This window comes from Hwanghaeella sp. 1Z406, from assembly GCF_048892425.1.
Taxonomy (GTDB): Bacteria; Pseudomonadota; Alphaproteobacteria; order UBA8366; family Aestuariispiraceae; genus Pacificispira.
In genome coordinates, this window is the sequence record NZ_JBLZHU010000003.1 from 1 (window position 1) to 57671 (window position 57671).

54 protein-coding genes and 1 tRNA gene (1 of these 55 running past the window's edge) are annotated in these 57671 nt (G+C 55.8%); 18 read left to right on the top strand and 37 right to left on the bottom strand.

The window, feature by feature from the left end:
- Window positions 1-532: 532 nt before the first annotated feature.
- The 21 genes from ACOSDR_RS07325 to ACOSDR_RS07425 all read right to left on the bottom strand — a co-directional run bounded on the left by ACOSDR_RS07325 (window position 533) and on the right by ACOSDR_RS07425 (window position 20889).
- A complete protein-coding gene (locus ACOSDR_RS07325; protein WP_420725805.1) occupies window positions 533-964 on the bottom strand; it encodes a DUF1489 family protein in 432 nt (143 codons plus the stop codon).
- Between the two features lie 96 nt (window positions 965-1060).
- Window positions 1061-1582, bottom strand: coding sequence for a response regulator (locus ACOSDR_RS07330; RefSeq protein ID WP_420730820.1), 522 nt, complete (start codon window positions 1580-1582; stop codon window positions 1061-1063).
- A 145-nt stretch (window positions 1583-1727) separates the two neighbouring features.
- Entirely contained in the window at window positions 1728-2630 is a 903-nt protein-coding gene (locus ACOSDR_RS07335; protein WP_420730821.1) for a hydroxymethylglutaryl-CoA lyase, read from the bottom strand.
- A complete protein-coding gene (locus tag ACOSDR_RS07340; RefSeq protein ID WP_420730822.1) occupies window positions 2627-4654 on the bottom strand; it encodes an acetyl/propionyl/methylcrotonyl-CoA carboxylase subunit alpha in 2028 nt (675 codons plus the stop codon). The genes ACOSDR_RS07335 and ACOSDR_RS07340 overlap by 4 nt, the downstream gene beginning before the upstream one ends.
- Window positions 4655-4675: 21 nt before the next feature.
- Window positions 4676-5215, bottom strand: a complete 540-nt coding sequence (locus tag ACOSDR_RS07345) for a hypothetical protein (RefSeq protein WP_420730823.1) — start codon at window positions 5213-5215, stop codon at window positions 4676-4678.
- Window positions 5203-5985, bottom strand: a complete 783-nt coding sequence (locus ACOSDR_RS07350; protein WP_420730824.1) for an enoyl-CoA hydratase/isomerase family protein — start codon at window positions 5983-5985, stop codon at window positions 5203-5205. The genes ACOSDR_RS07345 and ACOSDR_RS07350 overlap by 13 nt, the downstream gene beginning before the upstream one ends.
- A gap of 10 nt (window positions 5986-5995) precedes the next feature.
- A complete protein-coding gene (locus ACOSDR_RS07355; protein WP_420730825.1) occupies window positions 5996-7603 on the bottom strand; it encodes a carboxyl transferase domain-containing protein in 1608 nt (535 codons plus the stop codon).
- A gap of 49 nt (window positions 7604-7652) precedes the next feature.
- A complete protein-coding gene (locus ACOSDR_RS07360) occupies window positions 7653-8258 on the bottom strand; it encodes a 2-hydroxychromene-2-carboxylate isomerase (RefSeq protein WP_420730826.1) in 606 nt (201 codons plus the stop codon).
- A gap of 23 nt (window positions 8259-8281) precedes the next feature.
- Entirely contained in the window at window positions 8282-9415 is a 1134-nt protein-coding gene (locus ACOSDR_RS07365) for an acyl-CoA dehydrogenase family protein (RefSeq protein WP_420730827.1), read from the bottom strand.
- A gap of 40 nt (window positions 9416-9455) precedes the next feature.
- On the bottom strand, window positions 9456-10106 hold the full coding sequence (locus ACOSDR_RS07370; protein WP_420725796.1) for a carbonic anhydrase: 651 nt from the start codon (window positions 10104-10106) through the stop codon (window positions 9456-9458).
- A complete protein-coding gene (locus ACOSDR_RS07375; protein WP_420730828.1) occupies window positions 10103-10765 on the bottom strand; it encodes an SDR family oxidoreductase in 663 nt (220 codons plus the stop codon). The genes ACOSDR_RS07370 and ACOSDR_RS07375 overlap by 4 nt, the downstream gene beginning before the upstream one ends.
- A 20-nt stretch (window positions 10766-10785) precedes the next feature.
- Window positions 10786-11976, bottom strand: a complete 1191-nt coding sequence (locus ACOSDR_RS07380; RefSeq protein ID WP_420730829.1) for an acetyl-CoA C-acyltransferase — start codon at window positions 11974-11976, stop codon at window positions 10786-10788.
- A 16-nt stretch (window positions 11977-11992) separates the two neighbouring features.
- Entirely contained in the window at window positions 11993-13165 is a 1173-nt protein-coding gene (locus tag ACOSDR_RS07385; RefSeq protein ID WP_420730830.1) for an isovaleryl-CoA dehydrogenase, read from the bottom strand.
- 44 nt (window positions 13166-13209) lie between these two features.
- Window positions 13210-13668, bottom strand: a complete 459-nt coding sequence (locus ACOSDR_RS07390) for a PaaI family thioesterase (RefSeq protein WP_420730831.1) — start codon at window positions 13666-13668, stop codon at window positions 13210-13212.
- Entirely contained in the window at window positions 13665-14138 is a 474-nt protein-coding gene (locus ACOSDR_RS07395) for an acyl-CoA thioesterase (protein WP_420730832.1), read from the bottom strand. The genes ACOSDR_RS07390 and ACOSDR_RS07395 overlap by 4 nt, the downstream gene beginning before the upstream one ends.
- Window positions 14135-14545: a MerR family transcriptional regulator gene (locus ACOSDR_RS07400; RefSeq protein ID WP_420725790.1), complete on the bottom strand. Its 411-nt coding sequence runs from the start codon at window positions 14543-14545 to the stop codon at window positions 14135-14137. The genes ACOSDR_RS07395 and ACOSDR_RS07400 overlap by 4 nt, the downstream gene beginning before the upstream one ends.
- A 159-nt stretch (window positions 14546-14704) precedes the next feature.
- The gene (locus tag ACOSDR_RS07405) at window positions 14705-15736 is read right to left on the bottom strand and encodes a DMT family transporter (protein WP_420730833.1); all 1032 of its coding nucleotides are present in this window, start codon (window positions 15734-15736) and stop codon (window positions 14705-14707) included.
- Between the two features lie 411 nt (window positions 15737-16147).
- Window positions 16148-16858 carry a hypothetical protein gene (locus ACOSDR_RS07410; protein WP_420730834.1) on the bottom strand — a complete coding sequence of 237 codons (711 nt, stop codon included), beginning with the start codon at window positions 16856-16858 and terminating at the stop codon, window positions 16148-16150.
- Between the two features lie 60 nt (window positions 16859-16918).
- Entirely contained in the window at window positions 16919-18319 is a 1401-nt protein-coding gene (mgtE, locus tag ACOSDR_RS07415; RefSeq protein WP_420725787.1) for a magnesium transporter, read from the bottom strand.
- Between the two features lie 25 nt (window positions 18320-18344).
- Window positions 18345-20627 (bottom strand): NADP-dependent malic enzyme, encoded by a 2283-nt coding sequence (locus tag ACOSDR_RS07420; RefSeq protein WP_420725786.1) that lies wholly within the window; start codon window positions 20625-20627, stop codon window positions 18345-18347.
- A 175-nt stretch (window positions 20628-20802) separates the two neighbouring features.
- A tRNA-Leu gene (locus ACOSDR_RS07425) sits at window positions 20803-20889 on the bottom strand.
- Between the two features lie 110 nt (window positions 20890-20999).
- Between ACOSDR_RS07425 and lipB the strand changes: the two genes are divergently transcribed.
- Complete coding sequence (gene lipB, locus ACOSDR_RS07430; protein ID WP_420730835.1) at window positions 21000-21707, top strand: lipoyl(octanoyl) transferase LipB; 708 nt, start codon at window positions 21000-21002, stop codon at window positions 21705-21707.
- Between the two features lie 399 nt (window positions 21708-22106).
- On the opposite strand, the gene ACOSDR_RS07435 is transcribed toward lipB, so the two are convergent.
- Together ACOSDR_RS07435 and ipdC are read right to left on the bottom strand one after the other, a co-directional pair.
- Complete coding sequence (locus tag ACOSDR_RS07435) at window positions 22107-22385, bottom strand: acylphosphatase (RefSeq protein WP_420730836.1); 279 nt, start codon at window positions 22383-22385, stop codon at window positions 22107-22109.
- A 6-nt stretch (window positions 22386-22391) separates the two neighbouring features.
- A complete protein-coding gene (gene ipdC, locus ACOSDR_RS07440; protein ID WP_420725783.1) occupies window positions 22392-24026 on the bottom strand; it encodes an indolepyruvate/phenylpyruvate decarboxylase in 1635 nt (544 codons plus the stop codon).
- Between the two features lie 182 nt (window positions 24027-24208).
- On the opposite strand from ipdC, the gene ACOSDR_RS07445 reads away from it, so the two are divergent.
- Entirely contained in the window at window positions 24209-25174 is a 966-nt protein-coding gene (locus tag ACOSDR_RS07445; protein ID WP_420725782.1) for an NAD(P)-dependent oxidoreductase, read from the top strand.
- A 52-nt stretch (window positions 25175-25226) separates the two neighbouring features.
- Here the strand turns inward: ACOSDR_RS07445 and typA are convergent, their stop codons facing one another.
- The gene (typA, locus tag ACOSDR_RS07450; RefSeq protein ID WP_420730837.1) at window positions 25227-27044 is read right to left on the bottom strand and encodes a translational GTPase TypA; all 1818 of its coding nucleotides are present in this window, start codon (window positions 27042-27044) and stop codon (window positions 25227-25229) included.
- Between the two features lie 9 nt (window positions 27045-27053).
- Window positions 27054-27785: a type 1 glutamine amidotransferase gene (locus ACOSDR_RS07455; RefSeq protein ID WP_420730838.1), complete on the bottom strand. Its 732-nt coding sequence runs from the start codon at window positions 27783-27785 to the stop codon at window positions 27054-27056.
- A 401-nt stretch (window positions 27786-28186) separates the two neighbouring features.
- Here ACOSDR_RS07455 and ACOSDR_RS07460 point away from each other — a divergent pair, with 401 nt between their 5' ends.
- A complete protein-coding gene (locus tag ACOSDR_RS07460) occupies window positions 28187-28765 on the top strand; it encodes an NADPH-dependent FMN reductase (RefSeq protein WP_420730839.1) in 579 nt (192 codons plus the stop codon).
- Between the two features lie 31 nt (window positions 28766-28796).
- On the opposite strand, the gene cobW is transcribed toward ACOSDR_RS07460, so the two are convergent.
- From cobW to cobS, 4 genes are read right to left on the bottom strand one after another with little or no spacing between them, the layout of a single operon-like run.
- A complete protein-coding gene (cobW, locus tag ACOSDR_RS07465) occupies window positions 28797-29837 on the bottom strand; it encodes a cobalamin biosynthesis protein CobW (RefSeq protein ID WP_420725778.1) in 1041 nt (346 codons plus the stop codon).
- 9 nt (window positions 29838-29846) lie between these two features.
- Entirely contained in the window at window positions 29847-30374 is a 528-nt protein-coding gene (gene cobU / locus ACOSDR_RS07470; protein ID WP_420730840.1) for a bifunctional adenosylcobinamide kinase/adenosylcobinamide-phosphate guanylyltransferase, read from the bottom strand.
- Entirely contained in the window at window positions 30371-31045 is a 675-nt protein-coding gene (locus tag ACOSDR_RS07475; protein ID WP_420725776.1) for a histidine phosphatase family protein, read from the bottom strand. Before ACOSDR_RS07475 ends, cobU begins: the two co-directional genes overlap by 4 nt.
- A 12-nt stretch (window positions 31046-31057) precedes the next feature.
- Window positions 31058-31870 (bottom strand): adenosylcobinamide-GDP ribazoletransferase, encoded by an 813-nt coding sequence (cobS, locus tag ACOSDR_RS07480; protein WP_420730841.1) that lies wholly within the window; start codon window positions 31868-31870, stop codon window positions 31058-31060.
- 68 nt (window positions 31871-31938) lie between these two features.
- On the opposite strand from cobS, the gene cobT reads away from it, so the two are divergent.
- Both cobT and ACOSDR_RS07490 read left to right on the top strand, forming a co-directional pair.
- Window positions 31939-32994 (top strand): nicotinate-nucleotide--dimethylbenzimidazole phosphoribosyltransferase, encoded by a 1056-nt coding sequence (gene cobT, locus ACOSDR_RS07485; RefSeq protein WP_420730842.1) that lies wholly within the window; start codon window positions 31939-31941, stop codon window positions 32992-32994.
- A 3-nt stretch (window positions 32995-32997) separates the two neighbouring features.
- Window positions 32998-34518, top strand: a complete 1521-nt coding sequence (locus ACOSDR_RS07490; protein ID WP_420730843.1) for an AAA family ATPase — start codon at window positions 32998-33000, stop codon at window positions 34516-34518.
- Window positions 34519-34527: 9 nt separating this feature from the next.
- On the opposite strand, the gene ACOSDR_RS07495 is transcribed toward ACOSDR_RS07490, so the two are convergent.
- Together ACOSDR_RS07495 and ACOSDR_RS07500 are read right to left on the bottom strand one after the other, a co-directional pair.
- A complete protein-coding gene (locus tag ACOSDR_RS07495) occupies window positions 34528-36201 on the bottom strand; it encodes a formate--tetrahydrofolate ligase (RefSeq protein WP_420730844.1) in 1674 nt (557 codons plus the stop codon).
- A gap of 195 nt (window positions 36202-36396) precedes the next feature.
- Window positions 36397-37185 (bottom strand): ferredoxin--NADP reductase, encoded by a 789-nt coding sequence (locus tag ACOSDR_RS07500; RefSeq protein WP_420725810.1) that lies wholly within the window; start codon window positions 37183-37185, stop codon window positions 36397-36399.
- A 704-nt stretch (window positions 37186-37889) separates the two neighbouring features.
- Here ACOSDR_RS07500 and ACOSDR_RS07505 point away from each other — a divergent pair.
- The 3 genes from ACOSDR_RS07505 (at window position 37890) to ACOSDR_RS07515 (ending at window position 40429) form a co-directional block, all read left to right on the top strand.
- Window positions 37890-38702 (top strand): hypothetical protein, encoded by an 813-nt coding sequence (locus ACOSDR_RS07505; protein WP_420730845.1) that lies wholly within the window; start codon window positions 37890-37892, stop codon window positions 38700-38702.
- 138 nt (window positions 38703-38840) lie between these two features.
- Window positions 38841-39569 carry a hypothetical protein gene (locus tag ACOSDR_RS07510; protein WP_420725770.1) on the top strand — a complete coding sequence of 243 codons (729 nt, stop codon included), beginning with the start codon at window positions 38841-38843 and terminating at the stop codon, window positions 39567-39569.
- A gap of 44 nt (window positions 39570-39613) precedes the next feature.
- Window positions 39614-40429 (top strand): hypothetical protein, encoded by an 816-nt coding sequence (locus tag ACOSDR_RS07515; RefSeq protein ID WP_420730846.1) that lies wholly within the window; start codon window positions 39614-39616, stop codon window positions 40427-40429.
- A gap of 6 nt (window positions 40430-40435) precedes the next feature.
- Here the strand turns inward: ACOSDR_RS07515 and ACOSDR_RS07520 are convergent, their stop codons facing one another.
- The 5 genes from ACOSDR_RS07520 to ACOSDR_RS07540 all read right to left on the bottom strand — a co-directional run bounded on the left by ACOSDR_RS07520 (window position 40436) and on the right by ACOSDR_RS07540 (window position 46183).
- Window positions 40436-41239, bottom strand: a complete 804-nt coding sequence (locus tag ACOSDR_RS07520) for a crotonase/enoyl-CoA hydratase family protein (RefSeq protein ID WP_420730847.1) — start codon at window positions 41237-41239, stop codon at window positions 40436-40438.
- 13 nt (window positions 41240-41252) lie between these two features.
- Window positions 41253-42218 carry a GlxA family transcriptional regulator gene (locus ACOSDR_RS07525; RefSeq protein WP_420725767.1) on the bottom strand — a complete coding sequence of 322 codons (966 nt, stop codon included), beginning with the start codon at window positions 42216-42218 and terminating at the stop codon, window positions 41253-41255.
- 95 nt (window positions 42219-42313) lie between these two features.
- Window positions 42314-43852: a trimethylamine methyltransferase family protein gene (locus ACOSDR_RS07530; RefSeq protein ID WP_420725766.1), complete on the bottom strand. Its 1539-nt coding sequence runs from the start codon at window positions 43850-43852 to the stop codon at window positions 42314-42316.
- Window positions 43853-43973: 121 nt separating this feature from the next.
- A complete protein-coding gene (locus ACOSDR_RS07535; protein WP_420730848.1) occupies window positions 43974-44882 on the bottom strand; it encodes a DMT family transporter in 909 nt (302 codons plus the stop codon).
- A 44-nt stretch (window positions 44883-44926) separates the two neighbouring features.
- Complete coding sequence (locus ACOSDR_RS07540) at window positions 44927-46183, bottom strand: flavin monoamine oxidase family protein (protein ID WP_420730849.1); 1257 nt, start codon at window positions 46181-46183, stop codon at window positions 44927-44929.
- A gap of 106 nt (window positions 46184-46289) precedes the next feature.
- On the opposite strand from ACOSDR_RS07540, the gene arsC reads away from it, so the two are divergent.
- Window positions 46290-46637, top strand: coding sequence for an arsenate reductase (glutaredoxin) (gene arsC, locus ACOSDR_RS07545; RefSeq protein ID WP_420730850.1), 348 nt, complete (start codon window positions 46290-46292; stop codon window positions 46635-46637).
- A gap of 22 nt (window positions 46638-46659) precedes the next feature.
- Here arsC and ACOSDR_RS07550 read toward each other — a convergent pair whose 3' ends face one another.
- A complete protein-coding gene (locus tag ACOSDR_RS07550; RefSeq protein WP_420730851.1) occupies window positions 46660-47730 on the bottom strand; it encodes a hypothetical protein in 1071 nt (356 codons plus the stop codon).
- A 208-nt stretch (window positions 47731-47938) separates the two neighbouring features.
- On the opposite strand from ACOSDR_RS07550, the gene carB reads away from it, so the two are divergent.
- The 9 genes from carB to ACOSDR_RS07595 form a co-directional block, all read left to right on the top strand.
- The gene (carB, locus tag ACOSDR_RS07555; protein ID WP_420730852.1) at window positions 47939-51196 is read left to right on the top strand and encodes a carbamoyl-phosphate synthase large subunit; all 3258 of its coding nucleotides are present in this window, start codon (window positions 47939-47941) and stop codon (window positions 51194-51196) included.
- 162 nt (window positions 51197-51358) lie between these two features.
- The gene (gene greA, locus ACOSDR_RS07560; protein WP_420730853.1) at window positions 51359-51832 is read left to right on the top strand and encodes a transcription elongation factor GreA; all 474 of its coding nucleotides are present in this window, start codon (window positions 51359-51361) and stop codon (window positions 51830-51832) included.
- 38 nt (window positions 51833-51870) lie between these two features.
- On the top strand, window positions 51871-52071 hold the full coding sequence (locus ACOSDR_RS07565) for a hypothetical protein (RefSeq protein ID WP_420725759.1): 201 nt from the start codon (window positions 51871-51873) through the stop codon (window positions 52069-52071).
- 202 nt (window positions 52072-52273) lie between these two features.
- Window positions 52274-52756, top strand: coding sequence for a PAS domain-containing protein (locus ACOSDR_RS07570; RefSeq protein WP_420730854.1), 483 nt, complete (start codon window positions 52274-52276; stop codon window positions 52754-52756).
- Between the two features lie 371 nt (window positions 52757-53127).
- On the top strand, window positions 53128-54012 hold the full coding sequence (locus ACOSDR_RS07575) for a phosphate/phosphite/phosphonate ABC transporter substrate-binding protein (protein WP_420725757.1): 885 nt from the start codon (window positions 53128-53130) through the stop codon (window positions 54010-54012).
- The gene (locus tag ACOSDR_RS07580) at window positions 53990-54880 is read left to right on the top strand and encodes a phosphonate ABC transporter ATP-binding protein (RefSeq protein WP_420730855.1); all 891 of its coding nucleotides are present in this window, start codon (window positions 53990-53992) and stop codon (window positions 54878-54880) included. The genes ACOSDR_RS07575 and ACOSDR_RS07580 overlap by 23 nt, the downstream gene beginning before the upstream one ends.
- Complete coding sequence (gene phnE / locus ACOSDR_RS07585; protein ID WP_420730856.1) at window positions 54877-55701, top strand: phosphonate ABC transporter, permease protein PhnE; 825 nt, start codon at window positions 54877-54879, stop codon at window positions 55699-55701. Before ACOSDR_RS07580 ends, phnE begins: the two co-directional genes overlap by 4 nt.
- 31 nt (window positions 55702-55732) lie before the next feature.
- Window positions 55733-56911, top strand: a complete 1179-nt coding sequence (locus ACOSDR_RS07590) for an alpha-D-ribose 1-methylphosphonate 5-triphosphate diphosphatase (protein WP_420730857.1) — start codon at window positions 55733-55735, stop codon at window positions 56909-56911.
- A gap of 151 nt (window positions 56912-57062) precedes the next feature.
- Window positions 57063-57671, top strand: the 5' portion of a protein-coding gene (locus ACOSDR_RS07595; RefSeq protein ID WP_420730858.1) for an SDR family NAD(P)-dependent oxidoreductase. The gene runs 153 nt beyond the window's last position; only the first 609 of its 762 coding nucleotides appear in the window; the start codon lies at window positions 57063-57065; its stop codon lies beyond the right edge, outside the window.

Genomic DNA, 57671 nt, shown 5'->3' on the forward strand with positions numbered 1-57671 from the left:
ATACCACATCCCCGGGGGGAGACATGGCTGATAACGCGCCCAGATATCATCTAAGCACATCCACCTAAGCTCAAAGGGTATTCTCATTGATCCAATCTCACCACCCAACCAGCACCCTAAAGTACCAACCAAGCAGCTCAAACGTAACTTGACTATTCATCAAGATACACAATCAACCGCAGCCACAAAGACCACCGCCAACCGCGTATCCCTTCCATATATCAACAATGTCAAATAACAAAACTCGGTACTCATTCCGACACAGTCGCCAAAAAAGAGGCCGAATTTTCCCTCACCCACCCGATTCGGGTTGGCGCAAGATTTCAGCTTAATCTTTGATCTGCTACGCTTCAATCAAAATCGACGGTTAAAGTCGAGAGACTGAAGCGCCGGGTCAGTGTGGCCACCGGGTTGGACCCCGCTGTCTCGCTGACGGACGGGGTATAGGCCCCAGCGCCGACCCGTGCAAGCAAAAATTACGAAAATAAGTCGGTTTTTTTCAATTTTTTTCGAGACCCCGGATTGCCGCGCTTTACCACGCCCCCAAAGCCCGCAGTTCCGCTGCGAGAGAGGCTGGCAACGCATCATTTTCAGTCCCGGCTTTTAAATCTGGCGGCGCGTCATCCGCCTTTAGATACCGCCATCCCTGAAACGGGCGATGCGGCCAGGGATCCGTCGGCACCAATTCTGGGGAGAGTATAATCCGACAATAAGGGCGCGAATCCGGATCATCGTCCTGAGGTTCCGGCTCAAAACCGAGTATGCCTTGGCGCACCGCCATCTGCCCCTTGATGATCCAGTAAAGTGACCCCCCTCCCTGCAATATCTCCTCAAACCGTCTGGGCCAGGTGCGGGTGGTGTGCCAGATCTTGCCGCCATTCAGGCGCAGCCGACCGGTCTGCCAGTGTTGCAGATCCTCGATACTGTCCGCTCCGACACAGAGTTTTCGGATATTCAGGGCCATGGGGTTTGTCTCTCACCAATAATACGACAGACACAAAGGCTATGAGATTCTGGAAGGGGAACCAACCCTGCACGCACGCCCCCGACTTTCAGAACCTCATTGAACATCAATAAACATCGACGCATAGGAATCGTAGTCAGTGACGCGGCGCTCTCTGCCGACCCAGAGCGTATTGCGGCGGCGTCGATCCGGCCCGAAATAGCTTGTTGTGCGAATGTAACGGCGCGGATGGTCAAGCACCTGGGTGATACGCCCATACAGAGAGGGGGCAGAGAGCGGCTTTGCAATGATTTCAGTCGCCCCTGCATCCCGGGCTTCCACGACGCGCCTGGGGTCCGAATTTCCAACCATCATAATGATCGGAAGATAGGGATTGCTGCTGTGCAGGGATTGACGAATGAACATTGTAATTTCGATCCCGTCCGTTGGCGTCACATCCACATCCAGGATCACTATATCCGGCAGCGTATGGCGGAACTGAGCCAAGGCGGAAGTTCCATCTGAAAAGTCCGGCCCGTCCGGAACCCCAAAGGACCGCAAGAAACGCCGCACAGTTTTCCGAATGCGCGGGCTGTTATCAATGATGCTTATGGTAAGATTTGAAAAGTCACGATCCACGCAGACATTCCCTTACCGATGCGCAAACTTTACTCAAGAGACGCATCCGTTGCCACAGGCCACCCTGCCCGCAGGCCCCATCGACACTGCGGTGCGGCTCAAAATCTAGCGGCAGATCAGGATCAGTTACAAGGTCTGTCAGACGCTAACCAGCGCGTTTTGTCAGCAAGGCACGCCCAACCCGGGAAGACACATCACGCCGCACCATTTTAGCGGAAAACTGAACCGCATCCAGCAAACGCTCCATATCAATACCGGTCTCAATCTCACTTTGCATGAAGCTGTAGACCACATCTTCTGTCGCGACATTGCCAGTCGCCCCCTTGGCGTAGGGACATCCCCCCAATCCCCCGACTGAGGAGTCAAAGGTCCGAATCCCACATGCCAAAGCAGCCCAGATATTGGCCAAAGCCTGACCATAGGTGTCGTGGAAGTGGCCGGCGATCTGGGCCATCGGCACCTTTTGTGAGACGGCCTGGATCAACGCCCTGGTTTCCACCGGCGTGCCGGTCCCGATCGTATCCCCCAGAGAAACTTCATAACAACCGAGTTGAACAAGTCTTTCCGCAACAGCAGCAACGGCGTCCGGGGCGATCTTTCCCTCATAGGGACAGCCCAGAACGCAAGAGATATAGCCGCGCACTTTAAGGCCCGCAGAAAGCGCCCCCTCACAAACGGCAGCGAAACGATCAATCGACTCTGCGATGGAACAATTGATATTGCGCTGTGAAAAACTCTCAGACGCAGCGGCAAAGACGGCGACCTCTTGCACACCATGGTCAAGCGCGGCCTCCAACCCTTTCATATTCGGGGTCAGCATTGGATAGGAAACGCCAGGCAACTTTTCAATGCGGTCAAACACCTGCCCCGAATCTGCCATTTTCGGCACCCATTTCGGGGAGACAAAACTGCCAACCTCAATTGCTGGCAATCCAGTCTGGTTCAGCAGATGGATCAAGTGAATTTTATCTTCTGTCGAAACCGCTGCCTTTTCATTCTGCAGCCCATCCCGGGGGCCCATTTCGACGATTCGAACGCGATCCGTCATGACGCTGTCTCCGGCTCCTCAAATGTAATCAACACCGCGCTGTCTGGCACCTGCTCTCCGACCGCGAAGGGAAGCGTTGCGACGATCCCTTCTGCGGGGGCCTTGATGGTATGTTCCATTTTCATCGCTTCCAGAATCATCAGCGATTGTCCGGCCGCCACTGCCTCCCCGGCCGAAACAAAGACGGCGGTGACCTTGCCGGGCATTGGTGCCGTCAGGGCATGATCCAACTGGTCTATCCCCGCAGCCATCGCAAAGGGGTCCACCTGAACTAGGCTGATCGTTTGATCGCCCAGGAACAGCGTGATGCGATCCCCGGTCTGGGTATATCCGATATCATAGCGAATCCCGTCAATGCGCCCGATGAGCCGATCATCCGTCCGGTCCATCAGAACCGCAGAATGAGTGTCCCCCGACGCCAGATCAATCTGCCAGGCGCCGTCTTGATAGATTGCTGCAATTTGGCAAGTGCCCTCCACATCCTGGAAGATCAAATCCACGGCCGCAGCGTCACTGAGGCGCCATCCATTGGTACGTGCCCAGGGACTATGGGAATCTGATCCGGCCATAGCAATCTCGCGCGCCGCTTGGGCTTGCATGTCGAGCGCCAACAGGCTGGCAAGGGTCAAGGCGATCGTCGAGGCGCGCACCTTGCCGGGCAACAACACATCTTCTTTTGCCGCGATGAACCCAGTATCCAGCATCCCGGATTTGAAATCTGGATGAGAGAGAACCCGGATCAGAAAATCACGATTGGTGGAAATCCCCGCGACCTCTGTGTCCCGCAGCGCCTGAATAAGAGTTGCGATGGCCTGATCGCGATCATCCCCCTGGGCGATCACCTTTGCGATCATCGGATCATAGTAAGGGGAAATGGCATCCCCTTCGCGCACGCCGGTATCAATACGCACGCCGTCTGATTCCGCTGGGAACCGCAAATGGGTCAGGGTGCCAATGGAGGGCAGGAAGCCGCCATCGGGATCTTCCGCATACAGTCGGACTTCAACAGCATGGCCAAAGGCAAAAATCTCTGCCTGTTCCATCGGCAGTCTTTCCCCCGACGCGACGCGCAATTGCCATTCCACCAGATCCTGGCCGGTCACAGCCTCCGTCACCGGATGTTCAACCTGCAGGCGGGTATTCATCTCCATGAAGAAGAAATCACCGGGCGTGCCATCGGCTTTTGTCTCGGCAATGAATTCGACTGTCCCGGCCCCCTGGTAACCGACGGCTTTGGCAGCCGCAACGGCCGCATCACCCATCTTAGCGCGCAGGTCTTCAGGCATACCGGGCGCGGTTGCTTCCTCCACGACCTTTTGATGGCGGCGCTGGATGGAACAATCCCGCTCGAAAAGATGCACGGCATTACCATGACTATCCGCGAAAACCTGCATTTCAATATGGCGGGGGCGGGTCACGAAACGCTCTACCAGAACCCGATCATCGCCAAAGCTGGATGCGGCCTCTCGTTTGCACGATGCCAGCGCTTCCTGAAAATCCGCCGATTGCTCCACAAGGCGCATGCCTTTTCCCCCGCCCCCGGCAGACGCCTTGATCAGGACAGGATAGCCGATCCCGTCGGCTTCCATCTGCAAATGATCCGGATCCTGATTGGCCCCATGATAGCCAGGCGTCAGCGGGACGCCCGCCTTGTCCATCAGGGCTTTAGCCTCTGATTTCGACCCCATGGCCCGGATTGCACTGGCAGGTGGGCCAATGAAGACAATGCCAGCCTTTTCGCAGGCTTCAGCAAAATCCGCATTCTCGGACAGGAATCCATAGCCAGGATGGATCGCCTCCGCCCCTGTATCCTTAGCAGCTTTAAGAATGACATCGCCCAGCAAGTAACTTTCCCGCGCCGGGGCGGGGCCGATATGAACCGCCTGATCCGCCAATGCCACATGCAGGGCATCGGCATCGGCGTCGGAATAGACCGCGACCGTCTCCACCCCCAATCGGCGGGCCGTTGCGATGACCCGACAGGCGATTTCACCCCGATTAGCGATCAATATCCGCTTAAACATCCCAGTATCCCTTTAAAAGCATCATTCCGCCGCGGCCAGGTGACGGGTTACATCCGGCATTTCCGCCATCCATTGCTGAGCATTGGGAATGGCATCCTGCAAATGTTGATCGCGCCAATCCTCAAAGGACCAGGGCTGGAAATCGATGGATCCATGCAGCCGATGGATCGCCTCGACATCGGGCACGAAGGCCTGAGCCTGTTGACCATCGCTGAGGGTGAAGCGGCCCAGCTTGTATTCGTCCCATTCATACCAGGCGACACGCAGGGCTTCTTGCGCTGACAAATCCCGGATCAACAGACAGTCCAGAAGGGTGTCTTCCTGTGTCGGGAAAATGCCTGGAAATCCATCCCCGGCAATGATCCGGGCCAACTCATGATTGGGCAGGGCGACGGGCTGAATATCAGCATTGTCCATCGGTCGCCCAACAACGATCTCAAACACAGCCGGTGCGCGCAAGGAGCCATAGAACAGGCTGGGCAGACCCAGACTGTGAGACTCCTGCGCCAGGAAACTGGCGCGCTCCCGCTCTACCGTTGCAAAAACATCTACTTTTTCCATGCGGGACTCCGTTTCTCAAAAAAAGCGGCCATGCCTTCCTTCGCTTCCGGTGTGGCGCGCAGGCGGGCGATGCGGTGAACAGTATCTTCGATCACCTCTGCGGTGATTGGGCGATCAACAGAAAAAACAAGATCTTTTGCTTCCCGCGCGGCGATAGGCCCGACGGCCAAAATTGACTGAACCACCGCATCAACGGCGGTATCCAAGGCGTCTTCCTCAACCACGTCATGCAGCAAGCCAAAGCGCAGGGCTGTTAGTGCGTCAAACCGTTCCGCTGTTTGGAAATACCGCCGGGCGGCGCGCGCGCCAATTGCATCGACCACATAGGGGCTGATGGCAGACGGAATAATGCCCAGTTTCACTTCCGACAGGCAGAAACTGGCGCGGGTCGATCCGATGGCGATGTCGCAGCAGGCGACCAGTCCAACGCCACCGCCAAAGGCCGCACCCTGCACCCGGGCAATCACAGGCTTGGGCAGGAAATTGATGACCCGCAGCATTTCAGCCAAGCCCCCCGCATCGGCCAGATTCTCGTCGAAAGAATAGCCCGCGACACGCTGCATCCAAGTCAGATCTGCCCCGGCAGAAAAGCTCTTCCCCTCCGCCTCTAGAATGATAACACGGATATCGGAGTCTTCTCCTAGCGTTGTAAAAGCCTCGGTCAGGCCCAGAATCAAGGCATCATCAAAGGCATTATGTCGATCAGGGTTGGTCAGTCGCAGATGCGCGACCGGACCGTCCCTTAGGATTGTGAATTTCTGATCAGGCATCGAGTCTCTCCTACATCCGGAACAGGCCAAAGCGTGTCGGCTCAATGGGCGCATTCATCGCCGCCGATAGGCCAAGACCCAGGACCATACGTGTGTCTTTCGGATCGATAATGCCATCGTCCCATAACCGGGCAGAGGCATAGTAGGGATGCCCCTGATCCTCATATTGCTGGCGGATCGGGTCCATAAAGGCCGCCTTTTCTTCCGCAGACCAGGAGGTGCCTTTCTTGGTCATATTGTCTTCTTTCACCGTCGCCAAGACGCTGGCGGCCTGTTCACCCCCCATGACGGAGATGCGCGCATTGGGCCACATCCACAAGAATCTGGGCGAATAGGCCCGCCCGCACATGCCATAATTCCCTGCCCCAAAACTGCCGCCCAGAATGACGGTGAACTTTGGAACCTGTGTCGTGGCAACGGCGGTCACCAGCTTGGCTCCGTCCTTTGCAATGCCGCCAGATTCATATTTGGACCCGACCATGAATCCGGTGATGTTCTGCAGGAAAACCAGCGGAATGTTCCGTTGCGAACACAGTTCAATAAAATGAGCGCCCTTCAGAGCGGATTCTGAAAACAGGATTCCGTTATTGGCAATGATGCCCACGGGGTAGCCCCAGATATGGGCAAAACCGCAGATCAAGGTCGTGCCATAGAGTTTCTTGAACTCGTCGAACTCCGATCCATCAACGATACGCCCGATCACTTCGCGCACATCGTAGGGCTTCTTTAGGTCGGTCGGGACAACGCCATACAGGTCATCCGGGTTCAGCACGGGATCGCGCGGCGGTAGGGTTTTCACGCCCATGGGCTTTGTGCGGTTCAGATTGCCAACGATCTTCCGGGCAATCGAAAGAGCATGGGTATCATTTTCTGCAATATGATCGGTCACACCAGAGACACGGGAATGCACTTCTGCCCCTCCCAGATCCTCCGCAGAAACCTCTTCACCGGTCGCTGCCTTCACCAGAGGCGGACCGCCCAGAAAGATCGTGCCCTGATTGCGCACGATGATGCTTTCTTCAGACATTGCCGGGACATAGGCCCCGCCGGCTGTACAGGACCCCATAACAACCGCGATCTGGGCAATGCCTTGGGCGGACATATTGGCCTGATTGTAAAAGATACGCCCGAAATGATCGCGATCTGGAAAGACCTCGTCTTGGTTGGGCAGGTTCGCGCCACCAGAATCGACCAGATAAATACAGGACAGATTATTCTGCTGCGCGATTTCCTGGGCACGGACATGTTTCTTTACGGTCAGCGGATAATAGGTCCCGCCCTTTACCGTCGCATCATTGGCGACGATAACGCATTCCTGACCCGCGACGCGACCAATCCCGGTTATGACACCCGCGCCGGAAATCGTGTCATCATACATGCCATACGCTGCCAATTGCGACAGTTCCAGGAAGGGTGATCCAGGGTCAAGTAAGGTGCGCACCCGATCATGCGGCAACAGCTTACCACGGGACAAATGACGCTCCCGCGCGACCTCCCCACCCCCCAATTTAACGGCGGCAAGCTTTGCCTTCAGATCCTCGACAAGCGCAGTCATTGCCGCTGTATTGGCAATCGCCTCTTCCGATTTGGGATCATACGCACTGGTCAATTGGGTCATACTGCGTCCTTTAAGTCCTATAAAAACAATCAGGCAGTAACCCTAGAGATTACCATCCACCCCGTGTCATCCAGGCATCCATCATATCCATGCGATCGACGCCCCAGAATCTCTCTCCATCGATGAAGAAGAAAGGCGAGCCGAATACACCCCGGTCCATCGCCGCCTGTGTTTCTGATTTCAACAGGTCTTTCATCGGCTGTGACCGGATAACAGCCGCCACTTCATCAGAATTCAAACCGACTGACTCTGCCGCTTCCAATACAGGGACGACCTGGGCCACATCCGTCCCTTCTGCAAAGGCCTTTCGAAAGACCGCATGAATCAACGACACGGCCTTTTCTGGATATTCCTGCTGAACCCACAGCGTTGCCCTGGCAGCATTGACGGTCAAGACGGGGAAAACCGGCGGCCAATGGAACGGAATGTTGTAGAAGCCGGAACACCGTTCGATATCATGTTTGGAATACGGCCCCTTGATCGGATAGCTGACCAGAGATTGTGTCCCTTCCTGCTTAAAGATCGCGCCTAACAGAATTGGTTTCCAAACCACAACACGACCATGCTTATCCGCCAGGGCTTCCACCATTTCTGATGCGAAATAGCCATAGGGGGAGGAATAGTCGAAATAGAAATCGAGTGTCTGCTGTGTCATCGCCTGCCCTATCTCGTGCCCGATCAAGCAGCCAAGGACCGGGCGATCAGCATGCGCTGGATATCGCTGGTCCCCTCGTAAATCTTGGTCACCCGCACATCGCGGGCCATGCGTTCCAGTGGGAAATCCTTCATGAAGCCATAGCCACCCAGAGTCTGTAATGCGTCAGAGACCACAACCTCTGCCATTTCAGTCGCAAAGAGCTTCGCCATAGAGGCTTCGGTCAGGCATGGCTGACCGGCATCCTTCATCGCAGCCGCATGCAGGATCATCTGGCGTGCAGCATGCAGTTTGGTTGCCCCATCGGCCAATCGGAATCCGACCGCCTGATGCTGCATGATCGGCTGGCCCATGGAGGTGCGTTCCTTGGCATAGCCGACGGCATAGTCCAGCGCGGCCCGCGCGATGCCCAGGGCCTGGGCGGCAATCCCGATGCGCCCGCCTTCCAGATTGGACAGCGCGATTTTATAGCCCTGCCCTTCTTCGCCCAACATCAGGTCGGGCGTCACCTCTACCCCTTCAAACCGCAGGGCACAGGTATCAGATGCATTCAGGCCCATCTTCTTTTCGATCCGCTCTACGACATACCCTTTGGTATCGGTGGGGACCAGAAAGGCGGAAATCCCGCGCTTGCCCGCATCCGGATCGGTGACAGCAAAGACCAGGGCAACGCCCGCAGTCGATCCATTGGTAATGAATTGTTTAGACCCATCAATCACCCATTTATTGCCGTCTTTGCGTGCCTTGGTTTTAATTGCGGACGCATCGGACCCGGCATGTGCCTCGGTCAGACAAAAGGCACCGATCATTTCGCCGCGCGCCAAGGGCTTCAGGAACCGTTCTTTCTGTTCATCGGTGCCATATCGCAGGACCGGCATGCAGCCGACAGAGTTATGCACGCTCATAATCGTCGATACAGACCCATCGCCCGCCGCGATTTCCTCCAGTGCCATGGCATAGGAAACCGTGTCCGTGCCAGCGCCATCCCATTCGGGCGGGACCATCATGCCCATCATGCCAAGCTGCGCCATCGCGTCGATCGCTTCCTTGGGGAAACGACATTCACGATCCCATTCCTCGGAATTAGGCGCCAGTTGCTCGGTCGCAAAGTCCCGCGCCATTTCGCGGATCATCATCTGCTCTTCGGTCAAAATCATGGTCGTTTCTCCCAGTTCGGTCAGCCTGATCCGGCTGGCTCTATTTGCCCATAAGATCCGGCACGCTGTCGACGATACTGAACTGACCGGTTTTCGGATCATGGGCCAGCATGTTGCCGGTATTGATATCAAACCACCAGCCATGCAGACGCAAAGAACCGTCATCAACCCGGCTTTGAATCCAGGGAAAGCCTTTCAAATTACGGATAGACGTTTTGATCGTCGCCATCTCCACGGCAGCCTCGGACCCCGGATCATCTGCACCATGCATGGCGCAGGCATCTTCCGCCAGCGCCATCCATGCCCCAATAAATTCCCGATCTTCCAGTTTATTGCCCTGATGGATGGAGCGCATGGCCTGCACACCGCCGCATTGATGATGACCCAGAATAACGATTTCCCGAACACCCAGATCCTTTACCGCAAATTCAATCGCCGACGATGTCCCATGATGGGATGAATCCGGACTGTATGGCGGCACCAGGGCGGCAACGTTGCGCACCACGAATATCTCCCCTGGATCCGCATTGAACAGGATCGCCGGGTCAACGCGGCTGTCAGAACAGGCGATGACCATGATCTCCGGCTTCTGACCTTCTTCTGCCAATTGCCGGGTCAGGTCGCCGCGCTTTTCATGATACAGCGCCCGATAGCTGCGATATCCCGCCAGCAGTCGATTAATTGGATTCACCAGGGAAGCTCCTTTCCATCATAATTAAAGAATTGACCTGTTTGGCCAGCACCCAGCCCATCAACGACGGCTTTCATGCCACCGGCGGACTGGTTGGTATCGATGTCTGCCCCGGTCCCTCCCATATCCGTGCGCACCCATCCGGGATGCATCACAACGGTTCTGATATCACGCGGGGCCAGCTCTTTCGCCAGGCTGGATACCGCCATATTCAAGGCGGACTTGGAGGACCGATAGGCATATGCCCCCCCGGAGTTCAGGGCGACAGACCCCATCTTGCTGGTTGTGAAGGTCAGTTTGCGCTGGGTCGAGGCCGCAACGTTCTCCAACAGGGCGCGACATAACAAGATTGGCGCGATCGTATTGATGCGAAATGTTTCCAGCCATTCCTGCGCAGACAGGTCCATCAACATCTGACCCTTGTCCAGATAGACCCCGGCATTGTTCCACAACACGTCAATGGGACGTCCCGCCAATGATTTTGCTGCGGCAGCCACGGATGCTTCATCGGCAACATCCAGCGTCAAAGGCTCCCCCACCAAATCCGCCGAATTCGGATTGCGACAGGCGGCAATCACCGTCCATCCCTCGGCATCATACAGTTCCGCCAGGCGTTTTCCGATACCGCGATTGGATCCTGTGATCAGGATTGTTGGCATATTTAATCAACCTCTTTCTTTTACTGCAGGCGTTTGACCGCCAGGGCCGTGGCCTCACCACCGCCAATACATAAGGAGGCGACGCCCGTCTGCAAATCATAGGTCTTTAAAGCATTCAGCAGTGTGACCAGAATACGCGCGCCAGATGCCCCAATTGGATGACCAAGCGCACAGGCACCCCCATGGATGTTCACCTTATCACGGGGCAGGTCAAGGTCATGCATCGCCGCCATGGCCACAACCGCGAAAGCCTCATTGACCTCATACAGATCCACCGCGTCTTTTGACCAACCTGCCTTGTCCAGGCATTTGCGGATTGCCTCGACCGGGGCGGTCGTGAACCAAGCCGGGGCCTGTGCATGGGTCGCATGCGACACAATCTCTGCCAGCGGGGTCAGGCCACGACGCTGTGCCTCTGACCGGCGCATCAGCACCAGGGCCGCCGCACCATCGGAAATGGAGGAGGAATTGGCGGGCGTCACCGTGCCATCCTTCGCAAAAGCAGGCTTCAGGGTCGGGATCTTATCTGGATTGGCAGTGCGGGGTTGTTCATCCAGGTTGACCGTCACCTCGCCTTTTCGGGTTTTCAGGGTGATCGGTGCGATTTCCGCCTCAAATGTGCCATCGGCTTGCGCCTTCTGGGCACGGGTTAAGCTTTCAATCGCAAAGGCATCCTGGGCGTCGCGCGTGAACTGATAATAGGTCGCGGTTTCCTCTGCAAAGGTCCCCATCAGGCGCCCCTTGTCATAGGCATCTTCCAGCCCGTCCAGGAACATATGGTCGATCACCTGACCATGGCCCAACCGCATGCCGCCCCGCGCCTTAGGCAACAGATAGGGCGCGTTTGTCATACTCTCCATCCCGCCCGCAATCATCACATCGGCACTGCCCGCGATCAGCAGATCATGGGCCAGCATCGTCGCCTTCATGCCGGACCCACACATTTTATTGATAGTGGTACAGCCCGCCGATTGGGGCATACCCGCCCCCAGACTGGCCTGACGCGCCGGGGCCTGACCCAGACCGGCGGGCAGCACATTGCCGAAGATCACTTCGCCCACATCCTCGCCCGACACACCGGCGCGAGACAGTGCCTCACGGATCGCGACCGAGCCAAGCTCAGGGGCGGTCGCCTCCTTCAGGTCGCCCTGAAAGCTGCCCATAGGCGTGCGCGCGGCACCGACAATAACGATTGGGTCCTGTTGGGTCATCGTTGCGTTCCTTTGGTTACGCCGTCTCGTTAAACAATTCGCGGCCGATCAGCATGCGGCGGATTTCTGAGGTGCCCGCTCCAATCTCATACAGTTTGGCATCGCGCAGCAGGCGGCCCGTCGGACTTTCATTGATATAGCCCATGCCGCCCAGGACCTGGATCGCCTCCAGCGTCATCCAGGTTGCCTTTTCTGCGGCATACAGAATCGCACCCGCCGCGTCCTTGCGGGTTGTTTGACCACGATCACAGGCTTTGACCACAGCATAGACATAGGCCTTGCAGGCATTCATCGTGGTATACATATCGGCCAGCTTGCCCTGCATCAGCTGGAATTCTCCGATGGCCTGGCCGAACTGTTTGCGCTCGTGCAGATAGGGCAGCACCACATCCATACAGGCCTCCATAATGCCCAACGGACCGGCCGCCAGCACAGCGCGCTCATAATCCAACCCGCTCATCAGGACTTTGACGCCCCTATTCAGACCGCCCAGAATATTCTCCTCTGGTACTTCACAATTTTCGAATACCAGTTCCCCGGTATGGGAGCCGCGCATCCCCAGCTTGTCTAGCTTTTGCGCGACGGAGAATCCTTTGAAATCCTTTTGCACCAGAAAGGCGGTGATGCCCTTGGATCCAGCGTCTGGGTCGGTCTTGGCATAGATCACCATGGTATCGGCATCAGGGCCATTGGTGATCCACATCTTGGTGCCATTCAGGATATAGCGATCGCCCTTCTTTTCGGCCCGCAGCTTCATGCCCACAACGTCAGAGCCCGCGCCGGGTTCAGACATCGCCAAGGCCCCGACATGATCCCCGGAAATCAGTTTCGGCAGATAGCGCTGTTTCTGCTCTTCCGTACCATTGCGGCGGATCTGATTGACGCACAAATTGGAATGGGCGCCATAGCTGAGGCCCACAGAGGCAGAGGCGCGGCTGATTTCCTCCATCGCGATGGCATGTTCCAGATAGCCCATGCCAGCGCCGCCATATTCTTCCTCAACCGTGATGCCCAACAGCCCCATATCGCCGAATTTCTTCCACATATCCATTGGGAATTGATCGGTCTTGTCGATCTCCGCCGCGCGGGGGGCCAGCTCGTCAGACACAAAGCTGGAGACGCTGTCACGCAGCATCTCGGCGGTTTCGCCCAGATCAAAGTCCAGCGTCGGATAGGAATTGGAAATCATGGCTTCGTTTCCTCACGTTAAGTTTCAGTAAGCCGCTCTTGTTCTCAGGCGGCCTTATCGTCGGACATACCGTCCATTGTCATTAAGGTGCACAGGGCCGTCGCGCAGAGTTTACGCTTACCCGCTGTCTCTCCATAAATCCGCGCTTCACAGACTGTCAGGCGGCGGCCGGGCTTTAGCACCTGCCCCGTCGCAATCAGGAACTCGCCCTTGCCGGGAGAGACGATGTTGATCTTGTATTCCACCGTCAGGATCGAATCCTGGGGCGCCAACAGCGTGAAGGCGCAGTATCCCCCGGCATTATCGGCCATGGTCCCGATCACGCCGCCATGGAAATAGCCATGCTGCTGGCTCAGTTCCGGGCGATATGGCAACCGTATCTCAACATGACCTGGGGAGACAGCGGTAAGCTGCGCGCCCAATGTCGCCATGAACCCCTGACGGGCAAAACTGTCGCGGGTGCGGCTTTCAAAATCTGGGTTGTGGACTTGAAATTCACTCATGCCGCAGCCTCCGCAGGCAAAGGTTTCAGGATAGATGTGATCCGTGCTGCAACCGAGCCTGGAAACTGTGTCGCCTTATGGGCCGCGCGATCCAGGCATGCCACGGTGTAGGTACAGGTCGCAGCTAATGTTTCGACACCGTCTTGGCCATCATCGATCAAAACATAGAGGCGATGATGAAACCGGGCTGTTTTCGGCTTCAGCCAAACGAAGCGACTGCGCACCAGGAAGCTTTCCCCCGGAAATAATTCCCGATGATAGGTCAACCGGGATTCCAGGGCTGCAATGCCAATTTGCTGATCCTGCATAACCGTCGGGGTCATTCCAACGCTGTTCCAGAACGCCCAGGTCGCCTCATCAAATTTACGGGTATAGGCTGCGACATTCATATGGCCCATATGATCGCAGTCATCGCTGTAGACCGTGCTGCGGCCCGTGATATCATCAGAACCGAAATCAATTGTTGTCATTCCGCCGCCTCCTTCGATCCTGCACGGGCCAATTCTGTCAGGCGTTGGCGACAGGTCCGGTCTACCTCGTCCAATTCTTTCAGGGTTAACTCAATATCTTTGCGTTTTTGTTCCAGGTCGTCCCGACGCTCCTGAATTTTGTCGAGGAAGTGCTGCAACTGACCCAGCTCCCCCGGATCGGCGTGATACAGGTCAATGATTTCGCGAATTTCCGCCAGGGTGAAACCCAGCCGTTTTCCCCGCAGGATCAAGGTCAAACGAACGCGGTCGCGGGGATGATACAGGCGCTGTTGCCCCTGACGTTCCGGGGTCAACATGCCTTCAGCTTCATAAAAACGGATGGTCCTGGCCGTGACACCAAAGTCCCGCACCAAGTCTGCAATGGTATGAACCTTGTTCCCCGGCATCGATGGTCCTTCAAAAGGGTCAATGGTGGCAGGTCTGAATTGCGGTGTATTAAACCACCCTCAAAAAGCAAGACACACCGTAGTTAACGTTTACGTAAACGTCAATTATGATTCTTCAGATAATTCTTCACAGTCACGGTCATCAGGCCGACAGCCATCTTACTCTGTAGTGGACTTCTGAACCGGATCCGGAAGCGTCAGGGCCGGGTTCAACAACGCCCGCGGTTTCTTCCCACGGTAGGATTCGCGGTACAGAATATACAGGCCCGCCCCGACGATGATACTGGCCCCAATTATCGTCCAGTGGCCGGGGACTTCCGACAGAAAAATCCAACCGGCCAATGTGCCCCACAAAACGCCGCTATATTCAAAAGGCGCGACAATCGACGGCGATGTTCGGGCATAGGCGCTGGTCAACATGATGAATCCGAAAGATGCGATTAATGCCGTCAAGGCGATCAGGCCAAAATCCGACAGATCTGGCATAATCCATGGGCGCAGCATGAATTGAATACTGGGATGATCCGCCGGATCAAAGAATGCCCCACCGCCCAGGAACAAACCCAACAGGATACTGCCGACGATAAAGGACAGCATCTGATAGAATGCGATGCTGGCCCCGGACATTTGCGAACTCAGCTTCCGGGTCAGAATCGCCATGACGGCATAGCTGACGCAACTTAAGACCGCGAAACCAGCCGCCGGGTCCAGGATATTGCCCGACGGCCCGACCACGACAATCACCCCCATAAATCCAACAAAAATCGCCACCCAGCGACGCCACCCAACGGCCTCACCCAACAGAAACACCGATAGCAAGCTGATCACAATGGGGCTGCAATAGGTGATGGTCACGGTCGCTGCCAATGTCAGCTTTGCCATTGCCAGATAATAGCTCATAAAACAGGTCATGCCGCAGGTGCCCCGCAGCACGATGATCCAAGGTCTTACGATGCGAAATCCAGCCCAGCCATTGCGCCAGTAAACATAAAGCCCCATCAGCCAGATCGCCAATCCCCCCCGCATGAAAATCAGTTCATGAACCGGATAATGGGGGCTGAGTGTCCGCACGATGACATCTTGCAGGGTGAAAATGAATAACCCCCCGCTGAGCAGAAATACCGATAACACGGTGGACGGTTCGGCCGTTGAAACCGGGGGATCATTCAGAGGGGCAGAGGCAGAGCTCATATCGGTCCTTATCACAGTCGCCAAGCCTGATGAAAAGGACTGACAGACTCAAATCTGCCGTGAATTGATCAGGCCATCCGATCCAACAGCGTCCTACATTGCCCCGCCAGCGACGCCTGCCCAAGGTATCCCCAAGGTATCCTATGGGACACACACCCCGTGAGTGCGTAAAAACCAGGCCAAAAGAGAAAGCCATTCACAACCAAACACTCTTATAGGGTGTCTGGAAAAAAGAAAAATGCGACCATTGCGATTTTATACTTCACCCGACATGGGAATGGTGTTACCTATTTTATGTGGACGTCTTCAATATGTGTTCACACATTCCCTCCCCGCTACCGCTCAGGCCCCATCCTGGGCGGTAGTCTTGTCTGGGCAACCTGTGTGAGCTTTATTCGAGCGCATGATGCTCTAAGCGCTGAAAAGGGCGATGGTAGATGGGGGCAGGCTCATTAAATCTGTCATGGCGCCAAAGGGACCAAAGCCACCACTGGTCTGGCGATCTTCCGCCTTATCCCGCGCGGCATCCATTTGGGCGTAGAGGGATTGTTCTGCCTGCAACAAGCGCAACTGCCCCAGAACCGCCTTCGCACCGCGCAGCGCCCGAGGGTCCGCGTCATTGTCGCTGAGATACTGAATTTGCTCTTCCTGCTGACGGATCAGGTCCAAAGTGCGGCTGCCTGTGCTGCTGCCCTGTCCCAAAGCGCGCGCGAAGGCGGCAACTGGAGAGGTTGAAAACACACTGTCCACCCCAAAAGGCAGCGACTGCATGTTGTACTGCATCAAATCCGTGTCGGATTGATCCAGCCGCCCCGCATTTTTCAAGTCATCTGCAAGGGAGATGATTTCATCCACCGACAGGGCGCTGAGATCATAGCGTCGCGCAATATTCTGGTCCGCCGAGTTTGATATCCCAGAGTTTCCATAAGCCTGGGCAGCCTCATCCGCACTGGCCAGGGCATTACCGGGCAATCCGTACCGCCCTTCCAGTGCATCATAGAACCGCGCCCGTCCCAAATCTCGGGCCAGATCGGCGGCATCCGGCGCAACGGTTTGTGACTGTTTCGCGGCCTCATAGGCTGTAGCGACCCGGTAAATGCTGGAATTGTTTGTCGGTAACATCGTGGCGGCCCTGTGTTGCAGAATGTATCTGCAAAAAGCCAAAGCAAGCGCCGTGCCTAATCAGACAAGAACCAATGTCGCCAGGCCCAAGAACACAAAGAAACCGACCACATCCGTGATTGTCGTCAAAAAGACTGTCGAGGCGATAGCGGGGTCCTGACCGATCCGTTCGATCACCAGGGGGATCAGAACGCCACTGAACCCCGCAATGATCAGATTCAGTACCATCGCGAAGGCAATTACCGCCCCCAGAATAGGATCACTGAACCACAACCAGGCGATTACCCCCATAATGGCGGCAAACAGGAAGCCATTGGCACAGCCCACCAGAACTTCCTTGGTCATGATTCGAACCGCATTGCGTGCCGTCAATTCATTGGTCGCCAACGCCCGCACCGCAACGGTCAGTGTCTGGGTCCCCGCATTTCCACCCATGGAGGCGACAATGGGCATCAGAACGGCCAGAGCCACAATTTTGCCCAGCGCATCTTCAAACAACCCGATCACCAGGGAGGCAACTATCGCCGTCCCTAAATTCACCAGCAACCAGGAAAACCGCAGACGGGTTGTTTCGAAGAAGTCAGAATAGAAGTCATCCTCACTAACCCCCCCAAGTTTCAGGATGTCATCCTCATGTTCTTCGTCCATGACATCGACGATATCATCGATGGTAACGACCCCGACCAGGACCCCGTCCGCATCGACAACCGGGGCTTCGACAAGGCCATATTGACGAAACAGAAAGGCCATATCTTCCTGATCCATATCCGCAGGCATGACCTTCACGTCGGTTTCCATGATGGCGGAGATGGGCACCACCCGCTTGGTCCGCAGCAATTTTGAAAGCTGTACCAATGCGACCGGCTTATGCGACGGCGTGACGACAATGATGTTATAGAAATCATCGGGCAGGTCGGTATCTTCACCCCGCATAAAGTCTATGGTCTGACCAACAGTCCAGAAATCGGGGATGGTCACGGTTTCCCGCCGCATCAATCGCCCGGCGGAATACTCCGGATAGCTCAGCCCCTGTTCATAGAGGACCCGGTCTTCGGCAGAGACCGTGTCGAGGATCTCGCGCTGATCCTCCTCGTCCAGATCTTCCAGAAAGTCGATGACGTCATCGGAATCCAGATCACGGACGATGTTTGCCAGCACGGAATTGGGCAATTCATCGACGATATCCTCGCGCACGGATTCATCGATATAGGAGAAAACATCGGAATCCAGCTCATCGCCCAGCGCATGAACCACCGACAGCCGGTCATCCGGGGACAGGCGTTCCAGCAAGTCCGCCAAATCCGCAGCATGCAGCGGCACCACCAGTTCCCGGATGGTGTCAGGCGGTGCGCCTTCATCAACGGCAGCCTCAACGGCCTCTACAGTCTCGTTTGATAGACCATACAGTTCGTCGAAGGCGTCGCCGTCTTCGCTATCCGTCTTTTCTGCCGCTTCCGACATAAGTCAGAATCCCTGTTTCAGTACTTCAGGCCCTCTTTTCCGAGGTGCGTGTTTCCATTTGCGCATCCACAACAGCAACAGCCGTCATATTCACAATGCCCCGCGCTGTCAGCGAGGTTGTCAGAATATGCACCGGGCGCGCCGATCCAATCATAATCGGCCCAACGGACAGCCCGTCTCCCAGCATTTTCACCGCATTATACGCTATATTCGCCGCATCCAGCGTCGGCATAATCATCAAATTCGCCGAGCCGGTCAGTTTGTTTTCCGGCATCAAGGTTGCGCGCAGCGTTTCATCCAACGCGGTGTCGGCATGCATTTCACCTTCTACTTCTAAATCGGTCTCGCGCTGCAGAATGGCAACCGCCTGGCGCATTTTAATTGAAGAGGGGGAATCCGAACTGCCAAAATTAGCATGGGACAGCATGGCGATCTTCGGCTCGATGCCAAAGCGGCGCACCTCTTCCGCCGCCAGGATCGCCATTTCGACCAGTTCCTCAACGGTGGGGTCGAAACTGACATGGGTATCGCAGAAGAAAAATATCCCCTTGTTCAGGATCAACATATTTAGGGTAGAGAAGTCCCGCGCCCCGCTGCGCACACCAATCACACGGCGGACATGTTTCAGATGATCGCGGAATCGTCCCATCGTCCCACAGATCAGCGCATCGGCCTGTCCCAGACGCACCATTAGCGACCCGATCACCGTGGTCCGTGTGCGCACGACTTCCCGCGCAAGCTCTGGCGAAACACCCTGCCGACCGGTCAACTCATGATACAATGTCCAGTATTCCTTATAGCGTGGATCATCTTCGGGATCACATAATTCAAAATCCCGATCAATCACCAGCCGCAGGCCCAGGCGTTCAATCCGTTGCTCAATAACTTTTCGACGGCCGATCAGGATCGGATGGGCGATACCGTCATCAACGACGATCTGTACCGCGCGCAGCACCCGCTCCTCTTCCCCTTCCGCATAAACAACGCGACGGGGATCCGCGACCGCACGATCAATGATCGGCTTCATCACGGTGCCGGAGCGATAGACGAAAGATTCCAGCCGCGCATTATAGGCTTCGAAATCCTCAATCGGGCGTGTCGCCACACCAGACTCCATTGCAGCCCGCGCAACGGCGGGGGCAATTTCCAAAATCAACCGTGGATCAAACGGTTTGGGAATCAGGTGATCCCGCCCGAACCCACCGGAACTGCCATAGGCCTTGGCAACAACCTCGGAAACTTCGCGACGCGCCAGGGCGGCGATGGCTTTGACCGCAGCAACCTTCATTTCCTCATTGATCGTGGTCGCCCCAACATCCAATGCCCCCCGGAAGATAAAAGGGAAGCACAGCACATTATTGACCTGATTGGGATAATCCGACCGACCCGTCGCAACGATGGCATCCGGGCGGGCCTCCATCGCATCTTCGGGCAGGATTTCAGGATTCGGATTGGCCAGCGCCAGGATGATGGGCGCTTTGCCCATGCGCTTGACCATTTCAGGCTTCAGGACATTGGGGGCAGACAGGCCCAGAAAGACATCCGCCCCGTCGATCACATCATCCAGGGTGCGCATATTGGTTTGTTTGGCATAAATGCCTTTATATTCGTCCATCTGCTCCCGGCCTTCATAGACCAGGCCGTCAATATCGGTGACCCAGATATTCTCCCGCTTCGCGCCCATCGCGACCAACATCGACAAACAGGCCAGCGCCGCAGCCCCCGCGCCAGACGTTACGATCTTGATATCTTCAAACTTCTCGCCCAACAGTTCCAAGCCATTCAAAACCGCCGCAGCGACAATGATCGCGGTCCCATGCTGGTCATCATGAAAAACCGGAATTTTCATCTTCGCGCGCAAGCGCTTCTCGATTTCAAAGCATTCCGGGGCCTTGATGTCTTCCAGATTGATGCCGCCAAAGGTTGGTTCCAGTGCGGAGACAACGGCACAGAATTTGTCCGGATCGGTCTCATCGACCTCGATATCAAACACATCGATACCGGCGAATTTCTTGAACAGGACGGCCTTACCTTCCATCACCGGCTTGGACGCCAGGGCACCAATCGCCCCCAGGCCCAGCACGGCGGTCCCATTGGTGATCACACCCACCAGATTGGCACGCGCCGTCAGATAGGCGGCCTCAACCGGGTCACGCTCAATCTCACGACAGGCTGCGGCCACACCGGGGGAATAGGCCAGGCTGAGATCGCGCTGTGTCGCCAGCGGTTTGGTTGCGACGACCGCCAGTTTCCCGGCAGGTGACATACGATGATATGCCAACGCCTCCTGGTCGAAATTTTTCGCCATGAGTATGTATCCCCTTGAATGCGTGATTGAACTGTGCAGAGCACAGTCCTAGACACCGGCCACTCCGCTATACTGCGGTTGATGCCAGCATCTTATCCGAATTTACAGGAGGGGAAAGGGGCTGCGTTGAAAAACTCTTTTAACAGAGACGCTCAGAACCCTTTCAGACAAGACATGGTGCGGTCGAGAAGACTCGAACTTCCACCCGTGTTACCGGACAGCGACCTCAACGCTGCGCGTCTACCAATTCCGCCACGACCGCACACCATGCCATGCTCGGGGGCTTTTGCCCGCGAGTGCGCGATGGTATAGCCAATCACCGGCCCCCGATCAAGCGGGGCGATGGCTGTGTGCAAAGGAATTCGACCCGTTATGGATTTAAGCGCCACCCCCGACAAATCCTGTTCCCCGGACCGCTGGTCCGAAACCGCACGACCGGATTGGCGCGTCAGTGCGGAGCCGGTCGCCTATGACACCGCCGTGGCAGAGATGGAAGCCCGCGTTGCCGCGATTCATGCCGGTACCGCGCCAGAGCAGATCTGGTTGTTGGAGCATCCCCCGCTCTATACCGCTGGCACCAGCGCGAAGGCGCAAGACCTGCTGACGCCCGCGCGCTTTCCCGTGCATAAGACCGGGCGGGGCGGACAATATACCTATCACGGGCCGGGCCAGCGCATCGCCTATGCCATGTTGAACCTGAAAGAGCGCGGCGCGGATGTGCGCTGTTACGTGCACGACCTGGAAGAATGGGTGATCCGCGCCCTGGCCCATTTCAATGTTGTGGGAGAGCGCCGCGAGGGCCGCGTCGGGATCTGGGTCGACCGAGGCAAGGGACGCGAGGACAAAATCGCCGCCATCGGTGTGCGGGTGCGCCATTGGGTCACCTTCCACGGGATATCGATCAATGTGGAGCCGGATCTCAGCCATTTCGACGGCATCGTGCCCTGCGGCATCGCAGACCAGAATTTGGGCGTCACGTCGCTGGTGGATTTAGGCCTGCCGGTAGGGTTGCCCGATTTGGATATCGCGCTGGAAACCGCCTTTGCGGAAGTCTTTGGACCGATTGGAACGCGGCTTTAAACGATCCAGACACAGTCAATCAGTCGGATGAGGCCCTTTACAGGGGTGATCCTGATTTTGCTTTGGTTCATCGCTCATTGTATCGACCTTCCCAATGATACCAGCCCCATTCGGGGTCATTTGGTTAATGGCCGTTCTGGGCGATGACACTGCAATTGCGGATCGTCGCACAGGACTTACAGTAAAGCCTAAAGAAAAATCATGATAAAAATCGCCAATCTGCGACATATTTGCGACGCAAACCACCGAATTCTATATATCTCACATCGTGTATTGCGCTGCACACTAAAATTTACTGCACTGCCAAATAAATATTCCTGTTCATTCTGCCTATCCCAAAGCTCTTTTCTGGTGAATACTGTAAAATCGCGAATACAGGAAATTACCGCTATTCCATCATCACCCATCACGACGGATCTGAAACCCATCCTGATCGGGTGCCTGGGCCGGATGCGGCGTGACCGATGTCACCTGCGCATTGGGGGGCCCGCCGTGACAGGCGGCCACCATTTGATCAACCGCCGCCGCGGGACCACTGAACAGCGCCTGAACACTGCCATCAGGGCAATTGCGCACCCAGCCCTTCAGCGCCAGAGCACGCGCCTGCTTTTCAGTCCATGCGCGAAACCAGACACCTTGGACCTTGCCCTCAATCCGAACCTGAACTGATTTGGTCATAGAACACTATCCATCTTGCGCCAGAGACGACAATTCCCGGATCACGGTGACGAACCGATGCAGCGTGTCAGAGATCGCCCCACGCGGCAACATCACCTCAACCAGTTGAAATTGACTGTCATCAGCAAAAGCGGCTTCCAGCGCTGCAGCCAGTTCTGCGCGGGTACTAGCCCTATGGCCGCGCCCGCCCAACCCATCCGCCAGGGCCGCATAATGCCAATCGGGCAGATCGTGATAGGCCGGGCCGGGCTGAAACACGCGCAACATTTCCCAACTGGTATTGTTGAACAGCACAACAATCGGGTTCCAGCCATATTTGCGGCAATTCCCAATTTCCCAGCCGGTCATCTGAAATGCTCCGTCACCTACCAGAATCAAAGGCCGACGTCCGGTTGCCGCCTGTACCCCCAAACCGCCCGGCACGCCAAATCCCATGCTGGCGTAATAGCCCGGTGCTGCCAGTTCCGTATTATCGATATCCATCGCGGTAAAAAGGCAGTCTCCCATATCGGACGTCATTGGCATCACCCCGTGACGGGCAAAAAGTTCATTGATGCCCCGGGCAATATCCATCGGGTGGATCGGCTCCCCATCGACCTGCAACGGGCCAAGACTGGACGAATCCGCTCGATGTTCTGCCTGACCCAATGGTTTCGCCTCCGCAATCAACGCGTCCAGAAAATCTTCCAACAAGACGTCTGGATAGAAATGCAAGCCAACCCGGACCTGACCATCGAAGGCGTGGATGGCATTCCTCATATCGATCTTGCCACCCGACACACCGAAATTCGTATCGCTGACAATCACGCCCAGCATCAGCAAACAATCAGACCCTTCGACAAGATCACTGACTTCAGGTTTCCCGGCTGCGCCCAGATACGTGCCGACCAAAGGAACATCCTGTCCCGCCAACAATCCCCGGCTCATAAAACTGGTGGTGACAGGGATACGCAGCTTCTGCGCCAGTGTGGTAACCTGGGCTTCCAAGCCATAGCGTTTTGCCTCAACGCCCACCATCAGCACCGGATTGTCCGCCGCCGCCAATCGCATCAGCACTTCCCGGGCGGCTGATTGTGCGGCTTCCGGATTGCCCTGTGCCGGTGTGAAGACAGGAACCTCCCCAATCTCAGTCAGCACCATGTCACGAGGAATTTCCAAATAGACGGGACGAGAATCATGCAGGCAACGATCCAGGACACGGGCAATATCCTGTGCCGCTGTGGCGGGGTCATCCAATCGCGCCTGATCACAGGTCAGTTCCTTGAAAATCTGCCATTGGGAATCCAATCGCTTGACCTGATGATGCAGCAACAGGCCACGCTGCCCTTCAGCCTTACCGGGTGCGCCGGAAATGATTACCATCGGCGTCTTTTCTGCATAGGCCTGGGCAACCGGATTGATCATATTCAATGCCCCGGCCCCATAGGTCACACAAGCGACCGAAAGCCCGCTGGTGAACCGCGCGGCTCCATCGGCTGCAAAGCCAATCCCCGGCTCGTGACTGAGTGTATAGAGCGGCAAAATATCACTGCTTTCAATTATCTTAAAAAAGGGCAACGCGAAATCGCCGGGTATACCGAAAACCTCCCCCGCCCCACGGTCCTTCAATGCCTGTAAAACGGATTCCGCCAAACCTGCCATGATGGTGTTCCCTGTTCTTTGAATGGTTGATTTCAACTATGGACAGGTGAAAATTTCTGCGCAATCCCGGCCCTGAAAAAAGAAACAATCGGTATGCATCGGCCGAATTTCGTGAAACCCTGATCGCGTATCGGCACCGCGCGCGTAACACAATTGCCGCGCTACAACACAAGGGAACAAGCATGAAAATTGGTTTTATCGGTCTGGGCAATGTCGGGGGTAAACTGGCCGGCAGCCTGTTGCGCAATGGCAAGGATGTGATGGTGCGCGATCTAAACGACGCGCTGGTCGCAACCTTTGTAGAAAAGGGGGCCAAGGCTGCCGCAAGCCCCAAGGCTATGGCAGAGGCGTGTGATATCACCATCACCTGCCTGCCCTCCCCTGCCGCCAGTGCGGCAGTGCTGGAGGCAGAAGACGGCGTCCTGGCAGGCCTGAGCGCAGGCAAGATCTGGGCGGAAATGAGCACGACAGACGAAGCCGAGGTCAAACGCCTGGGCGCGATGGTCAAGGCAAAGGGCGCAGAACCGATTGATTGCCCAGTCAGCGGCGGGTGCCATCGTGCCGCCACGGGCAATATAGCCATTCTGGCAGGCTGTGACCGCGCTGCCTTTGACCGCATGCTGCCGGTTCTGACCGTTCTGGGACGCCGTGTGCTGCATACCGGCCCTCTGGGCAGTGCATCCGTCCTGAAAGTCATCACCAATTATCTGGCCACCGCCAACCTGATCAGCCTGACAGAGGCCCTGACCACGGCGAAGGCAGCGGGCATGGATTTGGGCACCGCCTATGAGGCGATTAAGATTTCGTCGGGCAATTCCTTCGTCCATGAAACCGAAAGTCAGGTCATCCTGAATGGCAGCCGCGATATCAGCTTCACCATGGATCTGGTGCTGAAAGACATCGGCCTGTTCCAGACCATCGCGGATCGCGCCGGCGTGCCCCTGGAGTTGAACCCGAAGATGATTGAAATCTTTGAAGACGGCCAGCGCCGCTATGGCCCGCGGGAATGGTCACCCAATATCATCCGCCGGCTGGAAGATGCGTGTAACATCAAAGTCCTGGCCCCCGGTTTCCCTGCGGAAATACTGGACGACGAGCCAGAGGAGCCAGGATATGAGGTGATCCCAAAGGGTCGGGTGACAAAGTAAATGTGGCTTAGTGGCCCCCTCCCCCAATGCGGGGGAGGGGATCAAAACAGACTTAGGACTCGCGGCGGCGTTTATCTTTTTTACGCTCGTTGGGGTCCAGGATCGCTTTGCGCAGACGGATGGATTCCGGTGTGACTTCCACCCGTTCATCATCCTGAATATAAGCCAAAGCTTCTTCCAGCGTGCGACGGATCGGCGGGGTCAGTTTGACGGTATCTTCCTTGCCAGATGCGCGGAAGTTGGTCAGCTGCTTTGCCTTGATCGGGTTCACTTCAAGGTCATTGCCCTTGTTATGCTCCCCGATCAACATGCCGACATAGACAGGATCACCTGGATCAACGAACAAGGCACCACGGCCTTCCAGATTGGTCAGGGCATAGGGTGCTGCAGAGCCTTGTTCCGCAGAAATCAGCACCCCTTCGCGACGACCTGGGATCGGACCCTTATGGGGCGCAAAGCCCTTAAACAAGCGCGACAGAATGCCGGTGCCGCGCGTATCTGCCAGAAACTCGCCCTGATAGCCGATCAAACCGCGAGACGGGATGTCAAAGACGATCCGCGTCTTGCCGCCACCGGATGGGCGCATTTCGGTCATTTCACCTTTGCGCAGACCCATCTTTTCAACCACGACGCCGGAAAACTCTTCATCCACGTCGATCTGGGCTTCTTCCATCGGCTCCAGGCGCTTGCCGTTTTCGTCTTCACGATACAGCACGCGGGGCGGCCCGACGGTCATTTCAAAGCCTTCGCGGCGCAACTGCTCCAGCAGCACGCCTAACTGCAATTCACCGCGACCGGCAACTTCGAAGGCATCCTTCTCTGCGCTTTCCGTCAGTTTGATCGCGACATTGCCTTCAGCCTCACGGATCAGACGATCCCCGATCATGCGACCAGTCAGCTTGTCCCCTTCGCGACCTGCCAAGGGGCTGTCATTCACCGATACAGTCATCGCCATGGTTGGCGGTGAAATCGGGCGGGCGGGAATCGGTTCCTCCACAGCCGGATCGCAGATCGTATCGGCGACCGTGGTCTTACCCAAACCGGCGACGGCGACAATATCGCCCGCCATGGCGCTATCGACCGGTTCGCGCTTCAGGCCCCGGAAAGCCAGCAACTTGGTCAGACGCGCCTGTTCCACTGGCTTGCCGTTTCTGCCCAGCCCTTTAACCGTGCGGTTTACGGTAATGGTCCCAGACAGAATACGCCCGGTCAGAATACGCCCCAAATAGGGATCGCTTTCCAGCGTCGTCACCAGCATTTTGAAGGGACCATCCGGGTCTGCGACCGGTGGCGCAACATGGGCCAGCACACGGTTGAACAGCGGCGTCATATCTGTTCGGTCTTCTTCCAGTGTCTCAGCCGCCCAACCCTGCTTGGCAGAGGCGTAGAGAACCGGGAAATCCAATTGCTCGTCAGAGGCATCCAGGGCAATGAACAAGTCGAACACCTGATCGATCACCCAGTCCGGGCGGGCGTCAGGCTTGTCGACCTTGTTGATCAGCACGATCGGTTTCAGGCCCAGGTCCAACGCCTTGATCAGCACAAACTTGGTTTGCGGCATCGGCCCTTCGGCGGCATCAACCAATAGAACCACCCCGTCAACCATAGACAGGATGCGCTCCACCTCGCCCCCGAAATCGGCGTGGCCAGGGGTGTCGACGATATTGATGCGCGTGCCCTGCCATTCGACAGAGGTACATTTCGCCAGGATCGTGATCCCGCGTTCCTTTTCCAATTCATTGGAATCCATGGCGCGATCTGTCAGCGCACTGTGCGTCTGTACCGCCCCGGATTGGGTCAACAACTTGTCCACCAGGGTGGTTTTCCCATGGTCAACGTGGGCGATAATCGCGATATTCCGCAGGTCCATTTTCAAATCTCAACTTTCAAGGGCTTGGGTCAAAAAGGCACCGATCCAGGTGGCAACGCGGTCGGCATCGGGTGCGAGGGAGGTCTTTGCAACAGTGGTTAATGCCGCATCGACTTTTTCCTCACCGATCCGCGCCCGGCGCACATCATAAAGGTCCCCAACATAGGCACTGGGCATTTCCGGATGGCTTTGCAGGGTCAAAATCTTGTCGCCAATCGCCAGCATGGCGTTGTTGCAGAAATCACTGCTGGCCAGAACTGTCGCGCCAGGTGGCACTGCCGTCACCTGATCCTGATGCGAGACATAGGTGTCAAAGTTATCATTCACAGAGGCGTTCCCCATCCAGGACGGTGCCTGCCGGATGGTATAGCTGTGCGCCCCAACGCCCCAGCCTTTCTCTGACTTACCCGCCTGACCACCAAGGGCCTGGGCAATGATCTGGTGGCCAAAGCAAATGCCAACCATCGGCACACCGGCCTTATGGGCATCCTGAATGAAATCAATCAGCCGCCCAATAAAGGGGACATCATCATAAACGCCATAGGCGCTGCCGGTGATCAGCCAGGCATCACATTCGGTCACAGTTCGGGGAAAGCCGTCTTCTATGACCGGATAGCCAATGACTTCTGAGCCGTCCGGCAGATGCGAACGCAGCAAATCCTGAAACATGCCCGGATAGGTCCCATGTTTTTCATCAAGCGGCGCAGGCGGCCGCCCGGCTTCTAGAATGCCGAGTCGCATTGAAATCCTCTTTCAGGTATATACTTTGCGCGGCTTGTAGCCGAGCGCAGGCCATCCGTCCAGCAAGGTTTAGTGTGGTGCGCGGTTATTTGGGGTCAACCAGGACGTTGTTTGCGGCGCTCCGGTTAGGAGCGTTTCGCGAAGCGATGCGGGGCATCGCGAGAGGAAGGCGAGGCGGCCCGGAGCGCCGCAAACAACGCCTTTGGTCCCTTTATCGGCCTGTCGGACAGCGTTGAGGGTGCTTGACGATGAACCACATCGCCTGCGCGCCCTCTCCTAGCCGACAGGCCGATAAAGGGATCCTGGTGATCCCAAATAATCGCGCACCACACCAGTTGTCACCGCACTGCAGCATCCTATGTAAGGATTCAAGGCTGTTTTTCACCATAAGGAGCATCCCAATGACCAAGCCAAAAATCCTAGCCTTTGCCGGCAGTGCCAAAAAGGAATCCCTGAACAAGAAGATCCTTGCCGTTGCCGTACAAGGGGCCCAGGAGGCCGGGGCGGAGGTCACGGTGATAGATTTACGCGAATATCCACTGCCGATCATGGACGAAGACCTGGAAGCGGCAGAAGGTATTCCGGCCAAGGCAAAGGAGCTTCGCGCCCTGTTTGCGGACAATCATGGTCTGCTGCTAGCCTGTCCGGAATATAACAGTTCCATCACCCCCTTGCTGAAAAACACCATTGATTGGGTGTCACGCCCCGATCAGGACGGATCAGGATTGCGTTTCTTCAATGACAAGACAGCCTCCCTGATTTCCGCATCGGGCGGCGCTTTAGGGGGATTGCGTGGGCTGGTTCATGTGCGCGCCATTCTGGGCAATATTGGGGTCCATGTCCTGCCCAAGCAGTTGGCCGTATCGGGCGCGACGAAACTGTTCAATGACGACGATTCGATCAACGATCCCGACCGCGAAAAGCAGTTGAAAGATATCGGGGCAAATCTGGCGCAAATGACCGATAAGATCATCGCGTGATAGACGCCAGAATGCCCCAATGTCCAGCGCCCTAACCCAGGATCGCTCGTGAAATTGCGTCCTGGTCCAGGCCTTTCAGGCCAATGATCACCAATTCTGACTGACGGGTTTCATCGGGCCGCCAGGCGCGATCAAAATACCGGCGCAGGCGCGGCCCGACGGCCTGAACCACCTCGCGGCGGGCGACGCCGGGGCGATCCAGGAAGCCTTTCACGCGCAAGATATCATGATCGCCGACCGCTTTCAGGATGCGCGCTTCCAATGCGTCGGCATCCGCAACGCTGCTAAGGCGCAGGGTGAAGCTGTCAAAATCATCATGGTCGTGATCATCTTCGCCATCGCCATGATCATCATGATGGCTGGGACGATTGGCCAGATCATCCTCAGCCTTTGCATCCAGACCCAGCATCACGACAGGATCGACTGCGGCCTCTCTGGCATGAACAAACCGCACACCAGGGCGCATATGAGCCGCCAGTTCGACCTGAATGCGATCAGCGACCCCATCCTCAAGCAAATCCAGCTTGTTCAGAATAACCATATCGGCACACAGCAATTGATCTTCGAACACTTCCTCCAACGGATTATCGTGATCAAGCGATTCATCCGCCTCCCGCTGGGCCTGAACCGCAGCCTCATCATCGGCAAAACGACCTTCAGAAAACGCCTTACTGTCGACTACGGTGATAACGCCATCGACCGTGATCCGTGCCTTCACCTCAGGCCAGGAGAAAGCCTTTACCAGGGGTTTTGGCAGGGCCAGGCCTGACGTTTCAATAAGAATGTGATCGGGCGGATTAGGCCGCGCCAGGATCGCCTCAATCGCGGGCAGGAAGTCATCGGCCACGGTACAGCAGATGCAGCCATTGGACAGTTCCACCACATCATCCTCGTCACAGCCTTCTATGCCACAGCCCAGCAGCAATTCGCGATCAATGCCCAAATCGCCAAATTCGTTTATCAGGAATGCTAGGCGCTTACCGCGATTGTTTTCAATCATATGGCGGATCAGGCTGGTTTTGCCTGCACCCAGAAAGCCAGTGATAACCGTAGCGGGGATGCGTGTTGCCATGAGAAAGTTCTATCCTTTTAACGTCAGAGGAAGGCCAGCTGCGATAAATTCCACACGATCCGCGACCGCAGCGATGGATTGATTCAGTCGGCCCTGATCATCCCGGAACCGACGGGCCAGCGCATTTTCTGGCACGATGCCCAGTCCCACTTCATTAGAGACGACAAGCACAGGTCCGGCTGCGTCCTGCAAGGCCTGAATCAGAATTTGCGTTTCCGCGCTTGTGTCCCGCTGTGCAAATGTCAGATTGCTGAGCCACAGGGTCAGACAATCGATCAACAGAATGGTCTTTGTGCTGGAACTGGAGGTGATCGCTGCGGCAAGGTCGATGGGGGCTTCTACCGTGCGCCAATGGGGGCCGCGCTCTGCCTTGTGCCGATCGATGCGATCCTGCATTTCGGCATCAAAGGCCTGACCTGTCGCGATATAGACCGGTGCTTTGCCGCTGGATTCCGCTAAAGAAAGCGCGCGGCGCGTCTTGCCGGACCGGGCACCGCCCAGAAAAAAACTGATTTTTGGAGGATCAGACTGTGTCATCGCAGTGGCTTTCCACCCGGCGGGCGCTCTCCCGGCAGCCGATTCACCAGGACGGTCCGCCAGCTTAACTGTCCCTTGCCCGGCTGTGGGTCTTCGGGTCCGGTTTCGATACGGTCAATGCGCGTCAGGGAACAATTATCAATGGTGAAAGACAGGGCGCGTTCTGGATCCAGGCCCAAGGCAATGGCCAGGGCCGCACGGATCGTTCCGCCATGTGCAACAGCCACAACATCACGGCCTGGATTTTCGTCAGAAATTGCCTCAATCGCACACGCCACCCGGGCGATCAGGTCAACGAAGCTTTCCCCACCAGGCGGGCGGCAATGGGCGGGGCATAGCCAGAAATCATGCACGACACGGGGGTCGACCTTTTCCACATCGGCGTAATGCTGTCCCTGCCAGTCGCCAAAACTCTGCTCTGCCAGATCCGGATATTCCAATCGTTCTGGAAACGTTAATCCCGCTGCCTTGATCGCATCCGCAGTCTGGTGCGTGCGCATCAGGTTGCTGGTTACCAGCACCGCATCCTTGGGCAACAGCGCCGCAATCCCGGCATACAGATCCGGATCATCGGTTTCACAGGGCAGGTCCGCACCGCCATATATCCGTCCCTGATTGGCTGTCACCGGGGCGTGTCTGATCCACCACCATCGCGTTACTGTCGTCGCCATACCTATTGCCCCTTAGGTCCCTAAAATAATTGCCAGTACGATAAGGCACGTAATCTCGCTGATCTGTTCTGTCGCCCCCAAACTGTCCCCATTCACGCCCCCCAGCTTTGACCGTGCCAATCCCCCCATCAACATCGCGACACCACATAATATCGCCATCAGAACCGGCAGGATCCATAGCGGGATGAAGATCAGAACAAAACAGGCTAGAAACGTCGCCAGAATTAAGCCTGCAATGACTGTGGATCCATTCGGCGCGCCAACCTGTGCAGCCAGCCCGGTCTTTGCCGCCATGGGAAATTGCATCATTGCCAAAGGCAGGGCCGACCGCGCCATTGCGTGAACCGCAACCAACATAGACCAGACGGCATAAGGACCCCAACCAACAACAAGATCAGCAATCAGCATCGCCTTGATGCCTGTTGCCAGAATAAGGGCCAGCACGCCATAGGCACCGCTGCGGCTGTCGCGCATGATTTCCAGGCGCCGTTCTGGCGTGTGCCCACCCCAAAACCCATCGGTGCAATCAGCCAGGCCGTCTTCATGTAATGCACCGGTCACAAGCGCACTGGCTGCCAGGGCCGCAAAAGCCGCAACCAAAGGCGATAATCCAACCGCCAACATTCCCCACAGCACTGCCCCGGATAGAGCACCAACCAACGCGCCGGCAAAGGGAAAGGCCCAGACAGTCCGCGCCACCGGGACTGTCCGATACGGCACGGGCAGGCGCGTCATAAATCCAATCGCGACGCATAGCTGGTCCAGGCGCAACCGCACCTGATCCCCCAGCCCCTCAGGCTTTCCATTTTCCGTCTTGCCGGTCATGGTGCGAAGGCTTAATGCCAAGGGCGAATACGCGCAAGCTCGGACTGATGCCAGCCAAGGAGATTTCTATGACCGATGACCCACAGCAACAGGCGGAACCCCAGACAGAACCAAGGGCAGACCTTAATGAAATCAGGTCGCTGATCGCTGCATTTCCCGGTCCGGATTTCGCCGCCAGGGACGCCGCCCGCGCCAGAGAAGCAACCCTGACCAAGCCTCCTGGATCTTTAGGCCGTCTGGAGACACTGGCAGAATGGGTCGCCGTCTGGCAGGCCCGCACCCCACCCCGGATCGACCGCCCCCGCGTGGCTGTTTTTGCCGGCAACCATGGGGTCACAGCAAAGGGCGTGTCTGCCTATCCGGCCGATGTCACAGCCCAGATGGTGGCAAATTTTCAAGGCGGTGGTGCGGCAGTCAATCAGCTATGCGCCGTCCATGATGCGGAATTGCGCGTCTATGAAATGGCGCTGGAGAACCCAACCCAGGATTTCACCCAGGGGCCCGCGATGACAGAGGAAGAATGCGCCACGGCCATGGCCTATGGCATGATGGCGGTGGATGAAGGCATTGACTGCCTGTGTCTGGGGGAAATGGGTATTGGCAATTCGACCGCAGCGGCCGCCGTCGCGCATGCGCTGTTTGGGGGCACCGCAACCGACTGGACCGGGCCCGGAACCGGCGTGACCGGCGATGCCATGGCGCGCAAAATCGCCGCCGTGGATCAGGCCGTCACCCTGCATCTGCCCCAGACCACGGACCCGTTCGATGCGATGCGCCGCATGGGGGGATTTGAACTGGCCGCTATTACCGGCGCGATCATCGCCGCCCGCATTGGTCGTGTCCCGGTCATCCTGGATGGCTATGCCTGCACTGTCGCAGCGGCCGTCTTATTCCAAATGGATCATCACGCCCTGGATCATTGTATCGTCGGGCATCTATCTGCTGAACCCGCCCATGCAAACCTTTGCAAGGTTTTGGGAAAGCGTCCCGTGCTGGATTTCGGCATGCGACTGGGTGAAGGATCCGGAGCAGCCCTTGCGCTGGCCATCGTGAAATCCGCCGTTGCCTGCCACAGCGGCATGGCCAGTTTTGAAGAGGCCGGTGTCAGCAACAAAGAGGGTTGAGTAATGACCGGATCGGAAAAAACACAGGACCATATTATCGCCTTCCTGTCTGATCCGGCGACCCATGGCGGTGAAACACCCCAGCGGATAGAAACCCATGGGGCCATTGTATTTCTGCTGTCCGACCGCGCCTATAAGCTGAAGCGCGATGTCGAATATTTTTTCATGGATTTTTCCACAATAGAAAAGAGACGAGCGGCTTGTCGCAATGAAGTTCGGTTGAACCGGCGCACGGCCCCAGAGCTTTATCACGGCACCCGCGCCATCATTGATGGTCCGGATGGATTGGCCTTGTCTGATCTGGATACGAACCCGGCAGGTACCCTGGACACGGTCATAGAAATGGCCCGATTTGAAAATACCTTTGCCGACGTCCCGCCCAGCGATCCGGAATTGCGCCTAGTGGCGGAGACAATTGCAGATTTTCACGATGCCGAACCTGCCCTGAAAAAGGCTGGGGGCTCCATACCACTGGGCAAGACACTCTCTGGCAATCTGACCATGTTGGCGGAAGAGCCGACCTGTGATCAGGACACTGTCCGACAGCTTAGAATGACGGTCACAGAGATAATAAAGCGTGTGTCACCCCTGCTGGACCAGCGTGCAGCGGAAGGATCTGTGCGTCATTGCCATGGCGATTTGCATTTGGCCAATATTTGTCGCTGGCAGGGCGTACCGACCTTGTTTGACTGTATCGAATTCAATGACGCCTATGCCCATATTGATGTCCTGTATGATCTTGCCTTCCTGTTAATGGATCTGGGGGCGCATGATCGGCGAGACGGGGCGGCCATCGTGCTCAACCGATATCTGGAGCGGCGGCCCGCAGATATTGCGGGTCTGAGCCTGCTGCCCCTGTTCCTGTCTATGCGCGCGCAGGTTCGCGCCAAGGTTGGCTATGCCGCTGCTGCCTTTGACCCTGCTGAGAAGGCGGCAACACGTCGTGCCACGGCGCGTGATTACTTGAACCGGGCATTGGGCTATTTGTCCACCAAACCGCCCGTTCTGATCGCTGTTGGCGGACCATCTGGCAGCGGGAAATCCACCATCGCCCGGTTGCTCAGTCCCCATATTGGGGCAGCCCCTGGTGCCCTGATCGCGCGCAGCGATGCGATCCGCAAGCGCTTGTATGGTTTGAAGGATGAAACAGAACGATTGCCGCCTGAGGCGTATCGTGAACCCGCCAGCATCGCAACATATGCGGAGATGGAACGACTTTGTGCGCTTGCCCTGTCCCAAGGACACAGCGCAATCGCCGATGCCACCTTCACCCATCCAGACAGCCGCGAACACATTAAGGCCATTGCCCAAAAGACGGGCGTGCCCTTTATTGGTATCTGGCTGGATCTGGATCAAGCCACCGCTACAGCCCGGGTCGCGGGCCGGACCGGCGATGTGTCCGATGCGACGATACAGGTCGTGGCACAACAGTTTAAAAATGGCTGGGGCGAAATGACCTGGCAAAAAATTGCGGCGACCGATCCCACAGAAGATCAGGTCGCCGCTATACTCAAAAGCCTTTAAGCTTAGATCTTAAAACAGACCTTCGATCTGGCCTTCAGCATTCAACTTGATGACTTCTGATGACGGCTTGCGCGGCAGGCCCGGCATCGTCATCACTTCGCCACAGATAGCGACGATGAAGCCAGCACCCGCTGACAAACGCACTTCCCGAACCGGCACGATATGGCCGGACGGCGCACCGCGCAGGGTCGCATCGGTGGAGAAGCTGTACTGCGTCTTGGCCATACAAACCGGCAGATTGCCATAGCCATCTTCTTCCCACTGTTTCAACTGATCCAGGACCTTCTTATCGGCAGTGGCTTCTGCAGCGCCATAGATTTCCTTGCAGATCGTGTTGATCTTATCGAACAGGGGCATTTCATCTGGATACAGCGGCGCAAAATTAGCCGTGCCACCATCGATCAGGCCAACCACATGCTTGGCCAGGTCTTCGGTGCCTTCTGAGCCTTTGCCCCAATGTTCGCACAGGATGGCTTCAACGCCGTTGGCTTTGGCAAATTCCTGAACCGCTGCGATTTCCGCCGGGGTGTCTTTGATGAATTTGTTGATCGCGACCACGGCAGGCACACCAAACTTTTTGATGTTGCTGATATGGCGACCCAGATTGACCAAGCCCTTGTTTACAGCCGCGACATTCTCGTCGCCCAACCCATCTTTCGCCACACCGCCATGCATTTTCATCGCGCGGATGGTGCAAACAATGACAACAGCTTCGGGCTTCAAGCCCGCCTTGCGGCATTTGATGTCGAAGAATTTCTCAGCACCCAGATCGGCGCCAAACCCGGCTTCCGTCACCACATAATCGGCGACTTTCAGGGCGGACTTGGTGGCAGAAACAGAGTTACAGCCATGGGCGATATTGGCGAACGGGCCCCCATGAATGAAGGCCGCATTGTTTTCCAGGGTCTGTACCAGATTTGGCATCAGCGCGTCTTTCAACAGCACCGTCATAGGGCCTTCGGCCTTCAGATCACGGGCCAGGATCGGCGCGCGGTCACGGGTATAGCCCACCACGATGCGGCCCAAACGCTCTTCCAGATCTTTCAGGCCATCGGCCAAGCAGAAAATTGCCATGACTTCGGACGCGACCGTGATGTCAAAACCGGTCTGGCGCGGGAACCCGTTGGCGACACCGCCCAGGGAGACGACGATATCCCGCAGGGCGCGGTCATTCATGTCCAGCACACGACGCCAGGCAACACGGCGCTCGTCAAAGCCCAGGGAGTTGCCCCAATAGATATGATTGTCGATCAAGGCCGACAACAGGTTATGGGCCGATGTGATAGCGTGGAAGTCACCGGTGAAATGCAGGTTGATGTCTTCCATCGGCACGACCTGGGCATATCCGCCGCCAGCAGCACCGCCCTTGACCCCAAAGCATGGACCCAGCGAGGGTTCACGCAGGCAGATCATCGCCTTCTTGCCAATGCGGTTCAGGCCATCGCCCAGACCAACCGTGGTCGTCGTCTTACCTTCCCCAGCCGGCGTCGGAGAGATTGCGGTTACCAAGATCAGCTTGCCATCGGGCTTACCTTTCAGGGAGTCCAGATAGTCAAAGCTCATCTTGGCCTTGTTCGGGCCATACTGCATCAGTTGATCGGCAGGAATGCCCAGTTTTGCGCCGATCTCTGTGATCGGTTTCATTTTGGCTTTCCGGGCGATTTCGATATCGGACATGCTCATTCCCACCTTTCAAAAGTTCTATTGCGCGTGAAGTCGCGCGAATTGCGGTGTCTCGTATTCCAGGAACCCCCATCGGACCCCCTGTTACGGACAGACATAGTGCTACGGGGATTGAGGCGACAGCGAGCGCGCCCCCGCGACTTATTTTGCGGTTAAGACGACATCCGATGACGCAAAGGTCGCATCGAGACTAATTTATCCGGCAAATGCCTTTTCGATCACGAACTGACCTGGTTTGGCGTTGGAGCCTTCTTCCAGCCCGGCGGCTTCAACCACGGCCTTGGTGTCGTTCAACATCGCCATGGAGCCACAGATCATCACCCGGTCATTGTCAGGATTGAAAGCAGGCAGGCCCAGATCGGTGAACAATTTACCGCTTTCAATCAGGTCGGTGATGCGACCGGTATGGGGATGATCTTCCCGGGTTGTGCTGGTGTAATGGATCAGGCGCCCATCCACCATTTCCCCGACCAGTGGATCGTTGATCGTATCGGCCACCAGTTTTTCGCCATAGGCCAATTCGGCCACGGTTCGGCAGGTATGGGTCAGGATCACACGCTCAAACCGCTCATAGGTGTCGGGGTCCCGTATCACACTTGCAAAGGGTGCAATGCCGGTCCCGGTCGACAGCAAATACAGCGTCTTGCCCGGCAACAGCGCATCCAGCACCAGCGTACCCGTCGGCTTCTTGCCCAACAGGATTTCGTCACCCACCTGGATTTTCTGTAAGCGGCTGGTCAGGGGGCCGTCCTGAACCTTGATCGAATAGAAGTCCAATTCATGGTCCCAGGCCGGGCTGGCCACCGAATAGGCGCGCAACAGCGGCTTGCCATTGACCATCAGGCCGATCATCACAAATTCACCGGAGCGGAAGCGAAAGCTGTCTGGCCGCGTCACCCGAAAGGAAAACAGCGTCTCGGTCCAATGATGGACATCCACCACGGTCACCAGATTGACCGATCCAGGAATTGTCTGCGGCTTCATTTCCATTCTACCCACTCCGTTCCAGCGCTCCGCCCAAGAACAAGAATATCAATCCCCATCCACGAAGTCACCCATGCTGTCGATAGGCCCATATACAGACTGCATAGGAGAAATTGCAAGGGGCCGAGCCATTTTTCTCAAGAATTTGTGTTGTTAATTTTATTCTACAATAAAAAATAGTTAATATTTATATTTTCATGATTCTCTTTTCGCCCCGACGCACTCGGAAACCTGAACGAAAGCGCCAGAAGAGGTAATCAAAGAACTGTTTGATCAGGGGAAATTACAAGTTCAACCCTTTCGGGTCCGACCCCAGTAAACTGCTGAAAAGGCCAGCGAGAACCCGAGTCCAAAAAGAACAATAATATAAGGTGTTAAGTCCCAGAGCGTTTCAACAATTAGCTCCCTTGTCCGGGGGTACGAATATTCAATTAGGATTCCATCAATGCTGAGAGCCAACCCATATGTCAGTCCCGCCCCCAATATAAGACATAAACCAGAGAAGACGACACAGAGAGTTATCCCTAAACCGGTAAGTTTTCGGTTGGAATACAATGCTTTAATCATGAAACTAGGTTCCTCTCTCACACAATGATCATAGAACAACTGTAAAAGACACTCTTCAATAAGGCTTACTCTCATGATAAGAAAGTTAGAAATCAGAAAAAGATCAACCTTTAAGGGTGGCGTCGAAGGAAAGCCGCATGATTGCAATTGCCTCTTTACGAACCAATCGCTGGTTCATGTGCATATCACTAACTTTCGCTGTAGTCGCGCTGCTATGGCCAAGACCTGTTCATGGCCAAAGCGATGAAAACCCCTTCGCCGATATTCCGGAACTGCACATCAACTGGCGGTACGCTCATAATGTAGACTCATACATGAAATTTGAGTGGTATCCCCAATTCACGATCCGGCAATGCGTTTTTCAGATGAATTTGGCGCTTGCACCCGGCGTAACGAAAGAAAGTGGCATCAACGGCGACAATACGGATGAAATGATTTTCAATGGCATATTTTCCTTCTCGGAATATCGCGATCGTGAACTGGGGCTGTCTTATCTGGACGGGACCTTTGAAGAACGCCTCGTCGTCTTTGCCGGCAATTGTGAACGACGGGCGGAGATCGTCGCTGAACTGCAGACCTATCTCAACGACCTGCAGCCCCTTGTTGTGATCACTGCCTTTGTGCCGAACCAATCCGTTTTGGCCAACTACAGCGACACTGAATTAACCAACTATTTCTCTTACACAGAAAATATGATTGCAGCCAAAAAGGCCGCGGTTGAGGCCGAATGTGACCCGGCGCTGTGGCGGCGATTTGGAGCCATCATGGCAAAGGAGGGACCTGAGCCACGATTATCTGAAGCCATTTTGTCCCTTTACAATGCTTATGCAATGGCGATTGAAGGTCAGGATACCCAGCCCGCCATCTCGACGAAACTGCCAGAGGACGAACGGGATTACGTCATGAAGCTCGTCACCTATCAAATGGAACATGGTCCCTGCGGGGGGTAGGAATAGGCAACGATTTAACATCCATAATCAGGGTGAAAGAGTCTCGTGTGGAAAAATAGAATAAATCAGTCAAAAGTGTTCGAAACGATGACACAAGACGGATTTCGCAAAACCATATTGGCCGTACTGGCGGTCATTATGCTGAATGGCGCTGGTGCAAAAGCTGAAACAGCGGACACGCCGTATTACCTCAGCATTCCAGAGTTTGCTGACGCGCGAAGAAACGACACCGCCTTGGGGGCGTTCCTCAGTTTTGAATGGTATCCCAAACATTCTGTAAAAGACTGCACCTTCATCGTTACGACAACTTTAAACCCTGGCACCAGAGCGGATCGAATGGAGGGTATGCTGCTGACGGGAATGATGTCGTTTATCGCCAATGAAGACCCCAAGGTCGGCCTTTTCTCCTCATCAGGTACGTTTTCCAGCAGCACATTTGTTATGACGGGAAGTTGCGACCGGCGGGAAGAGATCACACGCAATTTCATGAATTACATAAACTCGAAACAGGATTACGCAGTTTTCAAGGCCTTCGTGCCGGATGCAGCTTTTCTGGCCCAGTATGAGAATCAAGGCCTTGTTGCGGCAAGTGCCTATTCTAAGAGCAGGTTGGCCCTGGCCAAGGCGGCAATAGAAACGCAATGTGATCCAGAATTATGGCGCAAGGTTGGAGTATCCTATGCAAAAGAAGCGGCGACAGATGCTGTAGCAAAATCCTACCTAAAGGCTCTCTACAACGCCTACGCCAACGCAATCGAGGGCAAAGATATCGCGCGCAACATTCCAGCAGAAGTTTCAGATTTAGACCGCGCCTATATCCTAAAACTCGTCGCCTATCAGATGGAACACGGCCCCTGCGGGCGGTAGAGATGGGCACAGAGTCTTGGGAAAACCGAGCGGAAAGATCTCTCATGCGACCGAATAAACATGAAGTCCCAATATGCAGTCGTATCGCGTTCCGTGCTGTGGTGCGACACGTCCTGTGCGTCTGCTTTGTCATTGCCATTACAATATCTAATGCGCCAACCGTACTGTCGGAAGATAAAGAGCCATTTACGGGCATACCGGCCTTTAAAGAAGCCTGGACACGAACGGAGGGGCTGGAAGCCTTCATGCTCTTCGGCTGGTATCCACAATACCCAGTAAAAGACTGCGTATTACAGGTCGATGCGGAACGCAGAACCGACGCAGAAGGCCCACACCCCACCGAGTTGCTGTTAGACGCATTTACAGCCTATATCGTGAATGTGGATTCCACTATCGGCGCAATCTCACTGGCTGGAACCGGTGAAACCCCACTGGTAATTCTGACGGGAAACTGTGATCGCCGCCAAGAGATCGCGGAATCCTTTAACGCTTACATAAATGCGGTCCAACACTACGGCCAGTTCCACGCATTTGTACCCAGGGCAGACGTTTTGGAGCCATTCGAAAGGCGAGGATTGTCTGGGGGAGAAGGTGTTTCAATTGCCGCCCTTAAGCCGAAAAAAGACGCCGTCGAAGCGCAATGCGATGGCAGTCTATGGCGTCAATTGGGCCACTCAGAGGCGACAGAAGACAATGGCTCGCGCGGGCGCATTCTTCAGGCCCTCTATATTAGCTATGCAAACGCAATCGAGGGAACCGATCCCGCGCACAGTATTTCATCGGAAATCACACCAGAAGAACGCGCCTACATCCTAAAACTCGTTGCCTATCAAATGGAGTATGGGCCCTGTGGGCGGTAGCAAAGATTACTCCGCTGTAAAGACCGGTTTGCGTTTTTCCAGCAGGGCGGTGACGGCTTCGGCATGATCTGCCGTGCCGTGCAGCAGGGCTTGATAGGAGGCGCAGAGCGACAGATGGTCTTCAAGCGTCTGATGCGGGGCCTTGCGCAGCAGACGTTTGGATAATTGCAGGGCCAGCGGCGCGTTGGCGGCAATTTTTTCTGCCAGCGCGTGCGCCTCCCTCATCAGCGCGTCAGGATCAACCACGCGGGAGACGAGGCCCATTGCCTTGGCCGTATCGGCATCCACCGGGTCGCCCGTCAGGATCATTTCCGCGGCATGGGAGGGGCCGACGATCCGGCTTAGGAACCAGGCCGCCCCATCGCCGGGCGCGATGCCGATCTTAACAAAGGGCGCGCCGAATTTTGCTGCCGTGCTGGCAAGGCGGATGTCGCACATACAGACCAGATCCAGCGCCGCGCCAAAGGCCGGCCCATTGACCGCCGCAATCACGGGGATTTCCAGTCCCCACAGCTTTGGCGGCACCCGATGAATGCCCTGGGCATAGGCGCGTTCGATATCGGTCGCACTGCCCGCGAACATATCGGTCTTGTCGCGCATATGTTTAACATTGCCCCCGGCGGAGAAGGCCCGCCCCGCGCCGGTCAAGATCACACAGCGCACATCCGGTTCCGCAGAAACCTGATCCAGGGCGGCTAGAAACGCCTTAATCATCGGGGCCTCTGAAAATGCGTTTAACTCATCCGGGCGATTGAGCGTCAGGGTGACAATGCCCTGTGACTTTTCAAATAGAACGCGGGGCTCTGTCATCTGTATTTATTCCTTACGCTTCTGGTGCGCGGTCGCGGCGGGGGGAGTGACCGAAAAATTCCCGGTAGCATTTCGCAAAATGACTGGCCGAGACAAAACCGCTGGCCAGTGCGACATCCAGGACAGACATGCTGGTCTGGCGCAACAGGATGCGCGCACGCTGCATGCGCAATCCAAAATAATATTTACGTGGTGTCGAATTCAGATATTTGCGGAACAACCGCTCCAATTGGCGGGTTGATAGGCCGACAACCTCTGCAATTTCCTCCCGCTCCAGCGGGGTTTCCAGATTCTCTTCCATGAACTGAATCGCGCTTAATAACTTTGGATGGCTGACCCCGACCCGGAAGCGCAAAGCCATGCGCTGATGTTCCGACTGTTCCCGGATCTGTTTGTGCAAAAACCATTCCGATACATGGGTCGCCAGATCATGCCCATGGGAATGACTGATCAGATGCAACAGCAAATCGATCGACGCGGTCCCGCCCGAACAGGTGATGATCTGACCATCGATTTCAAACAGCTCTTCGGTAATATCCAGATGGGGAAAATCCTCCCGGAAACTGTCCAGATACTCCCAATGGATGGTGCAGCGTCTGTTATCCAGCAGACCGGCATAGGCCAGCAGATAAGGCGCAGTCGACACCGCCCCGATCACTGTTCCAACCCGAGTAAGCTTGCGCACAAAATTCAGAGCGCGCGGATCGCGGATTTTCTCTGCCCCTGTGCCGCCAACAACGAAGAGGTAATCAAAATGCTTCTCTGTCGCGACGGACGTATTGGGCATGATATCGATTGAATTGGACGCCGGCACGGCCTGGCCATCCATTGAAATCATCGTCCATTCATACAGCTTGCGACCCGCAATCGTATTGGCTGCGCGCAGCGGTTCAACCGCTGAGGCAAACGCCATCATCGAGAAGCTGGGCAACAGCAAAAAGCCAAATTGTTCGGGATCACCCGTCGCGCGCATTTTCATGGCGTTAAAATACTGCCTTATACCGAAAGAAAAAGCGCGAGTTTCACAATAATATTCAATTAACGCCGCATGAGGCTAAAAAGCGACACCTGGCCCTATGGTTCGCCCGTACCAATGGATTCCTTGCGTTTGGCAATATAGGCATCGACCGATTCCAGACAGGCTGGATCAATCGTAGGCTCTTGATATTCCTCCAAAACCAATTGCCACATATCCGTGGCACGATTGGTGGCTGTCTTCCCCCCTGCGATCTGCCAATTCTCGCTATTGGTCCAATCCGACAGGAAGGGTGCATAAAACGCAGTTTCATACCGTGCCATCGTGTGATCAGAGCCAAAGAAGTGGCCCCCAGGTGCGACACCGCCTATCGCATCCACGCCCAATTCCTCGACGGAGGTATCAATGGGCGACAACATGCCCAGCATATGCTGAATAATCTCCACATCGACAATCAACTTCTCGAAGGAGGCGACCAGCCCCCCTTCCAGCCAACCGGCGGCGTGGTAGATAAAGTTACCATGCCCCATGACGGCACCAAACATTGCCATCATGGTTTCATAGGTCGCCTGGGCATCCACCGCATTGGACGCGTTACAGGCGCTGGTACGATAGGGAACCTTGTACCGCCGGGCCAATTGTCCACCGGCCAGATTGGCCTTGGCATTTTCCGGTGTGCCAAAAGCAGGCGCGCCCGATTTCATGTCCACATTAGAGGTGAACCCACCATAAACCACAGGTGATCCCGGCCGTACGATCTGGGTCAGGCACATGGCGAACAGGGCTTCCGCATTCTGCTGCACCAGGGCCGCGCCCATCGTGACCGGCGTCATCGCCCCCATCAGGGTGAAGGGCGTGACAATGGTCGCCTGGTTCAGCTTGGCCATCTGAATAAGGCCGGTTGCCATATGCTCATCCAGCTTACGGGGGCTGTTGACATTGATATTGCCGATACAGGCCGTCTGTTCTGCAATCTGATCCAGGGTCTTACCGCTGGCACGGGCAACAATTTCACAGGAATCCAATGCCCGTCCTGCCCCGATCAACAGATGATTAAACGCCTTGTCCGTATAAAAGATATTGGCGCGGGTTGAGTCCATGTGGCGGGTATTGGCAGGCAGATCAGTCGGCGCAACTGCCTGATTCCCTAAGAAGCGGATGCAATTAAAAAACTGCGCGAACTTTGCCAGTTTAATATAATCCGCATAATTCCCGGCGCGGCGGCCATTGATCGCGTCATGTACATTCGGCGGACCAGAGACCATGCCAAAGTTGATGTGATCCTGACCTACATAAATCCGGTGATCCGGATTGCGAGGAGTCAGAGTAAAAGTTTCTGGCGCAGTGCTCATCAACTGCATCACCAAATTGCGGTCCATGCGCACCATTTCATTGGCGCGGTCCACCTCCGCCCCGGCCTTGGCATAGTAATCCAATGCTTCTGTGCCGTTTACTTCCAGACCATGCTGTTCGATGACATCCAGACTGGCCTCATGAATCGCTTCCAACTGATCGGCCGACAACGGGCACATCGGGGGATAAGGATTGATGACCGTTTTTGTCCAGGGAAGCTGCTTGATCCCGGCAGACTTGCCGCGCCGATCCCGCATTGCTTGACGGCTTGATATTCGGGTCATTGCACTTTATCTCCCCTAGCGGTTTACACTGCTCTTCTGGCGACAAGCATCCGCTATTGCGGGGAGATCAATGTGCTATCTACGACATAAATTGCTTGTTTTTGCCATATAGTTTGGTTGGCTATGTGGGATTGCTGCGGGAAGTCGCAGGCAAAGGCTTGCTCAGTCGAGTCTCACGCAGCGCGATATAGGTTGCAGCCCCGAAGATCACCAAACCACCCAGTACCGTATAGAGGCCTGGCTGTTGCCCAAAGATGAAAAACCCTAGCAGGGCAGCCCATAGCAATTTGAAGAAATCCATTGGCATGACGACGGCGGTCTCACCCCGGCGCAAGGCCTCTGTCAGGCCCAACTGTGCCAGGCCGCCTAAAATGCCAATCCCCACCAGCCAGACCCAATGGTGCGGCTGTGGCCATATCCAAACCGCCAACGCGAAGGGCAAAGACAGGGGCGTCAACATGATCCCCATATAGAGAGTGATGGTCAGCGAACTGTCGGTTTTTGAAATCTGCTTGATCACCAGCATTGCAACCGCCCACAGCAAGGACGACACCAGGACCAGCCCGTGGCCCAAATCAATTTCGGAAAACCCTGGGCGGATAATGATCATCGCCCCCAGAAAACCAACGGCAATGGCCGCCGTGCGCCGCCAACCGACCGTTTCCCCCAGGAACGGAATGGCCAGCGCCGTGGCAAAAATCGGCGCGGTGAAGCCCAACGCCGCGACATCCGCCAATGGCGCCAGGGTCAACGCACTGAAAAAGGCCAACATCGCGCCCAAATTCAAAATCGCCCGGATCGTCAGCAATCCAGGGCGGGTCGCTTTCAACGGCGCGAATCCATAGCGCAAGAACAGCGGCGACAGGGCCAAAAGGCCAAACAAATTGCGGAAGAACGCAATCTCAAACGGATGCAAATCCTGCCCCACATAGCGGATCGACGCATGCATACCAGAAAAGCATAACCCCGCCAGAAACATCCATCCCATCCCGATCAGATTGGATCGGCGCATGTCTGTCGGGTTTAGCATAATCTATCCAATACTCAGTGTCGGGAAATATCAAGGATGGCGGGTCAATCTGCTTTTAGTCCATCCTGCACCAAATGTGAAACAGCACGCACGCCAGAAAAATAAGCCCCATGCGCCGTGGTCTGCTGATCGGGAGAACTCGCCTCCCCCGCCAGGACAAGACGCTCGTCAAACCGCTCTGACAGGCCCGCGCGAGATGCAGAACACCCTGGCAATGCCGCAGAATAGCCGCCTAGAATCAGCGGGTCGGTCGACCAACAACTGGACACACGATCCAGGATTTTTGATCGCAGGGCGCTGCCGAACATTTCAACAGCAGCGGTCTCTGTATAGTCAATCAGGGCCGCGCGCCCCCCGGCATCGGTCAGTTCCCGGGCCAGATCTCCTGCGATATAGCCTTCCACAATCGGCTTATCGAATTCATGCACTTTGACGATCAGCATCTTACCTGCCTTTGGAATAGTATGAGCGGAAATCCGCTCCCCCGGTGGCAGGATTAGGCCGTCAGTGAACAGGGCGATCCGCTCCGCCAGGCCCATCGGTACATCCACCAGCGCCTTGTCCACAGCGGCAGGCAAGGCGGGCGTGAAGTGGATCGATCCTGATTTCAGAACCGCCGGGGATACCGTCACGACGACTGTTTTTGTGCGCAGGGTGCCTTCCGCACAGTCGACGGTCACGGATGATCCAGTTCGATCAATCGCGTGAACCGGGCAATCAAAGGTAACGGGCAATCCCTCTGCAAAGCTGGCGATCAGGGCACCATAGCCATCCTTCACCGGCCAATCCTCAGCGGTTGCCTTATAGCGCTGAATATCATGGGTGGAGACCCGCGTCGGCGGCACGCCATTCATCGCCTCGCACCAGCCCGTATAAACATCATAAAAGGGGGATGTGGTGTCGATTACCGAACTACCCGCAACATCATCTTCCGTGACTTCATAGGCATTGTCGCTGACCTGATAATATTTGGAACAGGCCTGCCGGGTCACCTCATCCTGGCGCACACCGTTTCGATAATAGGCTTCCGGCAGCGCATCATGGGTCAGGTTGATGGAAACCTCCTGACCGCGCGACAGGGCTGTTGCGGCAAAAGGATTGCGCGACGCATGGTGCAGGTAATGGCACCCCAAGTCATAGGTCACACCGCCCCTGGATATCGTATGGGCCCGGCCACCAACGCGATCGGATGCCTCTAATATCCGAAACTTCAATCCCGCCGCACGGGCTACCAAACCAGCCCCGATACCCGCCGCACCGGCACCAACAATCACCAAATCCAAATCAGTTTCACCCGACACACGAAGCCCCTTTATAAAAGTCCATCTTGTTTCAAAAGCCTGTCTTGATTAGCAGCGCCATCCTCGCGACACTGCCGGAAGAAACAAGTCATAAGCGAGGAACCCTATGTCCGTCACGATTTATCACAATCCCCGTTGCTCAAAATCACGCCAGACACTGGCCTTGTTGGAAGAAAACGGTGTCACGCCTGCTGTAGTTCTGTATCTGGAAACCCCGCCCGATGCGGCAACGATTAAGGAGATCATTGCCAAGTTGGGCCTGGACAGCGCCCGCGACCTTATGCGCAAGGGAGAGAGCGCCTATAAGGAGCAAAACCTGAAAGATGTGATGGAAGAGGCGACCCTGATTCAGGCCATGGCCGATACCCCGATCCTGATCGAACGCCCCATTGTTATCAAAGGCCCCAAAGCCCGCATCGGTCGCCCACCGGAAAGTGTTTTGGAGATTTTGTAATTGGTAACAGGAGACGGACGCGCTACTCCTTTGCCAGTATCGCTTCCGTTCTATCGGGCCAAAACCCATGCTCAACTTTCCAGTATTTTTCCAAATCTCCGTACTGTTCTTCCTCGAACCGAATACGGTGATCGGTCTCTTCGCTAGATCGAGAGCCGATGCCTACAATTGTCTCGAGCCTATCTTTAAAAACAGTGATATCCGTCCGGGTGATATCATAAAGACCTGAGACCATGGGATAATAGCTTGTACCCAGAATGTTATTCTGCCAGTAGCGTCTTTCGTGTTCGTCTGCTTCTGCGAGAACTTTCTTTGTATGGCGAAGTATTTCGACAGAGGTTTCCGCATTTTCTTGCACTTGATGTGTATACCGTTCGAAAGACGCAACCATCGTCTCATCATATCTGATCACCGAATCGCACAATAAATCCTGTACCCGCTCGGTATATAGTGCGCAGGCACCAGCCAGGCGCGCGCTAATCACTTGATACAATTGAAATTCATTCGTGAATATAAGAATTTGAAATACATCGGATTTGTCTATTAGATTTTGCGGGTAATCGTCCTCCCATCCACCTCGCTGCATTATTTTTTGATTCATGCGAATTTGTATGATCGCGAATGTTAGTATTGAAAACCGCAAAACATCTTGCGCCGTCGGGACTTCAGGCGCCCCATGCTTTTCCAGCGCGATGGCTTCCGCTTGAAGTGCATCGGCATAGGCTAGATATTGGTCGACCAAAGAAGCCTCTGCCTCACTTGAGGCCTTCTCACGAAGATCCATAAAGGCCTTGCGGTCGAATCGAGCCCACCATTGTGACGCAGTGGCAGAAATCGCATCGGTTTTTGCGATATCACGACAAGGTGCCTGTGGCGGATCCGTGCAGACCGGAAACCCGGAAAGGCGAAGCTTTGCAGGCTCGATTGCCTCAGGTGCGGCTAAATTATTGCGAAGCCAAACATCCATAAAAGAGTAATGCCAAGCTCGATCCACAATTGGCGTTTCCGCCGCCCGCGATATAGCAGCCCCCAAAATGAAGCCACAGAAAACCACCACAACAGAAGTCTGCCCCACTGCGGCACTTTTCAACATCGTTCAACCACTTCTTGCCTCTACACCGAAGCAGCATATCAAAGAATAAAACACGATCATAGAGTGCGTTTTTTCAACATTTCATAATTCACTTTGGAAATCCCAATCGCGTGCTTTCAAAGCCGGTTCGCTTCGTGTATGCAACGCGCCTAGCCCCCAGGGTCGCACTATACCGTAACGCTTCGATCAACCGGAGGCGCGTCCGCCCATGCCAAAACGTACTGATATTGATACCGTCATGATCATTGGGGCTGGCCCCATTGTCATTGGTCAGGCCTGTGAGTTTGACTATTCCGGCACCCAGGCCTGTAAGGCCCTGAAGCAGGAAGGGTATCGTGTCGTTCTGGTCAATTCGAACCCAGCGACGATCATGACCGATCCGCAAACGGCGGATGCCACCTATATCGAGCCGATCACCGCCGATATGGTCGCCAAAATCCTGAAACGCGAACGCGCGGAGCGCCCCAATGAAAAGCTGGTTCTGCTGCCCACAATGGGGGGGCAGACGGCCCTAAATTGTGCGCTGGAGCTGGAGCGGCGCGGCGTTCTGGATCTGCTGGATGTGGAGATGATCGGGGCCAATGCCGATGTCATCGACAAGGCGGAAGACCGCCTTCGGTTCCGCGATGCAATGGACAAAATCGGGCTGGAAAGCCCGCGCAGTCAGCAGGTCGGTACCATGGAAGAAGCCATGGTCGCCCTGGACATGGTGAAACTGCCGGCCATCATCCGCCCGTCTTTTACCATGGGCGGCACCGGCGGCGGCATTGCCTATAATAAGGATGAATTCCAGAAACTGGTGAAAGGCGGCCTGGCCGCATCGCCCGTACATACGGTGCTGGTAGAAGAATCCGTGCTGGGCTGGAAAGAGTTTGAGATGGAAGTCGTCCGCGACAAGGACGACAATTGCATCATCATTTGCGCCATCGAAAATTTTGATCCGATGGGCATCCATACCGGTGATTCGATCACGGTTGCCCCGGCCCTGACGCTGACGGATAAAGAATACCAGATCATGCGCAATGCGTCGATCAACTGCCTGCGGGAAATCGGTGTCGATACCGGTGGATCCAATGTTCAGTTTGCGGTCAATCCGGTCGATGGCCGTTTGGTAGTGATTGAGATGAACCCCCGGGTTTCGCGCTCCTCTGCGCTGGCATCGAAAGCAACCGGCTTCCCGATTGCCAAGGTCGCGGCCAAGCTGGCGGTCGGCTATACGCTGGACGAATTGGACAATGACATCACCCAGGTGACGCCTGCCAGTTTCGAGCCCAGCATCGACTATGTCGTCACCAAGATGCCGCGCTTCACCTTTGAGAAATTCGCAGGTGCGGATCCGACACTGACCACATCGATGAAATCCGTTGGCGAGGCAATGTCGATTGGACGGACCTTCGCGGAGAGCCTGCAAAAGGCCCTGCGGTCCATGGAAACCGGCCTGACCGGCCTGAATGAGATTGATATCGGCGACGACAAGGATGCCTGGCGCGCAGCGATCTCCAAGCCCCTGCCTGACCGTATCCTGAAAATCGCCCAGGCCTTCCGCTTTGGCATGACCGTGGCCGAAATTCACGCCGCCAACAAGGTTGACCCCTGGTTCCTGGCCCAGATTGAAAGCATCGTGAAGGCCGAAAACTCAGTGCGCGAAAATGGTCTGCCGAAAGACCGGTTGGGCATGCTACGCCTTAAAAAGCTGGGCTTTTCCGACATGCGTCTGGCGGAGCTGACGGGTCAGGAAGAAGCGGCTGTGACCGAGGCGCGCCATGCGCTGAATGTCCGTCCGGTCTATAAACGAATCGACACCTGTGCAGGCGAATTTCCCAGCGCTACCCCATACATGTATTCCTGCTATGAGGGCGATGGTCTAAATGAACCGGAATGCGAGGCAGACGTCACCGACCGCAAGAAAGTCATCATCCTGGGTGGCGGGCCAAACCGCATCGGCCAGGGGATCGAATTCGACTATTGCTGTGTTCATGCCTGCTATGCCCTGTCGGATGCAGGATATGAAACGATCATGGTCAATTGTAACCCGGAAACCGTTTCCACCGATTATGACACATCCGACCGTCTGTATTTTGAGCCGCTAACCGGGGAAGACGTGATCGAATTGGTCCGCAAGGAACAGACCAAGGGGCAGGTTATGGGTGTCATCGTCCAATTTGGCGGCCAAACACCCTTAAAACTGGCCGGGCCGCTGGAACAGGCGGGCATTCCCATCCTGGGCACATCACCCGATGCGATTGACCTGGCGGAAGATCGGGAACGGTTCCAGCGCCTGTTGCAGGATCTGGACCTGCGCCAGCCGCCCAATGGGATCGCGACCTCTGCCGATCAGGCCATCGCCATTGCCGCCCGCATCGGTTATCCGGTCGTGATTCGCCCGTCCTATGTGCTGGGCGGCCGCGCGATGGAAATCGTCCATGACGAGGCGGAATTGCGCCGCTACATCACGTCTGCCGTGATTGTGTCTGGAAAGAGCCCCGTGCTGATCGATTACTATCTGCGTGACGCGATTGAAGTGGACGTGGATGCGCTGTGCGACGGCGATGATGTGCATGTTGCGGGCGTCATGGAACATATTGAAGAGGCCGGCATTCATTCCGGCGACAGCGCCTGTTCGCTGCCGCCCTATTCCCTGCCCGATGCGGTGGTGGAAGACATGAAACAGCAGACCCATGCCCTGGCAAAGGCGCTGAAAGTGGTTGGCCTGATGAATGTGCAATATGCCGTTCAGGGCACAACCGTCTATATCCTTGAGGTAAACCCCCGCGCCAGCCGCACCGTGCCCTTCGTGGCAAAGGCGACCGGCGTGCCCATTGCTAAGATCGCTGCCCGGTTGATGGCAGGCGAGAAATTGAAGGATTTCGATCTGGTTTCCCATGCTCTGGGCAATCATATCGCCGTGAAAGAAGCAGTCTTCCCCTTCGCCCGTTTCCCTGGCGTCGATGTGATCCTGGGGCCGGAAATGAAATCAACCGGGGAAGTTATGGGGCTGGATGTCGATTTCGCCCATGCCTTTGCAAAGGCGCAATTCGCCTGTGGGGCGGATCTTCCGGTAACGGGGACGGTGTTTATTTCGGTCAAAGACAGTGATAAGCCGTCAATCCTGGCCCCGGCCCAGATGATGGTCGATTGCGGGTTATCCATCGTCGCGACCGGCGGCACGGCCCGCTATCTGGAAGAAAATGGCCTGCCGGTCCGCCAGATCAACAAAGTACTGGAAGGTCAGCCGCATATTGTTGATGCCATAATCAATGGCGATGTGCAGGTTATCTTTAACACAACAGAGGGGCGAAAAGCGCTGGAAGACAGCTTTTCCCTGCGCCAGGCAGCCCTGAACATGCAGGTTCCGTACTATACGACGGTGGCAGGTGTGAAGGCTGCGGCACTGGCAATTCAGACGTTGAAGCAAGGAACCCTTGAAGTCGCGCCGCTTCAATCGTACTTTCAAGGTTCGGCTTGATTGGAAATGATCGAATTAAGCGGCGGGGCATTCTGAAACGACGTCCCTGATGGATACAGCAATGTCGGCGGGCATTTTACCGATGCCTGACGATTTTGGTGTGAGATAAAGGCCTCCAAGGGCGCGAAACACCCTGGGCCAAAGAGATGATGGATTGAAACGATGCAAAAGGTCCCAATGACGTTGCAAGGCTATGACGCGATGACGTCAGAACTGAAGTTCCTGAAAGGAACCGAACGTCCGGCTATTATCCAGGCGATTGCGGAAGCACGCGAACACGGCGATCTGTCGGAAAACGCAGAATATCATGCCGCCCGCGAACGCCAGAGCTTCGTAGAAGGCCGTATCGCGGAATTGGAAGACCAATCCAGTCGTGCAGAAGTCATTGATCCAGCAAAACTGAGCGGGGACAGCGTGAAATTCGGCGCGACCGTGGTGATTGCTGACTGCGAAACAGATGAAGAATCCACCTATCAGATTGTTGGTGAATTCGAAGCCGACCTGACAAAACGCATGATTTCCGTCACCAGCCCGATGGCCCGTGCCATGATCGGGAAAGCCGTTGGCGATGTGTTTGAAGTCAACAGCCCTGGTGGCACCCGTGACTATGAAGTTGTCAGCGTCACGTTCAAATGACCCTGTTTCAATAGGGGCCTATATAATGAAAGATGCTCATGAACGAATTCTTCGCCCCCGTCAGCGGCTGGCTGAATGACCTGTTCGGGTATAACCTGTCAATTCACGGTTATATCGCGATTGTCCTGGCCCTGGTCGGGGTTTTTGGCCTGTACATTGGGCTGATGATCCTGATCCGCAAATCGCACACATCAGGCCATGATGACGCTGTACAGGATTATCGGGATCCGCGGACCTAAGCTACAGGTGATTGGATGACATGGCACACCAAGCATGTGGTGTTTCCGTCGTCCAATCCTTGAGAAATCCCCCGTTTCCTTGACGTTTTCCCCGAAAAATGATGAACAATGACTGCCAAGAGTTTTGACCAATCATATTTTGATTTAAATTTGGTTCGCCGATTTTACAGCTTGATTTGAACTATAATGAAAAGCGACGGCCATGGATGATATTCATGCATTTGACCGAGGTGACCTGGAACGGACTACACGCCGGGTTCAGTCATTTTATGACTATTGGGTGCAAATTTGCGGGGACCGGAAAATGCCCACGCGCCGTGATTTTGATCCGATGGCAATACCTGGTCACCTTCCAGGAATTCTTCTCGTCGATGTTCTGGGCGAGACCGAAACGGGATTTGGGATATTCCGATATCGCTTGGCCGGGAATCTGGAAATCGAAGTACGCGGTTTTAATCCAGCGGGGATGCTGGTTCAGGATGCTTTTATCGCCAAAAACGCTCAGGACGCGCTGGATGTATATGAATATGTTCGGACCCGAAAATGTCCTCTGCTGACACCAGTAACCTACACCACCCGTTATGATGTCAGAATTGAAGAATTCTGTCTGTTTGTCCCGCTTTCCAACAATGGAACCGATGTGTCACAAATTCTCGTTTTTTCTGACGAAAAGCCAAGTCGCTGATCATTAAATTTTATGCCGAGATTAACGCATCTATCCTGATACCGTGCGCCCTCCTGTTACGCACAACGCCGTTGGTAATATCCTTTACGCATTTTGTAACCCGATGGATATGCCTGCCCCCTGTTAAGGTAATCGCGCTGATATCCCCCGTGTCAGAAGATGGCCCAACGGAGTCACAAATCCTGGCCTATTCCGAGCGGTGCGAACCCTGAAAAGCCCACAAGTTTAATGGCAGTTTCATTGCAATATCGCGACAAATCCCTTCTGGCCACCAGTTAAACATCACTGGCGCGTCACGGCGTCGCCATGCCGGAGTCACGGGAACAAGGCACGATAGGCCTCATCCAATGAAACCTGTGGGAGCCTTCGGAATGAAAAAACTCTTCGCCACGCTTGCTTTGATGTTTGCCTTTGCCCTCTCGGGCACGGCAGCCAAAGCAGAGCCGATTAAACTGGCTGTGACCGATCTGGTCGGCCTGGAAGAATTGCAACGTGAATTCGGTGCTTTTGTAGACGTTCTGGAAAATGCGACCGGCAAGGAGTTTGAATTCCTGCCCGTCACCAACCGCACCGCCGCTGCTGAAGCCTTGCGCTTTGGCAAAGTGGATTTCGTGCTGACCGGCCCGGCTGAATATGTCGTCATGCGCAAGCGGACCAATGCCGAGGTCGTGGTTGGTTTTTCTCGTCCTGATTACTTCGCCGTTCTGGTAACGATGGCGGAAAATGGCTACACCATTCCGACCGATATCAAGGGGATGAAGGTCGCCATGGGATCTGTCGGCTCCACGTCCAAGCATCTGGGGCCCATTCAGATTCTGGCTGACTATGGCCTGGACCCAATTAATGATGTTCAAATCATCAACACCAAAGTGCCCGTTGGTTGGGAAGCCATGAAACGGGGCGATGTTGCCGCGGTTGGCATGAACAACACGAACTTCATGAAGTACCGGGAAAAAGAAGCTGAAGACGGTACGTTCCCACCGGGGGCCTTCCGTGTCATCGGGCGTGGTCCGGACCTGCCCAATGATGTTCTGATGGCAGGAACTCATGTTGATAAAGCCATCGTCGATACCGTTCGCCAGGCATTCGTAGAGAAGTCTGATGACCTGATCGCGGCGATCCTGACTGGGGACGACAACAAGAAATATGCCGGCATGCGGTTCCTGACCAATATCAAAGATGCCGACTATAACTATGTTCGCAGCATGTATGCCGCAGCAGGATATCCTGAATATGCCGACTTCATCGGCAATTGATCGGATACGGGTGGTCGATGGGCCTGGTCCCATTGACCCAGAAAGAGAGGGCGCAGCAAACGCGCCCTCTCTATCCCGCTTTACGCCGGCCCCTGAGCCCAATTCCAAGACCGCGTTGGCGGTGTCGGGTCTGGGTAAGACCTATACGGGTCAGACGGGTTCCAACACTGTCTTGCGGGATGTCAGTTTCGCGATAAATGCCGGTGATTCCGTTGCCATTGTCGGTGCGAACGGGTCTGGCAAAAGCACCGCCCTTCGCTGTGCCATGCGGTTGATCGAACCAACCACCGGCGAGATTCATGTTGATGGGTGCCCCTTAATGGGGTTGAGCGGGCAAGCGCTGCGCCAAGCCCGCAGCAAGGTTGGTTTCGTATTCCAAAAGCATAACCTTTCCACCCGTTTATCGGTGCTCAGCAATGTTCTTCATGGCGGATTTGCCCGCGGCCGTGGAATGCGCAACTGGTCCCACAGCATCGCCCCGGCGGAAGAGCGGGACCGCGCCATGGACTGTCTGGATCAGGTGGGCCTGGCCGACCTGGCCGGGCGTCGCGCGGATCGACTGTCAGGCGGGCAATCACAGCGTGTCGCCATCGCCCGGGCCCTGATGCAGGGACCCAGCATGATTTTCGCCGATGAGCCCGCCGCCAGTCTGGACCCAAAGGCGGGCGAAGACATGATGGCGCTGTTTTCTGATTTGTGTCGGCGGACGGGCCTGACCCTGGTGGTGGTTTCCCACAATCTGGAACATGCCCTGTCTTATGCGGATCGTCTGATCGGCCTGCAGGCCGGATGCGTGGTTCTGGATCGCGAAACCAGGGGTGTCAGCCGCGATGACCTGGCCTGGCTGTATGAGGAGACTGGCGCATGAGCCTGAACGAAACCCTATCGCGGGCCATGCCGGACCGCTGGCAGGCGCCAGGCCTGTTGCCCAGCATCCTGTTTTGCGTGTTCGTTGCCTTTTTCGCCTGGTCCTTGAGCCGGGCGGGAATTTCAATCCCCGCCCTGATTTCGGGCATACCGGCAATGGGCACTATTGCCTCAGAAATGGTGCCGCCAGCCACCGACCGGCTTTTACCGATGATGAATTCGGTGCTGACCACATTCCAAATGGCGCTGGTTGGTGCCGGAATCGGTATTGTCCTTAGCTTCCCAATCGCCATTCTGGCGACCCGCACGCTGTCTCCGCACCCGATTGTCTATACTGCAACCCGCGCCTTTGTCAGTTTTGTTCGGACTGTACCGGATTTGGCCTGGGCCCTGTTCTTTGTCGCCTCTGTCGGATTGGGGCCCTTCGCCGGGACGTTGGCGCTGATCATGGACACAATTGGTTTTTGCGGTCGTTTCTTTGCAGAAAGCATGGAAGAAGTTGATCCCGGCCCCAGTGAAGCCCTGGCCGCGATGGGTGCCAAGCGGACCGACATCATCGCCTGTGCGGTGGTGCCAGCCGCAACGCCAGGACTGACCAATGCCAGCCTGTATTCGCTGGAAAAGGCGGTCCGGTCCTCCGTCGTTCTGGGTCTGGTCGGGGCCGGAGGAATCGGCGCAGAGTTGGCCGTATCGATGGAGATGTTCCGCTATGATCAGGCGGCGACCATTGTTCTGATGATTTTCGTACTGGTGCTGGGTGTTGAGCGTTTTAGTGCCTTTGCCCGCAGCAAGTTCCTGGATGGGGCCCGGCCTAAACTGTAGATAAGCCGTACTGTGTAGAAGAGGATATTTTATGCCAGATTCCGTTTCGACAGCAGAAATTACGGTTATTCAGAACGCCCGTGCCCTGTTGCCCGATGGATTTCAGGACGGAATTTCCGTCACCTTTCAGGGCGGCAAGATCATTGAAATCGCTGATCATGCCACCCCTGCGGACCGTGTCATTGACGGGTCGGAAATGACCCTGTTGCCGGGTATTGTCGATTTGCATGGCGATGCCTTCGAGCGGGAAATCGCCCCGCGCCCCGGTGTTTCCTTCCCCTTGGATCTGGCGATTGAGGCAAATGATACAGCCCTGATTTCCAATGGCGTGACGACATTTTTCTATTCCATAACCGATGGCTTCGAACCCGGCGTTCGCAGCCGTGAAACTGTCCGGGGCCTGATTGACATTATCGAGGCGAAACGCCCGACCCTGCGCAGCGACAGCCGCCTGCATATTCGCCACGAGACCGCCGCAACAGAGGGTCATGATGAGTTGCTGGATTGGATCGGGCGCCGTCGCATTGATCTGTTGTCCTTGAACGATCACCTGCCGCCCCTTGGCGATGAGGCGAAGACTGCACGTTACATCAAGGGTGCACTGAGGCGCGTCACGATGACAGTCCAGGAGATGGAAACCTTTATCCAGGAAAAACAGGCCCAGCGCGGTCTGGGGGAGTCACAGGTTCTGGAACTGGCCGATGCCGCCCACACAGTTGACCTGACGCTGGCCTCGCATGACGAGCGAACGGAAGATGACGCCGCGCAAGCGGAACGGTTGAAAGTTGGGATATGCGAATTCCCCCTGACAGAATATTGCGCGGAACGCGGTCTTGCCAGAGGGGCTGCGGTGGTGATGGGCGCGCCTAATCTGGTGCGCGGCGGCAGCCATGTCGGCGGCACCAGTGTGCGCGATGAGGTCGCTGCCGGGCGGGTAACTGTGCTGGTCAGCGACTATTACTATCCATCCCTCCTGCGCGCGCCCTTCCTGCTGGCGGAACTGAATATCAGATCATTGGCCGATGCCTGGCAGCTTGTTTCCGGTAACCCGGCAAAGGCAGCGGGCCTGTCGGGTATCAAGGGACAAATCACCCTGGGCGCGGATGCGGATCTGCTGGGCCTTAAATCACCATCCGGCGGAAAACTGCACGGCTATTCAGGTGAATTGGCGCTGGTTACAAGCCGCGGTAAGATCGCTGCCGCGCGCTAAGGCATTCCAGGCCATGGGTGCTTGACCTTAACACTGAGGCTTTTGTAGTAGTGTGGGTGCCGGGGACTGTAACGAAGGTCCTCTGCGTCAGCCTTTCACCAGCGTCGCGATACCGACGCGCCATCAATATTCAGAACAAGGAATTCAAACCATGGTTCAGCTATCCGGTAAGCGCGCTTTGGTTACAGGTGGCACCGGTGGTATCGGTATGGCCTGTGTCGAAGGTCTGGCGCAGTCTGGTGCCCATGTCACGATTGCAGACTTGCGTGAAGACGACTGCAACCGTGTTGCTGAGGCAATGACCGCCAAAGGTTACAGCGTTGACTGGCAGGCCTTTGATGTAAGGGATCGCGGTCAGGTCGATGCGGCATTCGATCATTTGGAGTCAAGCGGGGGCGTCGATATTCTGGTGACATCCGCTGCTATCGTGAAGGCGGCACCGATCCTGGATTTTGATGTCGATGACTGGAACAATATTCTGGCCGTTAACCTGACGGGAACCTTTCATTGTTGCCAACGCGCCGGTCGCCACATGGTCTCGCGCGGCTGGGGACGGATCATCACCTTGAGTTCCGTGAACGGACAAATCGCCAATACGGGACGGGGCGCCTATTCGTGCACGAAGGGGGCTGTCGATATGTTAACAAAGCTATTGGCCGCCGAACTTGGCAAGCATGGCGTGACCGCAAATGCGGTCGCCCCGCCGCCTGTTGATACCCCGATGATCCTAAACGTGCATGGACCACAGGATCGTCAACGC

Bases quoted from the DNA above. Each gene is read 5' to 3' on its own strand.
- ACOSDR_RS07405 (WP_420730833.1), bottom strand. From the start codon at position 15,736: ATGAGCTCTGCCTCTGCCCCTCTGAATGATCCCCCGGTTTCAACGGCC.
- ACOSDR_RS07530 (WP_420725766.1), bottom strand. From the start codon at position 43,852: ATGACCCGAATATCAAGCCGTCAAGCAATGCGGGATCGGCGCGGCAAG.
- ACOSDR_RS07510 (WP_420725770.1), top strand. From the start codon at position 38,841: ATGCTGAATGGCGCTGGTGCAAAAGCTGAAACAGCGGACACGCCGTAT.
- ACOSDR_RS07380 (WP_420730829.1), bottom strand. From the start codon at position 11,976: ATGACCCAACAGGACCCAATCGTTATTGTCGGTGCCGCGCGCACGCCT.
- ACOSDR_RS07355 (WP_420730825.1), bottom strand. From the start codon at position 7,603: ATGACCCAATTGACCAGTGCGTATGATCCCAAATCGGAAGAGGCGATT.
- carB (WP_420730852.1), top strand. From the start codon at position 47,939: ATGCCAAAACGTACTGATATTGATACCGTCATGATCATTGGGGCTGGC.
- ACOSDR_RS07475 (WP_420725776.1), bottom strand. From the start codon at position 31,045: ATGGCGACGACAGTAACGCGATGGTGGTGGATCAGACACGCCCCGGTG.
- ACOSDR_RS07490 (WP_420730843.1), top strand. From the start codon at position 32,998: ATGACCGGATCGGAAAAAACACAGGACCATATTATCGCCTTCCTGTCT.
- ACOSDR_RS07550 (WP_420730851.1), bottom strand. From the start codon at position 47,730: ATGTTGAAAAGTGCCGCAGTGGGGCAGACTTCTGTTGTGGTGGTTTTC.
- ACOSDR_RS07375 (WP_420730828.1), bottom strand. From the start codon at position 10,765: ATGCCAACAATCCTGATCACAGGATCCAATCGCGGTATCGGAAAACGC.
- ACOSDR_RS07400 (WP_420725790.1), bottom strand. From the start codon at position 14,545: ATGCCGGGGAACAAGGTTCATACCATTGCAGACTTGGTGCGGGACTTT.
- typA (WP_420730837.1), bottom strand. From the start codon at position 27,044: ATGGACCTGCGGAATATCGCGATTATCGCCCACGTTGACCATGGGAAA.
- ACOSDR_RS07515 (WP_420730846.1), top strand. From the start codon at position 39,614: ATGCGACCGAATAAACATGAAGTCCCAATATGCAGTCGTATCGCGTTC.
- ACOSDR_RS07575 (WP_420725757.1), top strand. From the start codon at position 53,128: ATGAAAAAACTCTTCGCCACGCTTGCTTTGATGTTTGCCTTTGCCCTC.
- ACOSDR_RS07505 (WP_420730845.1), top strand. From the start codon at position 37,890: ATGATTGCAATTGCCTCTTTACGAACCAATCGCTGGTTCATGTGCATA.
- ACOSDR_RS07535 (WP_420730848.1), bottom strand. From the start codon at position 44,882: ATGCTAAACCCGACAGACATGCGCCGATCCAATCTGATCGGGATGGGA.
- ACOSDR_RS07325 (WP_420725805.1), bottom strand. From the start codon at position 964: ATGGCCCTGAATATCCGAAAACTCTGTGTCGGAGCGGACAGTATCGAG.
- ACOSDR_RS07435 (WP_420730836.1), bottom strand. From the start codon at position 22,385: ATGACCAAATCAGTTCAGGTTCGGATTGAGGGCAAGGTCCAAGGTGTC.
- ACOSDR_RS07565 (WP_420725759.1), top strand. From the start codon at position 51,871: ATGAACGAATTCTTCGCCCCCGTCAGCGGCTGGCTGAATGACCTGTTC.
- ACOSDR_RS07495 (WP_420730844.1), bottom strand. From the start codon at position 36,201: ATGAGCATGTCCGATATCGAAATCGCCCGGAAAGCCAAAATGAAACCG.
- ACOSDR_RS07580 (WP_420730855.1), top strand. From the start codon at position 53,990: ATGCCGACTTCATCGGCAATTGATCGGATACGGGTGGTCGATGGGCCT.
- mgtE (WP_420725787.1), bottom strand. From the start codon at position 18,319: ATGTCGGAAGCGGCAGAAAAGACGGATAGCGAAGACGGCGACGCCTTC.
- phnE (WP_420730856.1), top strand. From the start codon at position 54,877: ATGAGCCTGAACGAAACCCTATCGCGGGCCATGCCGGACCGCTGGCAG.
- ACOSDR_RS07455 (WP_420730838.1), bottom strand. From the start codon at position 27,785: ATGCGACTCGGCATTCTAGAAGCCGGGCGGCCGCCTGCGCCGCTTGAT.
- ACOSDR_RS07390 (WP_420730831.1), bottom strand. From the start codon at position 13,668: ATGAGTGAATTTCAAGTCCACAACCCAGATTTTGAAAGCCGCACCCGC.
- ACOSDR_RS07350 (WP_420730824.1), bottom strand. From the start codon at position 5,985: ATGCCTGATCAGAAATTCACAATCCTAAGGGACGGTCCGGTCGCGCAT.
- cobU (WP_420730840.1), bottom strand. From the start codon at position 30,374: ATGACACAGTCTGATCCTCCAAAAATCAGTTTTTTTCTGGGCGGTGCC.
- ACOSDR_RS07345 (WP_420730823.1), bottom strand. From the start codon at position 5,215: ATGGAAAAAGTAGATGTTTTTGCAACGGTAGAGCGGGAGCGCGCCAGT.
- greA (WP_420730853.1), top strand. From the start codon at position 51,359: ATGCAAAAGGTCCCAATGACGTTGCAAGGCTATGACGCGATGACGTCA.
- ACOSDR_RS07410 (WP_420730834.1), bottom strand. From the start codon at position 16,858: ATGTTACCGACAAACAATTCCAGCATTTACCGGGTCGCTACAGCCTAT.
- ACOSDR_RS07360 (WP_420730826.1), bottom strand. From the start codon at position 8,258: ATGACACAGCAGACACTCGATTTCTATTTCGACTATTCCTCCCCCTAT.
- ipdC (WP_420725783.1), bottom strand. From the start codon at position 24,026: ATGGCAGGTTTGGCGGAATCCGTTTTACAGGCATTGAAGGACCGTGGG.
- arsC (WP_420730850.1), top strand. From the start codon at position 46,290: ATGTCCGTCACGATTTATCACAATCCCCGTTGCTCAAAATCACGCCAG.
- ACOSDR_RS07335 (WP_420730821.1), bottom strand. From the start codon at position 2,630: ATGACGGATCGCGTTCGAATCGTCGAAATGGGCCCCCGGGATGGGCTG.
- ACOSDR_RS07395 (WP_420730832.1), bottom strand. From the start codon at position 14,138: ATGACAACAATTGATTTCGGTTCTGATGATATCACGGGCCGCAGCACG.
- ACOSDR_RS07570 (WP_420730854.1), top strand. From the start codon at position 52,274: ATGGATGATATTCATGCATTTGACCGAGGTGACCTGGAACGGACTACA.
- lipB (WP_420730835.1), top strand. From the start codon at position 21,000: ATGGATTTAAGCGCCACCCCCGACAAATCCTGTTCCCCGGACCGCTGG.
- ACOSDR_RS07340 (WP_420730822.1), bottom strand. From the start codon at position 4,654: ATGTTTAAGCGGATATTGATCGCTAATCGGGGTGAAATCGCCTGTCGG.
- ACOSDR_RS07385 (WP_420730830.1), bottom strand. From the start codon at position 13,165: ATGATTTCCAATTCCTATCCGACGCTGGACTTTGATCTGGGCGAAACC.
- ACOSDR_RS07420 (WP_420725786.1), bottom strand. From the start codon at position 20,627: ATGGCGAAAAATTTCGACCAGGAGGCGTTGGCATATCATCGTATGTCA.
- ACOSDR_RS07590 (WP_420730857.1), top strand. From the start codon at position 55,733: ATGCCAGATTCCGTTTCGACAGCAGAAATTACGGTTATTCAGAACGCC.
- ACOSDR_RS07365 (WP_420730827.1), bottom strand. From the start codon at position 9,415: ATGATTTTGACCGAAGAGCAGATGATGATCCGCGAAATGGCGCGGGAC.
- cobT (WP_420730842.1), top strand. From the start codon at position 31,939: ATGACCGATGACCCACAGCAACAGGCGGAACCCCAGACAGAACCAAGG.
- ACOSDR_RS07445 (WP_420725782.1), top strand. From the start codon at position 24,209: ATGAAAATTGGTTTTATCGGTCTGGGCAATGTCGGGGGTAAACTGGCC.
- ACOSDR_RS07520 (WP_420730847.1), bottom strand. From the start codon at position 41,239: ATGACAGAGCCCCGCGTTCTATTTGAAAAGTCACAGGGCATTGTCACC.
- ACOSDR_RS07525 (WP_420725767.1), bottom strand. From the start codon at position 42,218: ATGAAAATGCGCGCGACGGGTGATCCCGAACAATTTGGCTTTTTGCTG.
- cobW (WP_420725778.1), bottom strand. From the start codon at position 29,837: ATGGCAACACGCATCCCCGCTACGGTTATCACTGGCTTTCTGGGTGCA.
- cobS (WP_420730841.1), bottom strand. From the start codon at position 31,870: ATGACCGGCAAGACGGAAAATGGAAAGCCTGAGGGGCTGGGGGATCAG.
- ACOSDR_RS07500 (WP_420725810.1), bottom strand. From the start codon at position 37,185: ATGAAGCCGCAGACAATTCCTGGATCGGTCAATCTGGTGACCGTGGTG.
- ACOSDR_RS07460 (WP_420730839.1), top strand. From the start codon at position 28,187: ATGACCAAGCCAAAAATCCTAGCCTTTGCCGGCAGTGCCAAAAAGGAA.